The sequence below is a fragment of the Craterilacuibacter sp. RT1T genome, from assembly GCF_023502145.1.
In the GTDB taxonomy this organism is placed as follows: Bacteria; Pseudomonadota; Gammaproteobacteria; order Burkholderiales; family Chromobacteriaceae; genus Craterilacuibacter.
Genome location: NZ_JAMFLI010000007.1, coordinates 1 through 53795 on the forward strand (window position 1 = coordinate 1; position 53795 = coordinate 53795).

The 53795-nt window shown below is 60.7% G+C and carries 59 protein-coding genes and 4 tRNA genes (1 of these 63 running past the window's edge); 38 read left to right on the plus strand and 25 right to left on the minus strand.

Going from position 1 to position 53795, the window contains the following annotated elements; genetic code table 11:
* The first annotated feature begins 153 nt into the window (after positions 1-153).
* Positions 154-2307, plus strand: coding sequence for a UvrD-helicase domain-containing protein (locus M3P88_RS11110; protein ID WP_249616110.1), 2154 nt, complete (start codon positions 154-156; stop codon positions 2305-2307).
* Between the two features lie 31 nt (positions 2308-2338).
* Positions 2339-4048 carry a response regulator gene (locus M3P88_RS11115; RefSeq protein WP_249616111.1) on the plus strand — a complete coding sequence of 570 codons (1710 nt, stop codon included), beginning with the start codon at positions 2339-2341 and terminating at the stop codon, positions 4046-4048.
* A 3-nt stretch (positions 4049-4051) separates the two neighbouring features.
* On the opposite strand, the gene M3P88_RS11120 is transcribed toward M3P88_RS11115, so the two are convergent.
* The 3 genes from M3P88_RS11120 to M3P88_RS11130 form a co-directional block, all read right to left on the minus strand.
* Positions 4052-4645 carry a hypothetical protein gene (locus M3P88_RS11120; RefSeq protein WP_249616112.1) on the minus strand — a complete coding sequence of 198 codons (594 nt, stop codon included), beginning with the start codon at positions 4643-4645 and terminating at the stop codon, positions 4052-4054.
* 65 nt (positions 4646-4710) lie between these two features.
* Entirely contained in the window at positions 4711-5286 is a 576-nt protein-coding gene (locus M3P88_RS11125; RefSeq protein WP_249616113.1) for a cysteine hydrolase family protein, read from the minus strand.
* 90 nt (positions 5287-5376) lie between these two features.
* A complete protein-coding gene (locus M3P88_RS11130; RefSeq protein ID WP_249616114.1) occupies positions 5377-6447 on the minus strand; it encodes a BMP family ABC transporter substrate-binding protein in 1071 nt (356 codons plus the stop codon).
* 243 nt (positions 6448-6690) lie between these two features.
* Here M3P88_RS11130 and M3P88_RS11135 point away from each other — a divergent pair, with 243 nt between their 5' ends.
* The 4 genes from M3P88_RS11135 to cls are packed head-to-tail and all read left to right on the plus strand — an operon-like array spanning position 6691 to position 11690.
* The gene (locus M3P88_RS11135; RefSeq protein ID WP_249616115.1) at positions 6691-8229 is read left to right on the plus strand and encodes an ABC transporter ATP-binding protein; all 1539 of its coding nucleotides are present in this window, start codon (positions 6691-6693) and stop codon (positions 8227-8229) included.
* Entirely contained in the window at positions 8216-9307 is a 1092-nt protein-coding gene (locus M3P88_RS11140; RefSeq protein ID WP_249616116.1) for an ABC transporter permease, read from the plus strand. Before M3P88_RS11135 ends, M3P88_RS11140 begins: the two co-directional genes overlap by 14 nt.
* Positions 9304-10188, plus strand: a complete 885-nt coding sequence (locus tag M3P88_RS11145) for an ABC transporter permease (protein WP_249616117.1) — start codon at positions 9304-9306, stop codon at positions 10186-10188. Before M3P88_RS11140 ends, M3P88_RS11145 begins: the two co-directional genes overlap by 4 nt.
* A gap of 56 nt (positions 10189-10244) precedes the next feature.
* Positions 10245-11690 carry a cardiolipin synthase gene (gene cls, locus M3P88_RS11150; protein WP_249616118.1) on the plus strand — a complete coding sequence of 482 codons (1446 nt, stop codon included), beginning with the start codon at positions 10245-10247 and terminating at the stop codon, positions 11688-11690.
* Positions 11691-11702: 12 nt separating this feature from the next.
* Here the strand turns inward: cls and M3P88_RS11155 are convergent, their stop codons facing one another.
* Both M3P88_RS11155 and M3P88_RS11160 read right to left on the minus strand, forming a co-directional pair.
* The gene (locus M3P88_RS11155) at positions 11703-11888 is read right to left on the minus strand and encodes a hypothetical protein (protein WP_249616119.1); all 186 of its coding nucleotides are present in this window, start codon (positions 11886-11888) and stop codon (positions 11703-11705) included.
* Positions 11889-12032: 144 nt separating this feature from the next.
* On the minus strand, positions 12033-12635 hold the full coding sequence (locus M3P88_RS11160; protein WP_249616120.1) for a UPF0149 family protein: 603 nt from the start codon (positions 12633-12635) through the stop codon (positions 12033-12035).
* Between the two features lie 190 nt (positions 12636-12825).
* On the opposite strand from M3P88_RS11160, the gene M3P88_RS11165 reads away from it, so the two are divergent.
* The 13 genes from M3P88_RS11165 (at position 12826) to M3P88_RS11225 (ending at position 22416) form a co-directional block, all read left to right on the plus strand.
* Positions 12826-13005, plus strand: a complete 180-nt coding sequence (locus tag M3P88_RS11165; protein ID WP_249616121.1) for a DUF3460 family protein — start codon at positions 12826-12828, stop codon at positions 13003-13005.
* 59 nt (positions 13006-13064) lie between these two features.
* A complete protein-coding gene (locus tag M3P88_RS11170) occupies positions 13065-13730 on the plus strand; it encodes a class I SAM-dependent methyltransferase (protein WP_249616122.1) in 666 nt (221 codons plus the stop codon).
* A gap of 52 nt (positions 13731-13782) precedes the next feature.
* The gene (locus tag M3P88_RS11175) at positions 13783-14187 is read left to right on the plus strand and encodes a biopolymer transporter ExbD (protein ID WP_249616123.1); all 405 of its coding nucleotides are present in this window, start codon (positions 13783-13785) and stop codon (positions 14185-14187) included.
* Between the two features lie 6 nt (positions 14188-14193).
* Complete coding sequence (locus M3P88_RS11180) at positions 14194-15039, plus strand: TonB family protein (RefSeq protein ID WP_249616124.1); 846 nt, start codon at positions 14194-14196, stop codon at positions 15037-15039.
* A gap of 11 nt (positions 15040-15050) precedes the next feature.
* A complete protein-coding gene (tolB, locus tag M3P88_RS11185; RefSeq protein ID WP_249616125.1) occupies positions 15051-16328 on the plus strand; it encodes a Tol-Pal system beta propeller repeat protein TolB in 1278 nt (425 codons plus the stop codon).
* Between the two features lie 37 nt (positions 16329-16365).
* Positions 16366-16890, plus strand: a complete 525-nt coding sequence (pal, locus tag M3P88_RS11190) for a peptidoglycan-associated lipoprotein Pal (protein ID WP_249616126.1) — start codon at positions 16366-16368, stop codon at positions 16888-16890.
* Positions 16891-16990: 100 nt separating this feature from the next.
* Positions 16991-17437, plus strand: coding sequence for a hypothetical protein (locus tag M3P88_RS11195; RefSeq protein WP_249616127.1), 447 nt, complete (start codon positions 16991-16993; stop codon positions 17435-17437).
* A gap of 40 nt (positions 17438-17477) precedes the next feature.
* Positions 17478-18218 carry a tol-pal system protein YbgF gene (ybgF, locus tag M3P88_RS11200; RefSeq protein ID WP_249616128.1) on the plus strand — a complete coding sequence of 247 codons (741 nt, stop codon included), beginning with the start codon at positions 17478-17480 and terminating at the stop codon, positions 18216-18218.
* A 309-nt stretch (positions 18219-18527) separates the two neighbouring features.
* A complete protein-coding gene (purE, locus tag M3P88_RS11205; protein ID WP_249616129.1) occupies positions 18528-19016 on the plus strand; it encodes a 5-(carboxyamino)imidazole ribonucleotide mutase in 489 nt (162 codons plus the stop codon).
* A complete protein-coding gene (locus M3P88_RS11210; protein WP_249616130.1) occupies positions 19016-20155 on the plus strand; it encodes a 5-(carboxyamino)imidazole ribonucleotide synthase in 1140 nt (379 codons plus the stop codon). Before purE ends, M3P88_RS11210 begins: the two co-directional genes overlap by 1 nt.
* A gap of 51 nt (positions 20156-20206) precedes the next feature.
* Entirely contained in the window at positions 20207-21085 is an 879-nt protein-coding gene (locus M3P88_RS11215; protein WP_249616131.1) for a phosphoribosylaminoimidazolesuccinocarboxamide synthase, read from the plus strand.
* A gap of 91 nt (positions 21086-21176) precedes the next feature.
* A complete protein-coding gene (locus M3P88_RS11220) occupies positions 21177-22112 on the plus strand; it encodes a sodium-dependent bicarbonate transport family permease (RefSeq protein WP_249616132.1) in 936 nt (311 codons plus the stop codon).
* Position 22113: 1 nt separating this feature from the next.
* Positions 22114-22416 carry a P-II family nitrogen regulator gene (locus tag M3P88_RS11225; RefSeq protein WP_249616133.1) on the plus strand — a complete coding sequence of 101 codons (303 nt, stop codon included), beginning with the start codon at positions 22114-22116 and terminating at the stop codon, positions 22414-22416.
* Positions 22417-22555: 139 nt separating this feature from the next.
* Here the strand turns inward: M3P88_RS11225 and M3P88_RS11230 are convergent, their stop codons facing one another.
* Entirely contained in the window at positions 22556-23089 is a 534-nt protein-coding gene (locus M3P88_RS11230; protein ID WP_249616134.1) for a carbonic anhydrase, read from the minus strand.
* Positions 23090-23256: 167 nt separating this feature from the next.
* Between M3P88_RS11230 and M3P88_RS11235 the strand changes: the two genes are divergently transcribed.
* Entirely contained in the window at positions 23257-25278 is a 2022-nt protein-coding gene (locus tag M3P88_RS11235; protein WP_249616135.1) for an NADPH-dependent 2,4-dienoyl-CoA reductase, read from the plus strand.
* Between the two features lie 56 nt (positions 25279-25334).
* Here M3P88_RS11235 and M3P88_RS11240 read toward each other — a convergent pair whose 3' ends face one another.
* The 3 genes from M3P88_RS11240 to M3P88_RS11250 are packed head-to-tail and all read right to left on the minus strand — an operon-like array spanning position 25335 to position 27821.
* Positions 25335-26684 carry an adenosylmethionine--8-amino-7-oxononanoate transaminase gene (locus M3P88_RS11240; protein ID WP_249616136.1) on the minus strand — a complete coding sequence of 450 codons (1350 nt, stop codon included), beginning with the start codon at positions 26682-26684 and terminating at the stop codon, positions 25335-25337.
* Positions 26685-26714: 30 nt separating this feature from the next.
* The gene (bioD, locus tag M3P88_RS11245) at positions 26715-27341 is read right to left on the minus strand and encodes a dethiobiotin synthase (RefSeq protein ID WP_249616137.1); all 627 of its coding nucleotides are present in this window, start codon (positions 27339-27341) and stop codon (positions 26715-26717) included.
* A 27-nt stretch (positions 27342-27368) separates the two neighbouring features.
* Complete coding sequence (locus M3P88_RS11250) at positions 27369-27821, minus strand: TlpA family protein disulfide reductase (RefSeq protein ID WP_249616138.1); 453 nt, start codon at positions 27819-27821, stop codon at positions 27369-27371.
* A 146-nt stretch (positions 27822-27967) separates the two neighbouring features.
* Here M3P88_RS11250 and M3P88_RS11255 point away from each other — a divergent pair, with 146 nt between their 5' ends.
* From M3P88_RS11255 to M3P88_RS11285, 7 genes are all read left to right on the plus strand, one after another.
* Positions 27968-28927, plus strand: coding sequence for a carbohydrate kinase family protein (locus M3P88_RS11255; protein WP_249616139.1), 960 nt, complete (start codon positions 27968-27970; stop codon positions 28925-28927).
* 76 nt (positions 28928-29003) lie between these two features.
* Positions 29004-30284 (plus strand): glutamate--cysteine ligase, encoded by a 1281-nt coding sequence (gshA, locus tag M3P88_RS11260; RefSeq protein ID WP_249616140.1) that lies wholly within the window; start codon positions 29004-29006, stop codon positions 30282-30284.
* A gap of 69 nt (positions 30285-30353) precedes the next feature.
* On the plus strand, positions 30354-31301 hold the full coding sequence (gene gshB, locus M3P88_RS11265) for a glutathione synthase (RefSeq protein ID WP_249616141.1): 948 nt from the start codon (positions 30354-30356) through the stop codon (positions 31299-31301).
* Positions 31298-32332, plus strand: a complete 1035-nt coding sequence (locus tag M3P88_RS11270; RefSeq protein WP_249616142.1) for an FAD:protein FMN transferase — start codon at positions 31298-31300, stop codon at positions 32330-32332. The genes gshB and M3P88_RS11270 overlap by 4 nt, the downstream gene beginning before the upstream one ends.
* 2 nt (positions 32333-32334) lie before the next feature.
* Positions 32335-32715: a diacylglycerol kinase gene (locus M3P88_RS11275; RefSeq protein WP_249616143.1), complete on the plus strand. Its 381-nt coding sequence runs from the start codon at positions 32335-32337 to the stop codon at positions 32713-32715.
* A 60-nt stretch (positions 32716-32775) separates the two neighbouring features.
* The gene (locus M3P88_RS11280) at positions 32776-33618 is read left to right on the plus strand and encodes a sulfurtransferase (RefSeq protein ID WP_249616144.1); all 843 of its coding nucleotides are present in this window, start codon (positions 32776-32778) and stop codon (positions 33616-33618) included.
* Positions 33619-33707: 89 nt separating this feature from the next.
* Positions 33708-34919, plus strand: coding sequence for an SAM-dependent methyltransferase (locus M3P88_RS11285; protein ID WP_249616145.1), 1212 nt, complete (start codon positions 33708-33710; stop codon positions 34917-34919).
* A gap of 29 nt (positions 34920-34948) precedes the next feature.
* Here the strand turns inward: M3P88_RS11285 and M3P88_RS11290 are convergent, their stop codons facing one another.
* Both M3P88_RS11290 and M3P88_RS11295 read right to left on the minus strand, forming a co-directional pair.
* Positions 34949-35554: an RBBP9/YdeN family alpha/beta hydrolase gene (locus M3P88_RS11290; RefSeq protein ID WP_249616146.1), complete on the minus strand. Its 606-nt coding sequence runs from the start codon at positions 35552-35554 to the stop codon at positions 34949-34951.
* Positions 35551-36327 (minus strand): exodeoxyribonuclease III, encoded by a 777-nt coding sequence (locus tag M3P88_RS11295; protein WP_249616147.1) that lies wholly within the window; start codon positions 36325-36327, stop codon positions 35551-35553. Before M3P88_RS11295 ends, M3P88_RS11290 begins: the two co-directional genes overlap by 4 nt.
* Before the next feature lie 74 nt (positions 36328-36401).
* Here M3P88_RS11295 and pyrE point away from each other — a divergent pair, with 74 nt between their 5' ends.
* Positions 36402-37046, plus strand: coding sequence for an orotate phosphoribosyltransferase (gene pyrE / locus M3P88_RS11300; protein WP_249616148.1), 645 nt, complete (start codon positions 36402-36404; stop codon positions 37044-37046).
* A gap of 19 nt (positions 37047-37065) precedes the next feature.
* Here pyrE and M3P88_RS11305 read toward each other — a convergent pair whose 3' ends face one another.
* The 6 genes from M3P88_RS11305 to cutA all read right to left on the minus strand — a co-directional run bounded on the left by M3P88_RS11305 (position 37066) and on the right by cutA (position 38451).
* Positions 37066-37386 carry an efflux RND transporter periplasmic adaptor subunit gene (locus M3P88_RS11305; protein ID WP_249616149.1) on the minus strand — a complete coding sequence of 107 codons (321 nt, stop codon included), beginning with the start codon at positions 37384-37386 and terminating at the stop codon, positions 37066-37068.
* A 134-nt stretch (positions 37387-37520) separates the two neighbouring features.
* Positions 37521-37596: transfer RNA gene (locus M3P88_RS11310), tRNA-Lys, on the minus strand.
* A 75-nt stretch (positions 37597-37671) separates the two neighbouring features.
* Positions 37672-37747: transfer RNA gene (locus M3P88_RS11315), tRNA-Lys, on the minus strand.
* A 19-nt stretch (positions 37748-37766) separates the two neighbouring features.
* Positions 37767-37842 (minus strand) — tRNA-Lys (locus M3P88_RS11320).
* 26 nt (positions 37843-37868) lie between these two features.
* Positions 37869-37944: transfer RNA gene (locus M3P88_RS11325), tRNA-Lys, on the minus strand.
* A gap of 183 nt (positions 37945-38127) precedes the next feature.
* Complete coding sequence (cutA, locus tag M3P88_RS11330) at positions 38128-38451, minus strand: divalent-cation tolerance protein CutA (protein ID WP_249616150.1); 324 nt, start codon at positions 38449-38451, stop codon at positions 38128-38130.
* A gap of 15 nt (positions 38452-38466) precedes the next feature.
* Between cutA and M3P88_RS11335 the strand changes: the two genes are divergently transcribed.
* The gene (locus M3P88_RS11335; protein WP_249616151.1) at positions 38467-38895 is read left to right on the plus strand and encodes an FxsA family protein; all 429 of its coding nucleotides are present in this window, start codon (positions 38467-38469) and stop codon (positions 38893-38895) included.
* On the opposite strand, the gene M3P88_RS11340 is transcribed toward M3P88_RS11335, so the two are convergent.
* Positions 38880-39182, minus strand: coding sequence for a DUF167 domain-containing protein (locus tag M3P88_RS11340; RefSeq protein WP_249616152.1), 303 nt, complete (start codon positions 39180-39182; stop codon positions 38880-38882). The two genes, M3P88_RS11335 and M3P88_RS11340, sit on opposite strands and share 16 nt — an antisense overlap.
* 72 nt (positions 39183-39254) lie before the next feature.
* Here M3P88_RS11340 and M3P88_RS11345 point away from each other — a divergent pair, with 72 nt between their 5' ends.
* From M3P88_RS11345 to M3P88_RS11365, 5 genes are read left to right on the plus strand one after another with little or no spacing between them, the layout of a single operon-like run.
* Positions 39255-39719 carry a Dps family protein gene (locus M3P88_RS11345; protein WP_249616154.1) on the plus strand — a complete coding sequence of 155 codons (465 nt, stop codon included), beginning with the start codon at positions 39255-39257 and terminating at the stop codon, positions 39717-39719.
* 45 nt (positions 39720-39764) lie between these two features.
* Positions 39765-40625 (plus strand): energy transducer TonB, encoded by an 861-nt coding sequence (locus M3P88_RS11350; RefSeq protein WP_249616155.1) that lies wholly within the window; start codon positions 39765-39767, stop codon positions 40623-40625.
* Positions 40626-40639: 14 nt separating this feature from the next.
* The gene (locus M3P88_RS11355; protein WP_249616156.1) at positions 40640-41002 is read left to right on the plus strand and encodes a VacJ; all 363 of its coding nucleotides are present in this window, start codon (positions 40640-40642) and stop codon (positions 41000-41002) included.
* A gap of 29 nt (positions 41003-41031) precedes the next feature.
* Positions 41032-41454, plus strand: coding sequence for an acyl-CoA thioesterase (locus M3P88_RS11360; protein ID WP_249616157.1), 423 nt, complete (start codon positions 41032-41034; stop codon positions 41452-41454).
* Positions 41451-41933, plus strand: a complete 483-nt coding sequence (locus M3P88_RS11365; protein WP_249616158.1) for a peroxiredoxin family protein — start codon at positions 41451-41453, stop codon at positions 41931-41933. Before M3P88_RS11360 ends, M3P88_RS11365 begins: the two co-directional genes overlap by 4 nt.
* Before the next feature lie 70 nt (positions 41934-42003).
* Here M3P88_RS11365 and M3P88_RS11370 read toward each other — a convergent pair whose 3' ends face one another.
* From M3P88_RS11370 to def, 7 genes are all read right to left on the minus strand, one after another.
* Positions 42004-43272 carry a sigma-54-dependent transcriptional regulator gene (locus M3P88_RS11370; RefSeq protein WP_249616159.1) on the minus strand — a complete coding sequence of 423 codons (1269 nt, stop codon included), beginning with the start codon at positions 43270-43272 and terminating at the stop codon, positions 42004-42006.
* Positions 43272-45383, minus strand: a complete 2112-nt coding sequence (locus M3P88_RS11375; RefSeq protein ID WP_249616160.1) for a sensor histidine kinase — start codon at positions 45381-45383, stop codon at positions 43272-43274. The genes M3P88_RS11370 and M3P88_RS11375 overlap by 1 nt, the downstream gene beginning before the upstream one ends.
* A gap of 5 nt (positions 45384-45388) precedes the next feature.
* Complete coding sequence (locus tag M3P88_RS11380) at positions 45389-45979, minus strand: DUF4390 domain-containing protein (RefSeq protein WP_249616161.1); 591 nt, start codon at positions 45977-45979, stop codon at positions 45389-45391.
* Positions 45942-47192: a 16S rRNA (cytosine(967)-C(5))-methyltransferase RsmB gene (gene rsmB, locus M3P88_RS11385; RefSeq protein ID WP_249616162.1), complete on the minus strand. Its 1251-nt coding sequence runs from the start codon at positions 47190-47192 to the stop codon at positions 45942-45944. The genes M3P88_RS11380 and rsmB overlap by 38 nt, the downstream gene beginning before the upstream one ends.
* Before the next feature lie 65 nt (positions 47193-47257).
* Entirely contained in the window at positions 47258-48109 is an 852-nt protein-coding gene (gene htpX / locus M3P88_RS11390) for a zinc metalloprotease HtpX (RefSeq protein ID WP_249616163.1), read from the minus strand.
* A gap of 11 nt (positions 48110-48120) precedes the next feature.
* Positions 48121-49038 (minus strand): methionyl-tRNA formyltransferase, encoded by a 918-nt coding sequence (fmt, locus tag M3P88_RS11395; RefSeq protein ID WP_249616164.1) that lies wholly within the window; start codon positions 49036-49038, stop codon positions 48121-48123.
* A 68-nt stretch (positions 49039-49106) separates the two neighbouring features.
* A complete protein-coding gene (gene def, locus M3P88_RS11400) occupies positions 49107-49610 on the minus strand; it encodes a peptide deformylase (RefSeq protein ID WP_249616165.1) in 504 nt (167 codons plus the stop codon).
* 128 nt (positions 49611-49738) lie between these two features.
* Here def and M3P88_RS11405 point away from each other — a divergent pair, with 128 nt between their 5' ends.
* The 4 genes from M3P88_RS11405 to topA all read left to right on the plus strand — a co-directional run.
* Positions 49739-50743 carry a LysM peptidoglycan-binding domain-containing protein gene (locus tag M3P88_RS11405; RefSeq protein ID WP_249616166.1) on the plus strand — a complete coding sequence of 335 codons (1005 nt, stop codon included), beginning with the start codon at positions 49739-49741 and terminating at the stop codon, positions 50741-50743.
* On the plus strand, positions 50740-51840 hold the full coding sequence (gene dprA / locus M3P88_RS11410; RefSeq protein WP_249616167.1) for a DNA-processing protein DprA: 1101 nt from the start codon (positions 50740-50742) through the stop codon (positions 51838-51840). The genes M3P88_RS11405 and dprA overlap by 4 nt, the downstream gene beginning before the upstream one ends.
* A 24-nt stretch (positions 51841-51864) precedes the next feature.
* The gene (locus tag M3P88_RS11415; protein WP_249616168.1) at positions 51865-52314 is read left to right on the plus strand and encodes a Smg family protein; all 450 of its coding nucleotides are present in this window, start codon (positions 51865-51867) and stop codon (positions 52312-52314) included.
* A gap of 199 nt (positions 52315-52513) precedes the next feature.
* Positions 52514-53795: the 5' portion of a type I DNA topoisomerase gene (gene topA / locus M3P88_RS11420; RefSeq protein WP_249616169.1), read on the plus strand. The gene runs 1025 nt beyond the window's last position; the window shows 1282 of its 2307 coding nt (coding positions 1-1282); its start codon is at positions 52514-52516; its stop codon lies beyond the right edge, outside the window.

The window sequence follows — 53795 nt, forward strand, 5'->3', positions numbered from 1 at the left end:
GCTCCCCGCTCCCCGCTCCCCGCTCCCCGCTCCCCGCTCCCCGCTCCCCGCTCCCCGCTCCCCACTCCCCACTCCCCACTCCCCACTCCCCACTCCCCATTCCCCCTGCTGGTGTAGAATCCCTGTTTTGTTTCTCCAGCAAGGCTTTGCCCCATGAGCGCCGATCTTCTCGCCGGTCTGAATCCCGAACAATTACGCGCCGTGACCTGGCCGGCGAAAAGCGCCCTGGTGCTGGCCGGTGCCGGTAGCGGTAAAACGCGGGTGCTGACGACGCGCATCGCCTGGCTCTTGTCGACCGGGCAGGCATCACCCGCCGCCATTCTTGGCGTGACCTTTACCAACAAGGCTGCACGCGAGATGCAGACGCGGCTGTCGGCCATGCTGCCGGTCAATACTCGCACCATGTGGATAGGCACCTTCCACGGTCTGTGCAACCGCATGCTGCGCATCCACTACCGCGATGCCGGCCTGCCGCAGACTTTCCAGATTATGGATTCGCAAGAGCAGTCGTCCGCCATCAAGCGCCTGCTGAAAATTCTCGATGTCTCCGACGAAAAATTCCCGCCCAAGGCGGTTGCCGCGTTTATCAACGGCAATAAGGAAGCCGGCCGCCGTGCCGGCGAGCTGTCGGCACACGATAGCTATACCCGCAAGCTGATCGAGATTTACGCCGCTTACGATGCGCAGTGCCATCGTGAAGGCGTGGTCGATTTTGCCGAACTGTTGCTGCGCTGTTACGAGCTGTTAAGCCGCAATGCGGCGCTGGCCGAACATTACCGCAACCGTTTCCGCCATATTCTGGTCGACGAGTTTCAGGACACCAACTTGCTGCAGTACGCCTGGCTGCGGCTGCTGGCCGGCAGCGATGCCGCGCTGTTTGCCGTCGGTGACGACGACCAGAGCATCTATGCCTTCCGTGGCGCCGAGGTGGGCAATATGCGCTCGCTGCTGGCCGATTACGGCATCGAAGGACCGGTGCGTCTGGAGCAGAATTATCGCTCGGTCGGCAATATCCTGACCGCAGCCAATGCGCTGATCGAGAAAAACGATGGCCGTCTGGGTAAGAATCTGTGGACCGATGCCGGCGAGGGCGAGCCCATCCGTCTGTACGAGGCCTATTCGGACGGCGACGAGGCCGAGTTCGTGTGTGACGAAGTCAAGGCGCTGGTGCGCGAGGGCTGGAATCTGTCCGATATGGCGGTGCTGTACCGCTCCAATGCGCAGTCGCGCGCGCTGGAACATGCGCTGGTGAATGCCGGCATCGCCTACCGCATCTATGGAGGCCTGCGCTTTTTCGAGCGTCAGGAAATCAAGCATGCGATGGCCTATCTGCGTCTGGTATCCAACCCGGACGACGACAATGCCTTGCTGCGCGTGATCAATGTGCCGGCACGCGGCATCGGGGCGCGCAGCGTGGAAAACATCCAGACGCTAAGCCGCGAGCAGGGCGTGTCGCTGTGGCAGGCTAGCTGTGGCGCCAGTGGCGGGCGCAGCGCCGGCAAGGTGGCGGCATTCGTGCTGCTGATCGAAGAGCTGCGCGCCAAGGTCGAGCTATTGACGCTGGCCGAAATGATCAGCCTGATCATAGACCGCTCCGGTTTGCGGGCCCTGTACGAGGCCGACCGCAAGGAAGGCGAGGAGCGCCTGGCCAACCTGGACGAGCTGATTAATGCCGCCGCCGGTTTTATGCCCGACGATCCGGCGCAGGAGATGGTCGAGTTTCTCACTGCCGCCAGTCTGGAGGCCGGCGAGCATCAGGCGGATGCCGGCAGTGATGCCCTGCAGCTGATGACTGTACATGCGGCCAAGGGGCTGGAATTCGATGCGGTGTTTGTGTCCGGACTGGAAGAAGGCTTGTTTCCGCACGAAAACAGCCTGAACGACGGCAAGGGCCTGCAGGAAGAGCGCCGGCTGATGTATGTGGCGGTGACGCGGGCACGCAAGCGCCTGTATCTGAGTTCGGCGCAAAGCCGCATGCTGCATGGCCAGAGCCGCTATCCGATCCGTTCGCGCTTTGTCGACGAGATTCCGCAAGAACTGGTACACGAGTTGGCCGGCAAGAAAGCGCCGCCGCGCGCCCCGGCCAAGGCACCGTGGCTGACCGAAGCCATGCCGGCCTGGGCGAGCCCCAAGGGTGGGGATTATGGCGGCTTTCATATCGGGCAGAGCGTAGGGCATGCCAAATTCGGCACCGGCATGGTGGTGAGTGCAGAAGGCAGCGGCAGCGATGTGCGTCTGCAGATCAATTTTGCCGAGCATGGCATGAAGTGGCTGGATTTGCGCTACGCTAAGCTGACCGCCCAATAATGGCTAGCGCAGACGCACACCGAGGCGCGATATGAATAGTAGTCAGTCCAACTCGTTTCAGGCGATCGCGGGCGCTTATAAAAGCAAGCACCCGGCATCGGCCGACGAGCTGAATCCTTACCGGCGCAAGCTGTTTCTGGTGATAGACAGCGTGCCCGAGATGCAGCGTGCGCTGGCGATGACGCTGGGCAGCTTTGGTGCCGAGCGGGTCGAATACGCCAGCCGTGGCAATGATGCGCTGGCCAAGCTTGCGCGTTACGATTTTGATGTGGTGCTGTGTGATTACGATCTGGGCAATGGTTACGATGGCCTGTATCTGTTTGAAGAGGCACGCGAGCGCAATCTGCTTAAGCAGTCCTGTGTTTTCATGATTGTGACCGGCGAGCGGCGCGCCCAGCGGGTGATTTCGGCCGCGGAAATGGCGCCGGACGAATATCTGCTGAAGCCCTTTACCGGCGAAGAATTGCGTTTGCGCCTGGAGCGGGCGATACGCCGGCGCGAGGCTTTTCGGGTCGTAGACGATGCGCTGATGCGCTTCGAGTATATGGCGGCGGCCGAAGCTTGCAATAAGCAGATTCAGGACAAAAACGAATTCGCCCTCGATTTTATGCGCCTCAAGGGCAACCTCAGCCTGAAAATAGGCGACTGGGACAGCGCCAAGAAGCTGTACGTCGAAGTGTTGCGCCTCAAGCCCTTGCCCTGGGCCCGGCTGGGGCTGGCCAAGGCGCTGACCGGGCTCAAGTCTTACGACGAAGCGCGCATGTTGTTCGAACAGGTGCTGCAGGACAACGACCGGGTGATGGAAGCCTACGATTGGTTGGCCAAGATACATCTGGCCAACCACGATGGTGCACAGGCTCAGCTCAATCTGCAGCAAGCGACCTGCTTGTCGCCTGCTGTAGTGCGCCGGCAAAAGCAGCTGGGCGAGGTGGCGTTCGCCAATGGCGATCTGGCTACGGCCGAAGCCGCCTGCAGCACGACGCTGACCTTGGCCAAACATAGCTGGCACCGCCAGCCGGCGCTGTATGCCCAGCTCGCCCGGGTGCAGCTGGCGCAACGCGACAGCGTGGCGGCGGGCAAGACGCTGGCCGGCTTGCGGCGCGATTACAAGCACGACGATGCCGGCAACTGGGTCGCCGATGTGATAGACAGCCAGTTGCAGCAGCAAGCGGGCAATAAGAGCAAGGCGGCCCAGCTTCTGGCAAGTGCCGCCGAGCGCCTGCCGCAGCTGGAAGCTGCAGTGGGGGTCGAGGCACGCATGGAGTATGCGCGCGCATGCTATAGCCTGGCGCGCCCTGATCTGGGTGACGCAGTGGCGCGCACGCTAGTGCGCAACCACCACGATGACGAAGCGTTGCTGGAGTCGCTGGGGTGCTTGTTTGACCAGGTTGGCCGCACCGAGGCCGGGCGCGAACTCATCGCCGAAAACGTACAGAGTGTGGTGAATCTGAATAATGCGGCCGTGCGCGAAGCTCAGGCCGGCCACTACGAGCAGGCGGTCAGCCTGTTTGGCAAGGCTTATGCCGAGCTGCCGGACAATGTGCAGGTGATGCTCAATACCAGCAATGCAATTATCGCGCTGGTTTACCGCCAGGGCTGGCACGAAAGCCATGTGCGCGCGGGGCACGCGATGCTGGGACGGGTACGCGCCTTGCAGCCGTCCAGCAGCAAATTCCAGAAAATTCTGCAGGCGTGGAATTCGCTGATGGAGCAGCAGGGCAGGCGCGAGTGGCTGGTGTAAAACTCAGGGCAGCAAACCGCCTTGTTGCAGGGTTTTGCTCAAGGTCGTCGCATAGGCATTGGCGGTCGCCGCGACCGAGGCCGGATCAAATGATTGCAGATTGCCCGACCACAGCAGGCGCCGGGTCTGGGTATCCCACAGCGTGCTCTGGCTGGATGCGATGGTGTAAGGCACCAGCGTCTGGTAGCTGCTGTAGAAATTCTGGTAGGGCCCGTACCAGCCGAACATGGGCTGCGGGAATACCGGTTGCGCCACGCTTTGGTAGCCTGTTTCCGGTGGCAGCAGCTTGATCAGCAAAAAGCCCTGTACCCCCGCCTTGCGTACCGCGTTTTCCAGATCCGCCTCGGCCACGGGCGTGGCGGAAGGCGGCAGAAGCGCATAGGCCGGCGTGGCCTGCACCCCCAGCGTTTGCATGCGCGCCACGACACTGTCTTCGAAAATGCGCTGCTCGGTGATGCTGCCGCCTATGGCCAGGACTACGGCGCTTTTGATCGGCCCGCCGCTATAGGCCGGGTCCTGCCACTGACTCTGTACGGTAGAAGTCGTAGCGCAGCCTGCCAGCAGGCTGGCGCTGGCCAGTAGTACACCGATTCGCATGTTTACACCCATCTTGATGACTCCCTGTTACTGTTTCATGTTTTGCCAAACGGCATGGCTTTATCTTAGGCGGATGCTTTCGGTATTGCGTGGCCGCCTTGCTCGCGTGAGACCAGTGCCACACGCGAGAGCAGGCGCAAAGTGTCATCATGGTCGGCATCGCTGGCCGCGATACAAAAACCGCCCAGTACCGTGACGCGATAGTCGCGGTCATGCGCATCGCGGGTCGTGCTTTGCACCGCGAGATCGGTCGCACAGCCGGCAATCAGCAGGCGCTCGCAGCGCATATTGCGCAGCAGCAGATCCAGTGCCGTGCCGTAAAAGGCATTGACGCGGCGTTTGAGAATGATGGTTTCACCGGGCAGGGGCGCGGCTGCGGGGTGGAAGTCACAGCCGGCCGTGCTCAGGCGCAGTGCGCCGCTGATGGCGGCGCTGGCAAACAGGGGAGAGGCGCGCGGCAGCTCGCGGTAGTCATCGGAAAATCCGACGCGAACATGGATGACCGGTATGCCGTAGTTGCGCAAACTACTAATGAGCTGCGGCAGGCGTTCCAGCGTATGGTGGCGCGCCAGAAAGTCGCGGTAACGCGGTGCGGTGACGATATCGTTGATATAGTCGATCAGGATGAGTGCGCTTTGCACGATGGTCTCTCCTTGCGTGGTGCAAGTCTCACCATAGCGTGTCAATGCAAAACCGCCCCGAAGGGCGGCTGGTGGCGGATGAGTTCCGTGTTACTTCGGAATCGAGCCTTCCACACCCTTCACATACCAGTTCATGGTATCCACGCCTTTTTGCGGCAATACCTGACCGGCTGCAACCATGGTCTTGCCGGCCTGATCGACGATAGGGCCGGTGAAACTGTGGAATTTGCCGCTGGCAAACAGCGCTTTCTTGGCATCGAACTTGGCCGCCAGCGCCTTAGGCACCACCGGGTTCAGCGGGGAGAGTGCCACCATGCCATCCTTGATGCCCCAATCCACGCTATCCGATTTCCAGCTCTTGTCCAGCGTGGCCTTGGCCGCACGGGTGTAGTAGCCGCCCCAGTTGATGGTGGAGGCGGTCAGCTGGGCTTTCGGGCCGAATTTGGCCATATCGGTGTCCCAACCCATGGCGTACTTGCCCTTTTCCTGCGCCGTTTGCACCACGGCCGGCGAGTCGGTGTTCTGTGCCAGCACATCGGCGCCTTGCGCGATCAGGGTTTCTGCGGCCTGACGCTCCTTGGCCGGGTCATACCAGCTATTCACCCATACCACCTTGGTCTTGATCTTGGGGTTCACGCTTTGCGCACCCAGGGTGTAGGCATTGATGTTGCGGATCACTTCCGGAATCGGGAAGGAGCCGACAAAGCCCAGGGTGTTGCTCTTGGTCATGCCGCCGGCGATCACGCCCAGCATGTATGCGCCTTCATAGGTCTTGGGGTTGTAGATGGCGACGTTTTTGGCGGTCTTGTAACCGGTGGCGTGGGCGAACTTCACATTGGGGAAAGCCTGCGCCACTTTTTGCGTCTGGTTCATATAACCGAACGAGGTGGTGAAAATCAGCGTATTGCCGGCGGCAGCCAGCTGGCGGATGACGCGTTCGGCATCGGCGCCTTCAGGCACGCTCTCGACAAAAGTGGATTTGATCTGGCCGGGCAGGGCTTTTTCCATCGCCTTGCGTCCCAGATCATGGGCATGGGTCCAGCCGGCATCGCCGATCGGGCCTACATAGACAAAGCCGACTTTCAGCGGCTCGGCGGCGAAGGCCGGGCTGCTCAGTGCGGCAGCCAGCAAGGTGGTGATCAGAGTACGGCGGGACAGCATGGCGACTTCTCCTGAAGGTGGGGCGAATTTGAACAGCATAACAAGCGGGATGTCTTTGTCTACAGTCGGACTGCTAATAATCTTTATGGGATATTTGGCGCTGAATTCGCGGCATTATAAACCCGAAATGCAAACAAATGTTTTATCAAAAATGCCAAAAGATTTACCATGCACGGATTATTGATCCGGCTTGCCGGTACTGTTGCGGGGTCAGCTTTTGTGCCCGTTCCTGGAGTCTTTGCGATGAATGCCCCTCCCCCTGTCGCGCGCCTGTCTTTACGTGGCATCAGTAAACGCTATCCGTCGGTGATCGCCAACGACGCCATCGATCTGGATATTGCCCCCGGTGAAATCCATGCGGTGCTGGGTGAAAACGGCGCTGGCAAAAGCACCCTGATGAAAATCATCTACGGTGTGACCCGGCCCGACGCCGGCGAAATCGTCTGGGAGGGGCGCAAAGTCGCTATTTCCAGCCCGTCCATGGCGCGCGAGTTGGGCATAGGCATGGTGTTCCAGCATTTTTCGCTGTTTGAAACCCTGACGGTGGCCGAGAACATTGCGCTGTCCATAGACCGGCCGCAGGCCGGGTTGCATGATGAAATCCGTGCGGTGTCGACCCGTTACGGCCTGCCGCTGGACCCGGCGCGTCTGGTGCACAGCCTGTCGGTAGGCGAGCGCCAGCGGGTCGAGATTGTGCGTTGCCTGCTGCAAAAACCGCGTTTGCTGATTATGGACGAGCCGACCTCGGTATTGACGCCGCAGGCGGTGCAGCAGCTGTTTGCCACCTTGCGCCGTCTGGCAGGCGAGGGCTGCAGCATTCTCTATATCAGCCACAAGCTGGACGAGATCCGTGAGTTGTGTGAACGCGCCACCGTTCTGCGTGGCGGGCGGGTCAGCGGCGAGGCCGATCCGCGCCTCGAATCCAATGATTCGCTGGCGCGCATGATGATAGGCGGCGAGTTGCCGGCGTGTTCGCTGGCGCCGCAAGCCGCGGGCGAGTTGCGGCTGGCACTGGATGGCTTGTCGCTTGCCAGCGATGACCCGTTCGGTACCGCTTTGCATAATGTATCGCTGGCGGTGCATGGCGGCGAGATTGTCGGCATCGCCGGCATTTCCGGCAATGGCCAGCAAGAGCTGCTGGCGGCCTTGTCCGGCGAAAAAAAGCTGGCTCGCGCCGACGGGCTGTTATTGCGCGGCGTGGCCGCCGGCAAGCTGGGGCCGGGGGCGCGCCGCGCATTGGGTCTGGGCTTGGGTTTTGTGCCGGAAGAGCGGCTCGGGCGCGGTGCCGTGCCGGAAATGAGTCTGGCCGACAATGCCTTATTGACCGGTGCGACCCGTGCCGGCTTGCTGAAGGGGCCGTGGATACAGCGCGGCAAGGTGCGCGAATTCGCCCGCGAGGTGATTGCGCGCTTCAAGGTCAAGACACCGGACGAGGACGCGCTGGCGCAAAGCTTGTCCGGCGGCAATCTGCAGAAATTCATTATCGGGCGCGAAGTGATGCTGGCGCCCGAGGTGATGGTGGTGGCGCAGCCGACCTGGGGGGTGGATGTGGGCGCAGCCATGCTGATACGCAATGCGCTGATCGAGATGCGCAACCGCGGGGTGGCGGTGCTGGTGATTTCCGAAGAACTGGACGAGCTGTTTATGATCTGCGACCGCATCGCGGTGTTGGCCGATGGCCGCTTGTCGCCGGCGATTGCCACGGCGCACGCCAGTGTGGAATTGATAGGCCGCTGGATGAGCGGCGACTTTAGCGAGAAGGACAGCCATGTTCCAGCTTGAAACCCGTCCCGTGCCTTCGGCAAGCATGCGTTTGCTGTCGCCGCTGATTGCCGCGCTATTGATGCTGGCCTCCGGTTTTGTGCTGTTTACCCTGTTGGGACAGCCGGCACTGAAGGCGTTTTATGTGTTTTTCGTGCAACCGCTGACCACGCTTTACGGCGTGGGCGAGTGGCTGTTGAAGGCGACGCCGCTGTTGCTGTGCGCGCTGGGCCTGTTGATCGCCTATCGCGCCAATGTGTGGAATATCGGTGCCGAAGGCCAGTTGGTGATGGGCGCGATTGCCGGTGGCGGCGTGGCGCTGGCTTTTCCCGATGTCAGTGGATCGTGGCTGCTGCCCGCGATGCTGCTGGCCGGTGTCGCCGGCGGCATGGCGTGGGCGGCGTTGCCGGCCTTGCTGCGTACCCGCTTTCACACCAACGAGATTCTGGTCAGTCTGATGCTGGTCTATGTGGCGGCGCTGGGGCTGCGCTTTCTGGTCAACGGCCCGTGGCGTGACCCGGAGGGCTTCAATTTTCCGCAGTCGCGCATGTTCCACGAAGCCGCCATTTTGCCGCTTCTGCATCCCGAGATGCGGGTCACGCTGGCCGGCGTGCTGGCGCTGGTGCTGGTCGGGCTGATCTGGCTGTTTTTAAGCAAGAGCTGGCTGGGCTTTCGCCTGACGGTGGCCGGACAGGCACCGGCGGCGGCACGCTATGCCGGCTTTGGCGAGAAACGCAATGTCTGGATCGCCATGCTGATTTCCGGCGGCTTTGCCGGGCTGGCCGGCGTGGCGGAAGTGGCGGGGCCCTTGGGGCAGTTGCAGCCCTCGGTGTCGCCCGGCTACGGTTTTGCCGCGATTATTGTCGCCTTTGTCGGCCGCCTGAATCCGCTGGGCGCCTTGCTGGCCAGCCTGCTGATGTCGCTTTTGTATCTGGGGGGCGAAACCGCGCAGATGGAGCTGGGTTTGCCGGCGGCCATCACCGGCTTGTTCCAGGGCCTGTTGCTGTTTTATCTGCTGGCAGCCGATCTGTTTATCCATTACCGCGTGCGCCGTAGCGTGCGTGCCCCTGTTGCCGTACTCAAGGAGGCGACCCGATGAATGAAGGCCTGATTCTGGCGCTGCTGTTGTCCACTGCCAGTGCCGCGACGCCCCTGATGCTGGCGGCGCTGGGCGAACTGGTGACCGAGCGCAGCGGTGTGCTTAATCTGGGGGTCGAAGGCATGATGCTGGTCGGCGCGGTGGCGGCTTTTGCCACCATGAGCCATAGCGGCAGCCCGCTTTTGGCCTTCGGTGTAGCCATGCTCTCCGGCTGCGCGCTGTCCCTGCTGTTTGGCGTGCTGACCCTGCATCTGATGACCAACCAGGTGGCGACCGGCTTGGCGCTGACCCTGTTCGGTGTCGGGCTGGCGGCCTTTGTCGGCCAGCCTTATGTAGGCGGCGTGGTGAAGGGCGTCGAGCCGTTCCTGTTCGGCCTCGATCCGGTTACGCTGCTGGCTTTTGTGCTGTGTGGCAGCCTGTGGTGGTTTCTGAACAGGAGCCGCGCCGGTCTGCTATTGCGTGCAGTCGGGGAAAAGCCGGCGGTGGCCGATGCCATCGGTTATCCGGTGCGCCGCATCCGCTATCTTGCCGTGCTGTTCGGCGGGGCGATGGCGGGTTTGGGTGGCGCTTTTCTGTCGCTGGTGAATACGCCGATGTGGGTGGAGGGCATGACGGCCGGTCGCGGCTGGATCGCGCTGGCGCTGGTGGTGTTCGCCACCTGGCGCCCGGAACGGGTCTTGCTGGGTGCATGGCTGTTTGGCGGCATGACTGTGTTGCAGTTTCATGCGCAGGCCCTGGGTCTGGCCATTCCGTCCGAGTTTCTGTCCATGCTGCCTTATCTGGCGACCATTGCCGTCTTGGTGCTGATCTGCCGCAACCCGCGCACCATCTTGCTTAACCAGCCGCTGTCGCTGGGCAAGTCTTATCATCCTGACCGTTAGCGGCAGCTTGTGTGCACCCGCACTAGACTTGCAATAGTCAAGACAAGGAGCAGGGTATGGAAGACTGGAGCTGGATCAGCATCGCCATCATTGTGCTGGATGCATTTTTGGTGGTCGGTGTGGCGCTGCGGGTGATGCTGACGCGGCATCCGCCGGGCTCCAGTTTTGCCTGGATACTGGTGACGCTGGCTGTGCCTTTTGGCGGCTTTGTGCTGTATCTGCTGGTGGGCGAGCGCCCGATCGGGCGCTCGCGGCGCGAGCGGGTGCAGGATTTTACCCTGCGCTTTCGCGGCTGGCAGTTGCCGGGGCCGGCACCCGTGCTGACCGGCAGCGAGGCGAGCCGCGATTTTGAAGCCATGGCGGTTTTGGCCGAGCGCATCACCCATTTGCCTGCGCGCGCGGGAAATGCGCTGACCCTGATGAGCGAGACGCGGGCCATCTTGCATGCGCTAGCTTGCGATATCGCTACGGCGCACAGCCGCGTGGATCTGGCGTTTTATATCTGGAACGCGGGCGGCGAGGCCGATGAAGTCGAGGCGGCGCTGGTGGCGGCGGCCGCACGCGGTGTGCACTGTCGCGTGTTGCTCGATGCCATGGGATCCAAAGTCTATCTGGCCGGGGCGGGGGCGGCACGCCTGCGGGCGGCCGGTGTTCGGGTCGAGGCGGCGATGACGGTCAGGGCATGGCAGATGCCGTTTGTGCGCGCCGACTTGCGCCTGCATCGCAAGATTGCGCTGATTGACGACAGCGCCGGCTATACCGGCAGCCTCAATCTGGTTGACCCGCGTTATTTTAAACAGGACGCCGGCGTGGGCGAGTGGGTCGATGCCATGGTGCGCATGACCGGGCCGGCGCTGGATGGTTTGCGGGCCGTGTTCGCCTATGACTGGATGTTGCAGACCGGCGAGCCGCCGCTTGCTGCGCTGGCGGCGCAGGCAGAGCCCGGGGCGCCGCTCTCGGTGGTGCAGGTGGTGCCCTCGGGGCCGGGTTTTGATCGCGGCGTCAATCTGCGGCTGATTCTGGAGGCGGTCAATCGCGCCCACTCCCGCCTGCTGTTGACGACCCCCTATTTTGTGCCGGGCGATGCCTTATCGCTGGCGCTGCAAAATGCGGCGCTGCGCGGGGTGGAAGTGCGGCTGCTGTTGCCGGAAAAGAACGACTCGCGCCTGGTGCAATACGCCAGCCGCTGGTATTTCGACGATCTGCTGGCCGCCGGGGTGCAGGTCATGCAGTACCGTGGCGGACTTTTGCATACTAAAAGCATTACCGTGGATGACACGCTATCGCTGTTTGGCACCGTCAATCTGGATACACGCAGCCTGCACCTGAATTTCGAACTGATGCTGCTGGTGCTGGACGAAGGCTTTACCCGCGCGCTGGTGGCTTTGCAGCAATCGTATGAAGCGGATGCCATATCGCTGGATGCCGCAGCATGGCGGCGGCGCGGCATGGCGGCGCGGCTGAAAGAAGGGCTGTCCAATCTGGTGTCGCCGCTGCTGTAGCGCGCCGGGCGTTTACAGCAAGGGGCTATTGAGCCGGGTCTGCAGCAGTTGGGTCTTGGCGTCGGCGAGTGCTTGCAGCAACTCCTGGCCCAGGCGCGACAGTGCTTCGGGCGTTTGCGGCGCATCGTCGCCAGGCAGGTCATAGCAGAAATGTGCCTCGCTAATCAGATTGCGCAGGCCTTGAATCGAATATTGCATGAGTGTGGGAATGCCAGAATGCTTGAGAAAGCAAACCATTCTGGCAGGGCGGCGCGCATCCGGTATTGACCGCGCACAAACTTTTCCGTCTTGGCCGCGCCAAACCCCATGTTTTTATCCACAAATCGCCTGTTTCACGCCTTTTTATCCACAGCACTTCTTGAATTTCTTGCCCGAGCCGCAGGGACAGGGATCATTGCGGCTGATTTTGGCATCCACGCGGCGTTGCGGCTGTGCGGTCTCTGTGGCCGGGCGGCTGTGCTGCCAGAAGGTATGGATTTTGGCCAGGGCCGCACTGCTGGCCTTGGCATCGGCGGGGCACTGCGGCTGCAATAGCGGACGGAACCAAGCGGTATGTTCGGCCATCAGCTGTGCCCATTCCTTGCGGGCAAAAGCCATGGCCAGATAAAAGCCCTTGCCCCAGTCATCGGCACTGGCTGTCGCATCGTCGGCAAACAGGGGCAGGAAGCCGGCCGGGTCGCGGCTGAACTGGCCGGAGACTGCGTTGTTGTAGGCAATCAGGCTGCCCAGTATCCGGTTGGCGTCATCCATGCTGTCGAATACCGGCGCTTCCTTGCCGTTTTCGTGATCCCATACCCGGGAAAACCATAGCGAAGGCGCCACGGTGGACGGGCCGATGACCAGTGCCACCAGATAGCCTTCCAGCATGGCAAGGTTCATCGCCCGCCCGGCCTGTTCGGGATGGGCGAGAAAGTCGGCCAGTGTCTGGCGTTCGGTCGGGGTCATGCGGTGTCCTTGAGCGTAGGAGGGGCCGCGCATTTTAGCGCAGTGCCCGCCGGCGTGCTTAAGCGCTGTGCACGCCCTGCATCGTGCCCGGGCCCAAGGCTGTCGCACCCATGCAACCCTCCTGTTTGGTGTCATGTTGCGGCGCGGGTTTTCGGTTACAATCCGCGCACAACAAACGGAGAACAACAAGATGTACCAATCCGAATTTACCCGCTTTATGAACGGCTTTCTGGCCGAGCATCCGGAAGTCGATACCGAGCGCCGTGAACTGCGTCTGACCTGGTGGGATCGCGAGCAGAATCCGGACGATACGCGTCGCTGGAAAGAGGCGCGTGTGCCGCAAAAGCCTTACGTTTACCAGCCGGATTGAACGGCGCATGATTTCAGTCAAACGCCCGTTGCGGGCGTTTCGTTTTTTGTGAGCAAGTTATGACCAGCCGAACCTTGGCGCTTGATGAATCCCTGCACGACTACCTGCTGGCCATCGGCGTCAGCGAGCACCCGGTGTTGCGCGAATTGCGCGATGCAACCGCCAGCCTGCGCTTTGCCAAGATGCAGATCGCCCCCGAGCAGGGGCAGTTTATGGCTTGGCTGGCGCGCCTGACTGGCGTGCGCCGCTATCTGGAAATCGGTGTTTTTACCGGTTACAGCGCGCTGGCGGTAGCCTTGGCCATGCCGGACGACGGGCGTGTAGTGGCGTGTGACGTGCGCGCCGACTTTACCGCCATCGGGCGCGCGCACTGGGAAAAAGCCGGCGTCGCCGAGCGTATCGATTTGCGGCTGGGGCTGGCGCTGGATACCCTGCAAGGCTTGCTGGACGAGGGGCGCGCGGGCGAATTTGATCTCGCCTTTATCGATGCCGACAAGCCGTCGTATCCGGCGTATCTGGATGCCTGTGCGCGTCTGGTGCGCAAGGGCGGCATTATCGCGGTGGACAATATCTTCCTGTCCGGACGGGTGGTGACGCCGCAGGCGGATGACCCGCCTAGCGTGCAGCTGATGCATGACTTCAATGCCGCGCTTAAGCAGGATCCGCGTTTCGATCTGTGCGTCCTGCCATTGGGTGATGGTGTAACCTTATTGATTCGTCGTTGAACTTTGTTTAACCGGATGCAGTCTTTATAAAACTACTGTCGAAGCTATCCTCATGCTGAATCGCAAACCCCGCCGCCTGGTCAATCAGATGAATGTGGTGCCGTATATCGATGTGATGCTGGTGCTGCTGGTGATCTTTATGGTGACCGCCCCCATGTTTACCCCCGGCGTCATCGACGTGCCCAGCGTGAGCCGCGCAGCGCAGGTCGAGCGCTCTCCGGTCGAGGTGCAGTATGACGCAGCGGGGCGCTATGCCTGGGCGCTGGATGGCAAGACCCATGCCGTGGATTCGCTGGACGCGCTGGTGGCGGCCATCTTGCCACTGACCACGGGCGGCAGGCCGGTGGCGATTTCGGCCGACCAGAATGCCAAGTACAGCGATGTGGTCAAGATCGCCGACCGTCTGTATCAGGACGGCATCACCCGGGTGGCACTGACTGTGCGTCAGGGGCAGTAGCGCGTGATGCATGACATGAATAAGGGCTGGCACAGCCGGGCGCTGGGGCTCTCCGTCGTGCTGCATGTGGCCGTGTTTGCGGCACTGCTGTTGCGTATGGCGCCGGATGTGGTGGTGCCGGCCGAAGTGCCCTTGTCGGTAGAACTATGGGCCGGTGGCGGTAGCGGCAAGGCGTCCAGTGTGGCGCCGCCCGTCGTGCCTGAGGTGGCGCCCCTCGCGCCGCCGGTGCCCGCCCAGGCCATTAGGCCGCCGGCACCGAGCCCATCGTTTGATGCCGAGGTGAAGCTGGCCGCAGCCAAAGACAAGCCTAAGCCTGAACCCGTTAAAGCGGTGCCGGCCAAGCCGGAACCCAAGCCACAGCCCAAACCGGAACCCAAGCCGGAACCGAAGCCACAGGCCGTCACGCCGCCGGCCAAACCTGCTCCCGCGGCCAAAGCGGCCGCCAAGCATGGCAATGTGGCGGATGATTTTCTCGGCGATTTGGGCGGGCCGGCCGGTAGCGGTCAGGGTAGCGTGACGCAAAAAGGCGGCAAGAGCGGCATCGTGGGCGGCTCGGCCCAAGGCCGCCCGGGCGCGGATGCCGGCTATCTGGACAAGGTGCGCGGGCGTATCCGTCCTTATGTGATGGTGCCACCCGGCATGAGCGGCAACCCCGAGGCGGTGCTTAAGGTCAGCCTGCTGCCCACGCTGGAAGTGCGCGCCGTGTCGCTGGTGAAGTCCAGCGGTAACGCCGCTTACGACCGCGCAGTACAGGACGCAGTCTGGCAGGCCCGCACCTTCCCGCCTTTGCCTGCCGGTGCCCATTTTGCCGATTTTCGCGAATACACGCTGAAGTTCCGCCCGCATGATTGAAGGATAAAACGATGATAAAGCGCATACGACTCACCCTGACCCTGCTGGCGTGCCTGGCGCCGGCACTGGCGCAGGCCGAGCTGACGGTAGATATCGTCGGCGGCGGGGCCAACCGTTATCCGCTGGCGGTGCCGGCCCTGGCCGGTGAAGCGGGCCCCCAGGTGGTGACAACGGTGGTGAAGCAGGATCTGGCGCTGACTGGTCTCGTCAATATCATCAATCCGCCCAACCCGGCCATGACCGTCGCCAGCCCGAGTGCTGTCAATGTCGGTGCCTGGCGTGCGCTCAGTGCCAATGCGGTGCTGGCCGGCAGCGTGAGCCCGGGCGAGGGCGGCAATAGCCGGGTGACGTTTTATCTGGAACAGCTGGCACCGAAGAAAACGCTGGCACAGGGCGAGTTTGATGTGCCACCTGCCGCCTTGCGTGAAGTCGGCCACCAGATTGCCGACCAGATCTATCAGGCGCTGTTTGGCGAACGAAGCTTCTTTAATAGCCGCATCGCCTATGTGCTGAAAAACGGCCGCCATAGCTACCAGCTGCAGGTGGCGGATGTGGCCGGGCAGCAGGCGCGCACCATTTTGCGCTCGAAAGAGCCGATTATTTCGCCGGCGTGGAGCCCAGACGGGCGCAAGCTGGCTTATGTCTCGTTTGAAACCCAGAAGCCGGTGGTGTGGGTGCAGGATCTGGCCTCGGGCCAGCGCCGCATGCTGGCCAATTTCAAGGGCAGCAATTCGGCGCCGGCGTGGAGCCCGGATGGCAGCCGTCTGGCGGTGGTGCTGACGTCCAGCGGCAATTCGCAGATCTATTTGCTGGATGCGGCAGGCGGTGCGCCGCGCCGCCTGACCCAGAGCGATGCGATCGATACCGAACCCGATTTCAGCCCGGATGGCAGCAGCATCGTGTTTACCTCGGATCGTGCCGGCGGCCCGCAAATTTATCTGCAGCCTTTGTCCGGTGGTGCGGCAAAACGCATCAGCTGGCAGGGTGCCTACAATGTGTCGCCGCGCTTTGCGCCGGATGGCAAGTCCGTCACCTATATGCGCCGTGACGGCGGGCGCTTCCGCGTGGTGGTGCAGGATCTGGCCACGGGCGATGCGCGCGTAGTCAGCGACGAGAGTTTTGGCGAGTCGCCCAGCTTTGCCCCCAATGGCCGCATGGTGCTGTTTGCCAGCGAGCAAGGCGGCAAGAGCGTGCTGTGGGCCAGTTCGCCCGACGGCGGCAGCAAGGTGCGGCTCGGCGTGATTGATGGAGAAGTTCAGGATCCCGCTTGGGGCCCATTCAACCCGTGAGGCGTGTGTTGTTGTTCCTCACATTCAGGAGAGTTTCATGTTCAAACGTGTCTTGATGGCTTCTGCCGTGGTATCCCTGTTTGCCGCTTGTTCCAGCACCCAGCCGCCGGCGGCGGTGGTGGCTGAGCCGGCCCAGCCTGTTGTCGTTGCGCCTGTTGCACCTGCCGTTGACGCCCAGGCTGCGGCACAAGCCGCCGCTTTGGCCCGCATGCAGGCCGAGCGCGCCCGTCTGGCCGGTGAAAGCATCTACTTCGACTTCGACTCCAATGCCGTTAAGGCCGACCAGCAGGCCAAGGTGGCTGCCCATGCCGAATTCCTCAAGCAGAATGCCCAGCAAAAAGTGCAGATTCAGGGCAATACCGATGCGCGCGGCAGCCGCGAGTACAACCTGGGTCTGGGCCAGCGCCGCGCCGAAAGCGTGAAGCAGTCGCTGGAAGTACTGGGTGTGAAAGATGCCCAGCTTGAAGCGGTCAGCTATGGCAAGGAAAAGCCGCGTGCCGAAGGTTCGAGCCCGGCTGACTATGCCGAAAACCGTCGCGCCGATGTGTCTTACGGCCAGTAAGGCTTAAGTGCCGGGCGAAGGCGGCGTTGTCGCCTGCCTTTGCCTATGCTGGATAAAACCCCGTCAGCTGTTGGCGGGGTTTTATCCACAGGAGCACGCCATGTCTAGCCGTACCTTATTGTCTGCAGGCTTTACCGTCCTGCTTTTGGGTTGTAGCACCGTCCCGCCTGCCCACGAAAAGCTGGAGCCCGTGCCGCCGCGGCCGGATCTGGCGATGATGGGGCTGGGGCCGGTGCTGGCCATTAGCGCGCCGCGGTATTGTCCGGGCGCGCCGCAGCGCATGATTTTCTATCCGTTTACCGATGCCGAGCGCGTCAAGCTGCAGGCGCACGCCGATTGCTTGAAGCATCACCCCAAGGTGCAGGTATTGCTGCGCGCCCATGGTGCGGGTTCAAGTGCCGAAATCGGCCAGCGTCTTGATGCCGCTGCCGCCGTGCTGGGGCAGGCAGGTGTCGCACCGGCGCAGTGGCAGCGTGACAGTATGAGAGCTAGCCCCGAGGGTCAGGCAGCGGTAGAAGTCGTGTATCCTGAGGCAAAACCCGATTGATGAGCCGGCACAAGCCGGCCCCGTTTTAGCCGGAGAAATCATGTTTGCAAGCCGTATGACTCTGCTGTCCTGTTCTTTGCTGCTGGGCGCATGTGCCAGTACCTCGGATCTGGAGCAGACCCGCGCCCAGTTGGATCAGGTCAACCGCCAGGCTACCGCGCGCCTCTCCCAGATCGAGTCGCGCATCAGTAACGAGCGCCTGCTGGAAATGGTCAGCCGGGTAGACGGCATGCAGGCCGAGGTTGCCAAGCTACGCGGCGATAACGAGATGCTGCAGTACAAGATCGGCGTGCTGGAAAAGCGCCAGAATGATCTGTATGCCGATATCGACCAGCGCCTGGGCCGTTTCGAAGGCGGACGCAGTGCCGAGCCGGCAAGCAGCAATGCCGCGGCGCCGGCGGAAAGCGTCGACGTGGTTCAGCAGGCCTTTGATCAGGCGCTATCGCCGCTACGCAAACGCGACTTTGCCCAAGCGGTGGTCGCGTTGAAAGCCTTTGCCGACAGCAATCCCAATACGCCGCAGGCGCTGGACGCCACCTACTGGCGCGGCGTCGCCCATACCGCTTTGCGCCAGTACGATGCCGCCATCGACATTCAGCGTCGTTTCGCCGATGAAAACCCGCGCCACCCCAAAGCGCCGGATGCGCTGCGCAATGTGGCCAACGCCCAGCGCGAGCTGGAGCAGGTCGATCAGGCGCGCCTCACGCTGAAAAAACTGATTAAGCTCTACCCGAACTCGGATGCCGCCGCCAAGGCCAAGCAGCAACTGACGACGATGTGAGGGTTGGGATCCGGGGACTCGGGATCCGGGACTCGGGATTCGGGACTCGGGAGTCGGGAGTCGGGATTCGGGAGTCGGGATTCGGGACTCGGGATTCGGGACTCGGGATTCGGGAGTCGGGAGTCGGGACTCGGGATTCGGGATCCGGCTCCGGCTCCCAGTTCCCGGCTCCCAGTTCCCGGCTCCCAGTTCCCCGCTCCCCGCTCCCCGTTTGATTCATCCTTCCATGTCGAAATAATAAAGTATTCCGGCCTGCATCCCTGATCAGGTAAAATTGCCCACTTCCTCTTTGCACGGGCATAAAGCGCCATGATCGAAGTCGGCATCGTAATGGGTAGTAATAGTGATTGGGACGTGATGCAGAACGCCGCTCGCGTGCTCAAGGAGTTCGGGGTCGCATTCGAGACGCGTGTGGTTTCTGCCCACCGTACCCCCGATCTGTTGTTCAGCTATGCCGAACAGGCCGAGGCGCGTGGCCTGAAGGCCATTATTGCCGGTGCCGGCGGTGCCGCCCATCTGCCGGGCATGCTGGCCGCCAAGACCCATGTGCCGGTGTTGGGCGTGCCGGTGCCATCCAAATACCTGCGCGGCGAAGATTCGCTGCTGTCCATCGTGCAGATGCCCAAGGGCATTCCGGTGGCGACTTTCGCCATCGGCGAGGCCGGCGCAGCCAATGCCGCGCTGTTTGCCATCGCCCAGCTCGCGACCACGCGTCCCGAACTGGCCGGTCAGCTCAAGGCTTTCCGTCGCAAGCAGGAAGAGACCGTGCTGGCGATGACGCTGCCGGAGGTCGAATAATGGCCGCCATCCTGCCGCCGGCGATGCTGGGCATTATCGGCGGTGGCCAGCTGGGGCGCATGTTTACCGTAGCGGCCAAGACCATGGGTTACCGCGTCACCGTGCTGGAGCCGGATCCGCATTCGCCTGCCGCCGCTTTTGCCGATGTGCATCTGTGCGCGCCGTATGGCGATGCTGCCGCACTGCAAACACTGGCCGCTACTTGCGCGGCGGTGACCACCGAATTTGAAAACGTCGACGCCGACGCGATGCGTATGCTGGCTAAAAGCACGCGCGTGTCGCCATCGGGCGACTGTGTGGCGATTGCGCAGGACCGTATCGCCGAGAAGGCATGGATAGCCAAAGCCGGGCTGCCGACGGCGCCCTATCTGGCACTGGAGTCGGCGGCGGCACTGGCTGCCGTGTCCGATGACGCGCTGGCGGCCTATTTGCCGGGCATTCTCAAGACCGCGCGTCTGGGCTATGACGGCAAGGGCCAGCAGCGGGTGAAGACGCCGGCCGAGGCGCGCGCCGCCTTCGCCGGGCTGGGCGTTGCCTGTGTGCTGGAGAAGATGCTGGATCTCAAGCTTGAGGTGTCGGCCATCGTTGCCCGCACCAGCGCCAGCCAGATGGCGGTATTCCCGCTGGCGGAAAACCGTCACGAGGGCGGCATTCTCGATGTCTCCATCGTGCCGGCGCGCATCGCGGCCGGCCTGGCGGCATCCGCGCAAACAATGGCGCAGCGTCTGGCGGACGAGCTGGATTACGTCGGTGTGCTGGCGGTCGAATTCTTTGTGCTGGGCGACGACACGCTGGTGGTCAACGAGATCGCCCCGCGTCCGCACAACTCCGGCCACTACACGCTGACTGCCTGTGTGACCGACCAGTTCCAGCAGCAAGTGCGTGCGCTATGCGGCCTGTTGCCGGGCTCGACCGAGCTGTTGACGCCGGTAGTGATGGTTAACCTGTTGGGCGATGCGTGGGGCGAGGATGGCAGTGCGCCCAAGTGGAATGTGCTGGCCGAGGCGCCGAATGCGCAGCTTTATCTGTATGGCAAGCGCGAGGCACGCCCGGGCCGCAAGATGGGCCACTTCAATGTAATGGCTGCTACCGCCGATGCGGCGCTGGAGCAGGCCGAAGCGCTGAAAGACACACTCTGATTTATCAGGCGGAGCCATCAGGCTTCGCCTTTTCTTTATCTGGAAAAATTCATGACCGGTATCACCACCACCCATCTCAATAGCCTGAAAAAAATCTACTCCGGCAAGGTGCGCGACCTGTACGAAATCGACGACAAGCGCATCCTGATGATTGCCACCGACCGTCTGTCGGCATTCGACGTGATTCTGGATGATCCGATTCCGGCCAAGGGCCAGATCCTGACCGCGATTTCCAACTTCTGGTTCGACAAGCTGAAAGACGTGGTGCCTAACCATCTGACTGGCGACAAACCGGAAGATATGGTATCGGCCGAGGATTTGCCGCAGGTAGAAGGCCGTGCCGTGGTGGCGAAAAAGCTCAAGACCATCCCGATCGAGGCGGTGGTGCGCGGCTATATCGCCGGTGGCGGCTGGAAGGATTATCAGAAGACCGGTGCGGTATGCGGCATTACCTTGCCGGCCGGTTTGCAAGAAGCGGGCAAGCTGCCTGAGCCTATCTTTACGCCTTCGACCAAGGCGGCCGTGGGCGACCACGACGAGAACATCAGCTTCGAGCAGTGCGTAGACCTGATCGGCCAGGAGCTGGCCGACAAGGTACGCGACACCGCCATCCTGCTTTATAAAACCGCTGCCGAATATGCGGCGACGCGCGGCATCATTATCTGCGACACCAAGTTCGAGTTCGGTCTGGACGAGAACGGCACGCTGATCCTAATGGACGAGGCGCTGACGCCGGACTCCAGCCGTTTCTGGCCGGCTGACAGCTATCAGGCGGGCATGAGCCCACCCTCGTTCGACAAGCAGTTTGTGCGCGACTGGCTGGAAGCCTCCGGTTGGGACAAGGTGTCGGCCGCGCCTGCCGTACCGCTTGAGGTACGCGAAAAGACCGCGGCCAAATACCGCGAGGCGCTGACGCGTCTGGCTGGTTAAGCACGCTTAAATCCCCTATGCGATCGGGGTTTGGCGGCGCCTGACATTGCTTTATCATGACGGTCTTTGCTTCTCTTCCGGGACATGTCTGATGCCGCTGGATCCTGTCGTACTGTTTTTCCTTCTGGGCTTGGGGGCGGGGCTAGCCCGCTCCGACCTCAAGCTGCCTGCCGCGCTGTATGAGTCGCTATCGGTTTTCCTGCTGATTGCCATTGGCCTCAAGGGCGGGGTGGCGCTGGCCAAGCTGGCTTCCCCTGTCATTGTCCTGCAAGTCGCTGCCGTGGTGGCATTGGGGGTGGCGCTCACCATCGTGGCGTTTGCCCTGCTGCGCTTCAAGCTGGCGCGTGCCGATGCCGCATCGATCGCGGCACACTATGGTTCGGTCAGCGTGGTGACTTTTGCCGTGGGTACCAGCTTTCTGGCACGCCAGGGCATCTCTTACGAGCCGCAGCTGACGCTGTTTCTCGCGGTCATGGAGATGCCGGCGCTGATTGTCGGGGTGATGCTGGCACGAGTCGGTGGCGGGCATCAGGTTGCCTGGGGGCGACTGGCGCATGAGGTGCTGCTGGGCAAGAGTGTGGTCTTGCTGGCCGGTGGCCTGCTGATAGGCTGGATCTCGGGCGAGAGCGGCATCAAGAGCCTGTCGCCCTTGTATTTCGACCTGTTCAAGCCGGTGTTGTCGCTATTCCTGCTGGAAATGGGCCTGATTACCGCCAGCCGTCTGGGCGAGTTGCGCCGCTCGGGTCTGTTTATCGCGGCCTTTGCCCTGCTGGTGCCGTTGCTGTTTTCGCTGCTGGGGCTGGGGGTCGCTTCGCTACTGGGTCTGTCTGCCGGCGGTGCTTTCCTGTTGGCGGTGCTGGCGGCGTCGTCCAGTTATATTGCCGCGCCGGCAGCCATGCGTATTGCGGTACCCGAGGCTAATCCGGCGCTCTCGCTGGCGGCCAGTCTGGGCCTGACCTTTCCGTTTAACCTGCTGGCCGGCATCCCGCTTTACTGGGCGGTGACGTGCTATTTCTGGGGCGCATAAGATGGATTACCATCCTAAAAAACTGCTGACCATCGTGTGTGAAGCCGTGCTGGAAGCGCCATTGACGCGCGACATCCAGCGTCTGGGCGCGCAGGGTTACACTGTGATCGATGCGCGCGGCGGCGGCCATTATGGCGTGAAGCGGGCGGCATGGAGCTTCGACCGCAATATCCGCGTCGAGGTGATTTGCGATGCAGAGGTGGCTGATGCCATTGCTAGCCATGTCGCTGCGCGCTATGCCCCGGATTATGGTCTGGTGTTGTATGTCGGCGACGTCGGCGTGATGCGGCCCGGGCTTTTCTGAAGGGATGTTCCCCGCTGTTGCAGATGGACTTTGCATCTGCTGGGCGGATCTGTTGAATTGGGGCCAGGCTCGAGGCGAGCCTGGCCCCTGCCGGCCATCAAGGCCCGCGCGCATACCGCCTGCGCTGCGGGCGGCTGATTCAGGCCGGTATGATGTGCTCGACGCTGCCATCCAGCGCCATCAGATAGCACTCCACTTCTAGCGCCGGGTGCTGTTTGATGATGTTGCTGCGTAGTGCCATCAGCGTTTCGGCGTGGACTTCGGTTTCTTTTTCCGGCATCTTGCCGAAATCCTCTCCCTTCACCACCTTGTAAGCGCCGCAGTCGCGGTGATCGAGCAGCACGACTTTGTGCACTTGGTGCAGCTTGATGGCGACCCCCAGATGTTCCCAGAACGTCGTATTCCACGCCGGAAATTTGCCGGTTAGCGCCCCCAGCGAAGCACCGGCCAGAATCACATGGTCGTATTTGTCCTTCAGTCCCTTGCCTGCCATAAAGCGCGCGGTGTCATCGACCAAACGGTAGTCCATGCACGATAAGAGCAGGGCATCAGCCTGACCCGATGCCAATGCGGTGCGCGGCAAAAAGCTGCCCAGCATCACGGCGCCTGCACCCAGTGCCGCCAGTTTGATAAAGCCGCGCCGACTGCTGTAGCCGGGTTGTGGTTGGCACATATAAAGCGTTCCTTGAGGTGATGTTATCCGGCGTTTAGCGCCAGTGCCATCATATCTTTCCAAGGCTGTTTATGCATTTGCGTTGACAACTTACTAGGGAGTAAGTATCGTCGGCGGCAGGCTTACATCCATAAAAATCCACACCTTACGTTTACGAGGAAGCTGTCATGACCGCCTACCCGCACCTGCTCGAACCGCTGGATCTGGGCTTTACCACGCTGAAAAACCGCGTACTGATGGGCTCCATGCACACCGGTCTGGAGGAGGCACCTGGCGGCTTCGAGAAAATGGCGGCTTTTTACGCCGAGCGTGCGCAAGGTGGGGTTGGCCTGATCGTAACCGGCGGCGTCGGTCCGAATGAAGAAGGCCGGGTGGGAGAAGGTGCGGCCATGCTTAATAGCGAAGCCGAAGTGCCGCACCACAAGCTGATCACCGATGCGGTGCATGAGGCAGGCGGCAAGATCGCACTGCAGATTCTGCACTCGGGCCGTTACAGCTTTCAGGAAAAGCTGGTGTCGGCGTCGCCGCTATGTGCACCGATCAATTTCTACCGTCCGCGCGAGCTGGATGAAGCCGGCATCTGGCGCACCATCGCCGACTTTGCCGAGTGCGCCCGCCTGTCGCAGCTGGCCGGCTACGATGGCGTCGAGGTGATGGGCTCCGAAGGTTATCTGATCAACCAGTTTATCGCGCGCAATACCAATAAGCGCAGCGACGACTGGGGCGGCAGCTACGAGAACCGCATCCGTTTCCCGATTGAGATCGTCAAGGCGGTGCGTGCCGCCGTCGGCCCCGAGTTCATCATTATTTATCGTCTGTCCATGCTGGATCTGGTCAACGACGGCAGCACACCGGAAGAGGTCGAGCAGCTGGCGCTGGCGGTCGAGGCGGCCGGTGCCACCATCATCAATACCGGCATCGGCTGGCATGAGGCGCGGGTGCCGACCATCGCCACCATGGTGCCGCGCGCCGGTTTTGCCTGGGTGACCGAGCGTCTGATGGGCAAGGTGAAGATTCCGCTGATTGCCACCAACCGCATCAATACGCCGGAAGTGGCCGAGGCGGTGCTCGCCAGCGGCCAGGCCGATATGGTGTCGATGGCGCGTCCTTTCCTTGCCGATCCCGACTTCGTCAACAAGGCGGCCGAGGGGCGCGCCGACGAGATCAACACCTGCATCGGCTGCAACCAAGCCTGTCTGGACCATATCTTCCAGGGCAAGCTCACCAGTTGCCTCGTGAACCCGCGCGCTTGCCGCGAGACCGAGCTGAACTATGCCAAGACCGAGCGCGCGAAGAAGCTGGCCGTTGTGGGCGCCGGCCCGGCCGGTCTGGCTTTTGCCACCGTCGCCGCCGGGCGCGGCCATGCGGTCACGCTGTTTGATGCGGCTAAGGAGATCGGCGGCCAGTTCAATGTGGCCAAGCAGATCCCGGGCAAGGAAGAGTTTTACGAGACGCTGCGCTACTTCGCAAAGCAGATCGAGCTCTCCGGCGTCAAGCTGGCGCTGGGTCAGCGGGTTGCGGCCGAGGATCTGGCCGGTTTTGATGAAGTGGTGCTGGCCACCGGCATTGCGCCGCGCCTGCCGGCCATCCCCGGCATCGATCACCCCAAGGTGCTCAGCTATCTGGACGTGCTGAAACACGGCAAGCCGGTCGGACGCAAGGTCGCGATCATCGGTGCCGGCGGCATCGGTTTTGATACCGCCGAATTCCTGACCCAGGAGGGCGAATCGACATCGCTTGATGTGGCGGCCTTTATGGATGAATGGGGCGTGGACACCCGGGGTGATACGGCTGGCGGCTTGTCGGCCAAGGGCATGCATGCGCCGGCTAGTGCGCGTGAAGTGTGGTTGCTGCAAAGAAAGAACAGCAAGGTGGGTGAAGGCTTGGGCAAAACCACCGGCTGGATTCACCGCGAGAGCCTGAAGATGAAGCGGGTGAATATGGTGTCCGGTGTGACGTATGAGGGCATCAGCGATGCCGGCCTGACCGTCACCATCAAGGGCGAAACCCAGATTCTGCCGGTGGATAATGTGATTATCTGCGCCGGCCAGGATCCGCTGCGCGAACTGGTGGCACCGCTTCAGGCGGCCGGCAAGACCGTGCATCTGATTGGCGGCGCCGATGTAGCGGCCGAGCTGGATGCCAAGCGTGCCATCGATCAGGGTAGCCGTCTGGCCGCCGCCATCTGATTGCCGGATCCAGTCAAGCGCCTGCGTCCCGCTGGGGAGGCAGGCGCTTTTTTGCGTCAGGGCAGTGCGGTTTGTGCTGCGCCGACGCTTGCGCCTTGTTCCAGCGCGTCCAGCGTGGCCAGCGTCGCATCGCGTAGCAGCGCCATATCGGCCTCGTTCACCACATAAGGCGGCATAAAGTACACGGTCTTGCCTATCGGGCGCAGCAAGCAGCCTAGCTTGAGCATGGCGGCAAAAAAAGCCTGGGCAAAATCGGCGCGCGCGCTATCCACTTCGAAAGCCCAGATCATGCCGCAGCGGCGCCAATTACGCACACGCGGGTGTTGTTGCAAGGGCGCAAGCAGTACATCAAAGCGCAGCGCCTGCTCGCGGTTGCGTGCCAGCACCTGATCCTGTTCGAAAATATCCAGCACTGCCAGCGCCGCACTGCACGCCAGAGCATTGCCGGTATAGCTATGCGAATGCAAGAAGCCGCGCGTCACATCGTCGTGGTAGAAGGCCTGATAGATTTCATCGCTGCTTAATACGCAGGACAGCGGCAGGGTGCCGCCGGTGATGCCCTTGGACAGACAGAGGAAATCGGGGCGGATGCCGGCCTGTTCGCAGGCGAATAGCGTGCCGGTGCGGCCGAAACCGACGGCAATTTCGTCGGCGATCAGATGGATCTGGTACTGGTCGCATAGCGCGCGGGCTCGGGTGAGGTAGGCGGCATCATACATGGCCATGCCGGCCGCGCCCTGTACCAGCGGCTCGACAATCAGCGCGGCAATTTCACCGTGGTGCTTGGCCAGCAGGTTTTCCAGACTGGCCGCGGCGCGCAGCGCGACATCGCGTGCCGACTCGCCATCGCGTGCGCCGCGCGCATCGGGCGAGGGTACGCGCCAGCCGTTTTTGACCAGAGGCGCGTAGGTGGCGGAAAACAGCGGCACATCGGTGACCGCCAAGGCGCCCACGGTTTCGCCGTGATAGCTGTTTTCCAGACTGACAAAACGCTGCTTTTGGGCGCGTCCCTGATTCTTCCAGTAATGAAAGCTCATCTTGAGGGCGATCTCGGTGGCGCTGGCGCCATCCGAGGCGTAAAACGCGTGACCGAGGCCGGTCAGCGCCGACAGGCGTTCGGACAGTTCCACCACCGGGCGGTGGGTAAAGCCGGCCAGCATGACATGATCGAGTTCGTCCAGCTGGCATCTGATGGCCGCCTTGATGCGCGTTTCGTTATGGCCGAACAGATTGACCCACCATGACGATACCCCGTCGAGATAACGCTGGCCGTCAAAGTCGACGAGATAAGCACCGTCGCCACGGGCAATCGGCACGATGGGCAGGGTTTCGTGGCGCTTCATCTGCGTGCACGGGTGCCAGACGGCGGCGCGGCTGCGTATCAGCCATTCTTGATTGCGGCTCATGGCGTGTCTCTATAAAAAATAGGCAAGGGCTCAGCCTTCCCATGGCAATTCGAGCAGCAGCGGTGCCGGCAGGCACTGCTTGAGGGTGGCGAGGTTTTCGGCGTAGCGCGGCTGGTCCGCCACCACGCGGTTGGCGATCCAGCCGGCCAGCTCGCAGCCCGAGGCCTGGATGGCTTGTGCGCTTAGCCGCGCATGGTTGATGCAGCCCAGTTTCATGCCGACCACCAGAATCACCGGCAGCGCCAGTGCCTGCGCCAGCTCCTGGATGGAGAGGGCATCGCTCAGCGGGGCAAACCAGCCGCCGGCGCCTTCAACCAGCACCACATCGGCGTCTGCGGCCAGTTGCCGGTAATGCTGCAGGATGTGTTCCAGAGAGATTTCGACGCCGGCTTCGGCGGCGGCCAGATGCGGCGAGATGGCCGGCTCGAAGCGGTAGGGCGACATCAGCGCCCGGTCATGCTGGCCGCTGGCCGCGCACAGGCGCTCGACATCGTCGTTGATGAGCGTGCCGTCGGGCAGACGCCGGCAGCCCGAAGCGACCGGTTTCATCGCCAGCACCCGCTGGCCCTGGGCTTGCAGCTGCTGGATCAGTTTGACGGTGCTGTGGGTCTTGCCGCAGTCGGTATCGGTGCCGCTAATGAAATAAGCTTGGGCCATGGGCGCCTTTCGTCGGGGGGCGGGGCTTTACAGGTGTGGCTCGACGGCCTGGCGCAGATTCTGTTCGCTCAGCTTGCCGGTCAGGCGGGCCACGATCTTGCCTTGGCGATCCAGTACGACGGTAAAGGGCAGTCCGCCGGTTTTATTGCCCAGGTCGCGCATCAGGGTGAGTGTGTCGGCGTCCCCCAGCAAGATCGGGTAGCGGATACGCAAGGTGCGCACAAAGTTTTGCACTTCCACCGGCTGATCCAGTGCGATACCGACCACTTCGGCCTGGCGTTTGCTCCACTGGCTGCGTAGCGCATCCAGCATCGGCATTTCTTCACGGCAAGGTCCGCACCAGGTTGCCCAGAAATTGACTACCACCACTTTGCCGCGCCATTGCGCCAGATTCTGGCTCTGTCCGGACAGGGTGCTAAAGCGTGCCTGATTCAGATCGGGCGCGGCTGCCTGCACCTGCGTGCTGACGGAAAACGACATCAGTATTGCAAGTAGGAATAATCGGGTTTTTTTTGCATTCATAGTGTATATCTTGCTGTAAGTCTTACATCTTGCCATCTAGGCTACGCTGATGGCGGGAATTGTTCCGTGTTAAAATCCGCGATTACGTTTGCTCTGGAGTGAGCATGGCCATCCTTGTCTGCGGGGCGATCGCCTACGATACCCTGTTTTCGTTCGAAGACCGTTTCGACAGCCAGATCCTGCCCGATCAGTTGCACAAGATCTCGACCACCTTTCTCGCGCCCAGCATGCGCCGCGAGTTTGGCGGCCCGGCCGGCAATATTGCCTACAGCCTCGCCATGTTGGGCGAGAAGCCTATCCTGATGGGCACGGTGGGCGAGGACTTTGCCCCCTACCGCCAGCATCTGAAGAATTTCGGTGTCGACGAACGCTTCGTCAAGGTTATCCGCGGCCAGTATACCCCGCAGTGCTTTGGCATTTCCGATTGCGATGGCAACCAGCTGATGGCGTTCCATCCCGGCGCGATGAACTTCGGCGATACCAATCATATCTCCGACGTGCCCGATGCGGTCGATATCGCCATCCTGTCACCCGGCGGTCGCGCCGCCTTCTTGCAGCATTCGCAGGAGTTGCACGATGCCGGCATTCCCTTTGTCTTCGATCCGGGTCAGGAGTTGCCGCTATTGTCGGCCGACGAGATCCGTGAAATTGTCGGCAAGGCCAGCTATGTGGCGATTAATGACTACGAAAGCGAACTGATCCGCGAGCGTGCCGGGCTGACGCTGGATATGCTGCGCTCGCAGGTCAAGGCATTGATCGTCACCCGTGGCTCCAAAGGGGCGGAAATTTATGTCGGCGACACCGTGCATCTGATTCCGCGCGTGCAGATGGATGCGCCGCCGGTTGATCCGATGGGCTGCGGCGATGCTTTCCGTGCCGGCCTGTTGTACGGCATCAGCCGCGGTCTGGACTGGAAGGTGACCGGGCGTCTGGCCAATGTGATCGGTGCCATCAAGGTGACGCATAACGGCCCGCAAAACCATTTCTTCGACTGGCAGAGCCTGGGTGCGCTGTACCGGCGCAATTACAACGAAGACTTGCCGCTGCCCGTCCCCGCCGCTTGAGTGCCCTTGCTGCTTGAATATGGGGCGGCTGTCCCCATTGTCAGTTAATTACATTTGATTGATTATTGGGGACGCCATGCCCGTACCGCATTTGACTACCGCGCTTAAAGGGCCTTTGCTCGAGCTCGAAAGCCGCATCATTGCCGCCCAGCCGCAGATCGAGCATTGGTTCCGCAGCCAGTGGCAGCAGCATGAAACGCCGTTTTATGGCTCGGTGGATTTGCGCAATAGCGGCTTCAAGCTGGCACCGGTCGATATGAATCTGTTTCCCGGCGGCTTCAATAATCTGAATCCGGAATTCCTGCCGCTGGCGGTGCAGGCGGCACAAAGCGCGGTCGACAAGGTTTGCCCGGAAGCGAAGAGCCTGTTGCTGATTCCGGAAAACCACACCCGCAATACCTTTTACCTGCAGAACGTGGCGACGCTGGCGCATATCTTTGGCCAGGCCGGGCTGAAGGTACGCTTGGGCAGCCTGAACCCGGAAATTACCGAACCGACCGAGCTGGTTGCGGCTAACGGCGGCAAATTGCTGCTGGAGCCTATCGTGCGCCAGGGCAACCGTCTGCGTCTGGCCGATGGTTTCGATCCGTGCGTGGTATTGCTCAATAACGATCTGTCTGCCGGCATTCCTGCGCTGTTGCAGAATCTGGAACAGGCTTTGCTGCCGCCACTGCATGCCGGCTGGGCGGTACGGCGCAAGACCCATCACTTCCGCGCTTACGATCAGGTATGCCAGGACTTTTCCCGGCTTTTGTCCATCGATCCGTGGCTGATTAACCCTTATTTTGCCCAGTGCTCGAATCTGGACTTCCATTCGCGTCAGGGCGAGGAAGAGCTGGCGCGTACCGTGGACGAGATGCTGGCCAAGATCCGCGTCAAGTATGCCGAATACGGTATTACGCAAGACCCTTTCGTGATTGTGAAGGCGGATGCCGGCACCTACGGCATGGGCATCATGTCGGTGAAGAGCGCGGAAGAGGTGGTCGGCCTGAACCGCAAAGCGCGCAACAAGATGTCGGTGGTGAAAGAGGGGCTGGAAGTCTCGGAAGTCATCGTGCAGGAAGGTGTATACACCTTCGAAAGCATTAACGAGGCGGTGGCCGAGCCGGTGGTCTACATGATGGACCGCTATGTGATCGGCGGCTTTTACCGCGTACATACCGGGCGCGGCATCGATGAAAACCTTAATGCGCCGGGTATGCACTTTGTACCCTTGTCCTTCGAGTGCCCGTGCCTGCCGGATAAGGCCGGCGAGCCGGATTGCCCGCCTAACCGTTTCTACGCCTATGGCGTGATTGCCCGTCTGGCTTTGCTTGCGTCCGCGCTGGAGCTGGAAGCGACCGACCCCGACGCCTGATTTCGGCGCCAGCCTGATAGCCGGTGACATGTCGCCGGCTTTTTTCATCCGACTTTGCGGAGTATTGCCATGCGCATCCTGTTTATTGCCGACCCGCTCGAGAGCTTCAAGATCTACAAGGACTCCACCTTTGCCATGATGGAAGAGGCGGCCAGCCGTGGCCATGCCTTGTCTTTTGCCGAGGCCGGCGCGATCTCGCTGGAAGGCGGGCGCTTGCTGGTCGATGCCTGCAATCTGACGCTGACGGGTGACAAGGCCGCCTGGTTCCGTTGTGACGACAAGCTGCGCCAGCCGCTGGCCGCCTTCAATGCGGTGGTGATGCGCAAGGATCCGCCATTTGATCTGGAATATCTCTATACCACCCAGTTGTTTTCGCTGGCGGAAAAAGAGGGCGTGAAGATTTTCAATAGCGGGCAGGCGCTGCGCGACTTCAACGAGAAGCTGGCCATCCTGAATTTCCCCGAGCTGACCGCACCGACTTTGGTCAGCTGCGATATGGCGCGCTTAAAGGCCTTTGTGCGCCTGCAGCAGGATGCCATCCTCAAGCCGCTGGACGGCATGGGCGGCAGCAGCATCTTCCGCGTGACCCCGGATGACCCCAACCTGAATGTGATTCTGGAAAGCATTACCCATGAGGGCGCGCGCACGGTGATGGCGCAGCGTTATATCCCCGAGATTCGCGATGGCGACAAGCGCATTCTGGTCATCGATGGCGTGCCGGTTGATTATGCGCTGGCGCGCATTCCGCAAGGCGGCGAGACGCGCGGCAACCTGGCCGCCGGCGGCCGGGGCGAGGCCCGTCCACTATCGGCACGCGATCGCGAAATTGCGGCCGCCGTGGCGCCCGAGCTTAAGCGTCGCGGCATCTTGCTGGCCGGGCTGGATGTGATCGGCAACTATCTGACCGAAGTCAATGTCACCAGCCCGACCTGTTTCCGCGAAATCATGGACCAGACCGGGCTGAATGTGGCCGGCCTGTTTATCGACGCGCTGGAGCGCGCCGTCGGGACAGCATGAGGCGCGTTCTGCTGCCCTTGCTGCTGTTGCTGGCGGCGTGTAGCCGCGAAGCTTTGCCTTACCGGCAGGAAAGCTATGTGTTCGGTACCCGCGTTGAAGTCAGCGTCGCGGGCCTGCCCGAAGCCGAGGCGCAGCAGGCGACGGCCAAGGTATTGGCCGATCTGGATGCGCTTAATGGCCGGCTGCATGCCTGGCAAGCCGGTAGCGAAGTGGTGGCGCTCAATGCCGCGTTTGCCTCCGGACAAGCGGCAGCGGTGGCGCCGGATCTCAAGGCGCTGCTGCAGCGCACGCAGCAACTGGAGGCAGCCTCCGATGGTCTGTTTTCGCCGGCTATAGGTCGTTTGATTGCATTGTGGGGTTTTCACGCCGACCGTTATGCGCCGGTTTCGCCTGATCCGGTGCGCCTGCGCACCTTGGTGCAGGCGCGGCCTGCGCTGTCTGATCTGGTATTTTCCGGCTCGCAGCTAGGCAGCCGCAATCCTGCCGTGGCGCTGGATCTGGGCGGCGCGGCCAAGGGCTGGGCGCTGGATAGGGCTTATGCCAGCCTGAAAGCATCCGGCGTACATTCGGCGCTGATCAATATCGGCGGCAATGTCATGGCGCTGGGCGCAAAAACCGATGGCCAGCCCTGGCGCGTCGGCATCCGCCACCCGCGCAAGAATGAGGCCTTGGCCATGGTCGAACTGGGTGATGGCGAAGCCATTGGTACCTCGGGCGACTATCAGCGTTATTTCGAATTGAACGGCAAGCGCCACTGCCATCTGGTCGATCCGCGCGACGGCAATACCGATTGCCAGTTGCAGGCGGCCACGGTCATCGCACCGGCGGGTAAGGATGCCGGCTTGCTATCCGATGTGGCGAGCAAACCCTTGTATCTGGCCGGCCCCGCGTCGGCCACGCACTACGCCAGGCGCATGGGGGTTCGTGATATCCTGCTGATCGATGGCGCAGGGCGGGTGTGGATCAGTCCTGCGCTGAATCAACGCATACACTGGCTGAGCAAGCCGCAACAGATCACCTTGCTGGAATAAGCATGAAATCCCTGGAAACCAGCCCATACAAGGGCAAGACCGGCTTGCGCCGCCTGTTCAATGCCTTCGGCTACTCGATGGCCGGCTTTAAAGCGGCTTTCGAACATGAAGATGCGTTTCGCCAGCTCACCCTGTTGGCGCTGGTGCTGGTGCCCACCGCCTGTCTGCTGGATGTGACAACGGTAGAGCAGGTGCTGCTGATTGCCGCCACGCTGGCCACACTGGTGATCGAGCTGTTTAATTCGGCGATCGAGGCGGCGGTGGATCACACCTCGCTTGAGCGCCATCCCCTTGCCAAGCGCGCCAAGGATATGGGCAGCGCCGCCCAGTTTCTCGGCCTGTGCAATCTGGCTGTCGTCTGGGGCCTGATCCTGCTGGCCTGATGCTTGTCAATCACATGGCATGGCCTTAGCCTAGGCTGATGTTCAAAGCGAAAGCCTGCCATGTATACCACCTTGATTTCGGCCCGCGATCTGGCCGCCCTGCCTGCTGACACCACCGCCGTACTGGATTGCCGTTTCCAGCTGGCTGATCCCGCCTATGGCGAACGCGCCTATCTGGCCGGCCATGTGCCCGGCGCACACTATCTGCATCTGGACACCGATCTTTCCGGCAGCAAGAGCGGGCGCAATGGCCGCCACCCGTTGCCGGATAGCCATTTGCTCGCACAAAAACTGGGGCTGCTGGGCATAGGAGCGGATAGCCAGGTCGTTGTTTACGATGACGCCGGTGGTATGTTTGCCGCGCGCGCGTGGTTTTTGCTGCGCCTGCTGGGGCATCGCGCGGTGGCCGTACTCGATGGCGGTGTGGGGGCCTGGCTGCGTGCTGGTGGCGTGCTCTCCAGCGCGCTGTCGCCATCCACGCTACGTCCGTTCATGTCTTCCCCTGCCTTGACGCAAGTGGTGGATGCCGCCGCCGTACTGGCCAATTTGGCGGCACCGGTTTTTGCCGTCGTCGATGCGCGCAGTCCCGAGCGCTTTCGCGGCGAAGGCGAGACGCTGGATCCGGTCGGCGGTCATATCCCCGCTGCGCTTAACCGCTTCTTTCAGGCCAATCTGGGGGTGGATGGCTGCTTCAAGCCGGCGGCGGAACTCGCCGCAGAATGGCAGGCCTTGCTTGGCGGGCGTTTGGCGAGCGAGGTGGTGCACCAGTGCGGCAGCGGGGTCACTGCCTGCGTCAATCTGCTGGCGATGGAGTATGCCGGCCTTGCGGGTAGCCGGCTTTATCCCGGCTCATGGAGCGAATGGTGCAGCGACCCTGCGCGCCCGGTGAGCGCGGGCGGCTAAGTCTAGGCTGACGCCGACTGGCGCTATCGCCCAATACACGCTAAATCCATAAGGTTGGCGCTGTGTTGGGCGGGACGCCGGGAGGTCATATGATCAAGCAGGTTCTGCAGCAGTTATTTGCCGGTTTGCGTGGTGCGCCATTTGCCGTGCATTACTGGGATGGTGAAACCGCCCGCTATGGCGAGCAGGGGCAAAGTGCTTTTGTGCTGAACTTTACCCGTCCGCCACCGGCCCGTCTGGAAGACCCGGTCGTCTATCTGGGCGAGTGTTATATGGATGGCGTGCTCGAGATAGAAGGCTCGTGGGATGCGCTGCTGGGAACCATGGTGGCCAGTGAGGGCACGCTGTTTAGGCGTAGTGCCTCGCGGGCGCTGGGCTGGATAGGCGAGCGCCTGCAGGCGCGGCGCGAGCGCCAGCAAAACAATGTGCGCCGCCATTATGATCTGGGTAATGCTTTTTACCGCCTGTGGCTGGACGAGAGCTGGACCTATTCCTGTGCCTATTTCCGTCATCCCGACGACACGCTGGAACAGGCGCAGCGCAACAAGATCGCCTTGAGTCTGGATAAACTGGCCATTCGTCCCGGCATGCGCGTCCTGGATATAGGCTGCGGCTGGGGCGGGATGGCGCTGGCGGCGGCACAGCGCGGGGCGCGGGTGCTGGGCATTACCCTGTCGGCCGAGCAGCATGAGGGGGCGCGCGAACGCGTTGCCCGTGCGCGTCTTTCCGATCAGGTCGAGATCCGCCTGATGGATTATCTTGATCTGGATGGCCGGCGCGAACAGTTTGACCGCATCGTCAGCGTCGGCATGTTCGAGCATGTCGGGCAGGGGCACCATGAAGATTTTTTTGCCCGTGCATCCGGTGTGCTGCAGGCTGGCGGCCTGATGCTGCTGCATACCATTACCGGGCCGGAATCGCGCGAAACCAATCCATGGATAGAGAAATACATCTTCCCCGGCGGCCATATCCCCGCGCCGGAAACACTGGTGTCTTCATTGCCGGCGCATGGCTTTAAGCTGGTACATATGGAAAGCCTGCGCCTGCACTATGCGCGTACCTTGCAGTGCTGGCTGACGCGTTACCTGGCGGTGTATGGCGAGGTCGTGTCCATGTTCGACGAGCGCTTTGCGCGCATGTGGACGATGTATCTGCGCGGCAGTTCGGCCGCCTTTCGCGGCGGCGATCTTGATATTCACCAGATGCTGGTGTCCAGGGGAAATAACAATACCTTGCCGCGCGACTGGGGCTATCTCTATAGCGGCGCGCCACCTTTATGCTGGGGCGGGGAGGCTGATTAGCGGGTGGCGCAAGCGCCGCCCCTTGCCGCCTAGCCCAGCATCAGTTGTTGTAATAGTTTCTGCCCGGCTTGCCATGCGCCCAAGCCTGCCGTATCCCCCAAATGGCCGCCATGGCCGGCATCGATCAGTTGCACCCCCCACGCCTGCGCCATCATGACCGCACTGTCGTAGGGGCAGAACGGATCGTTGTGGCTGGCAACCAGAATGGTGGGGCAGGGCAGGGTTTGCAGCCAGGGTGCATCAAAGCCGGTAAAGGCCGGCAGTTGCGCACCGGGTGGCAGCACCCCGGCAGCGCCGGCGATCTCTGGGGCAATCGGCAGCGCCGGTGGCGCAACCAGCAGCAGGCCTTTGAGCTGGCGGCGTTCGGCGAGCGAGCGCGACAGCAGCCAGGCGACGGCATTGTGGCAACCCAGGCTGTGTGCGGCAATGACCACCTGCCCCGGGCAGCTGGCGAGGGTGGCGCTTAGCGCCGCCAGCCAGGCTTCGCGCTCGGGCTGCAGCCAGTCTGGCATTTCGGCGCGCCAGGCTAGCGGGTAGCTTTTTTCCCAGTATGTCTGCCAGTGGCGCTCGCCCGAGCCGCCCCAGCCGGGGACGGTGACGAGATAAACGTCGTCGTCTTCGATAAAGCTCATCATGCCGGGTAGTCGTAGTCGATGATCAGCGGCGCGTGATCGGAAAATTTCTCGTCTTTATAGACGTGACCATTTTGGGCGCAAGCCATCAGTGCCGGGGTGGCAATCTGGTAGTCGATGCGCCAGCCCACATCCTTGGCATAGGCCTGGCCACGGTTGCTCCACCAGCTATAGCCGGGTGCTTGTGGGTACAGTGTGCGCCATACATCGACCCAGCCTACCCGCTGGAACAGATCGCCTATCCATGCGCGCTCTTCGGGCAGAAAGCCGGAATTCTTCAGATTGCCTTTCCAGTTTTTCAGGTCGATTTCATTGTGGGCGATATTCCAGTCGCCACAAATCACCACGTCGCGGCCGCTGGCGTACAGGCTTTCCAGGTGGGGCAGGAATACGGCGAGAAAATCGAATTTCACCTGCTGGCGTTCGTCCGAGCTGGAGCCGGATGGCAGATAGAGCGAAATGACCGAGAGCGGGCCGAAGTCCAGCTGCAGATAGCGTCCTTCACGGTCAATCCAGTCTATGCCCAAGCCTTCGATAACGGCATCGGGTGTACGCCGGGTATAGACGCCAACACCGCTATAGCCCTTTTTTTCTGCGTAGTGGAAATAGCCCTGCATGCCGTCTGCACTTTGCATGCGTGCCGACAAGTCGGCGGCTTGTGCCTTGAGCTCCTGTACGCAGACAAAGTCGGCGTTCAGCTTGGCCATCCAGTCGAAAAAGCCTTTTTTATCCGCCGAGCGGATGCCGTTAAGGTTGGCGGAAACGATTCGAAGCAAGCGGTTCTCCCGTGTTATCCTTGCCGGCAAATTTTTTGGCCGTACAAGGCTGTGTCCAGTTTGAGGGGTGGGTTATGAGCGATTTTCGACAGGATTTTATTCGTTTTGCACTCGAAGGCCAGGTGCTGAAGTTTGGTGAATTCACCACCAAGGCCGGCCGCAAGTCGCCTTATTTCTTTAATGCCGGCCTGTTCAATGATGGCGCCAGTACGCTGGCGCTCTCGCGTTTTTACGCCGATGCGATCCAGGCTAGCGGCATCGAATTCGACATGCTGTTTGGCCCGGCCTACAAGGGCATTATCCTGGCGGCAGCGACCTCGATGGCGCTGGCAGAAAAAGGGCGCAACCTACCTTTTGCCTATAACCGCAAGGAAGCCAAAGACCATGGCGAAGGCGGCGTACTGGTTGGTGCGCCGCTCAAGGGCAAGGTACTGATTATCGACGATGTGATCACCGCCGGTACTTCGGTGCGCGAGTCCATCGCGATGATCCGCGCCGCAGGTGCCGAGCCTGCCGGCGTGGCTATCGCACTGGATCGCATGGAACGCGGCACCGGCGTTTTGTCCGCCGTGCAGGAAGTCGAACAGCAGTACGGCCTGCCGGTTGTCGCCATCGCCAACCTGGGCGATCTGATGACCTTTATCGAAGGTAGCGACGAGCTGGTCCGCTATCTGGATGCGGTCAAGGCCTATCGCGCCAGCTATGGCGTCGACGCCTGATGTTGCGGGGAGGCCGGCCTTACTGGGCGGCTTCCTTGTTTTGCCAGGCTTGCTGCAACTGGCGGGTGGCATGGCTCATGGCCTCTTCTGCTGCGGTGAGTGTACTTTGGGCGCTGGCGAGTTCGGCACTGGCGTTGGCAAGTGCATTTTGCGCGTCAGCCAGGCGCTGTTCGGCCAGTGTGTGTTTGCCCTTGCTGGCTTGCATGCGCAACTGGCTGTTCTTCAGATTGCCATCGGCGCTTTGGTAGGCCATTTGTGCGGACAGCAGGTCTTCATTGACGCCGGCAAAGCACGTTGCGGCAAAGCCGCTCAGTAGCAAGAACAGTAGTTTTTGGGGCATGCGAGAGTCCATTTTTGAGTGTTTGGTTGATTATCGCAGACAGTAGGGGCAGGCGGCCAGCCGGAATGGATATGAAAAATCCCCTGGCAAAGTGATCTGCCAGGGGATTTTTCTGCCGCGCTAGCGGCGTGTACTGGTGGGTCGTGCGGGATTCGAACCTGCGACAAACGGATTAAAAGTCCGCTGCTCTACCAACTGAGCTAACGACCCGGTAAACCGGGTTACATCAATAGTAGATGTAATAAAGACTGCTAGCCGAATCATCAGGCTTGCAGTCTGAAATTCTGGTGGGTCGTGCGGGATTCGAACCTGCGACAAACGGATTAAAAGTCCGCTGCTCTACCAACTGAGCTAACGACCCCAAGACAAGCTTGGGTTTTTGGTGGGTCGTGCGGGATTCGAACCTGCGACAAACGGATTAAAAGTCCGCTGCTCTACCAACTGAGCTAACGACCCCCAATAACGCCGGGGTCTGATTTTTTTGGTGGGTCGTGCGGGATTCGAACCTGCGACAAACGGATTAAAAGTCCGCTGCTCTACCAACTGAGCTAACGACCCCCGATAAAACCAGGGTTTCTTTTATGATTTACCGGCTTGCGCCAATGCCTCACAAGAGAGAACGAGACTATACCGATAGCGCGCCGCCCAGTCAACCGCTTTCGGACGAATCAGGCTTTTGGCATTCTCCTTTATCTGTTGGAACCGTTGCTCCTTTTGCCAATCCAATGATGTAATGGTGTTTCAGGGGCTTGAAAGTGTTTGCTCTGTAACCCATGTAAGATAGGCGGGAAGGCTGGCTTCCAGCGGCAGGGCAATGATTTCCGGTACCTCATACGGGTGCAGTTCGACCAGCCGACTTTGTAGTTGTGCGTACGCGGCAGCCGTGGTCTTGATCAACAGGGGGACTTCCTCTGCCTCTTCCACTTGGCCTTGCCAGCGGTAGACCGAACGGCAAGGTGGCAGCACATTGGCGCAGGCGGCCAGTTTTTCACCCACAACGGTACGGGCTATATTCATGGCAATCGCCTCATTCGGCGTATTGCAGACGACAAACAGTATTTTCATCGGTGCTTCCATTTCATGCGCGCTATTTTATTGATTATTCTTGCTTACCCGTTTGTGGAAATTGCGTCCTTGGTTTATATGGCCGACAAGCTGGGTGGTGGTTTTGTTTTATTCTGGGTGCTGTGTAGCGCACTGATCGGTATTGCCATGCTGCGTAACCAGCGCATCGGCACTTTGCTGACTTTGGGTGCGCTGTTCAACCAGAAGGGTAATGTTTCCATTTATTCGCTGCTGTGGCCAGTCCGCTACTTGCTGGCCGGGGTACTGTTTCTGATTCCCGGCGTGATTAGCGATGTGCTGGCCATCATTCTGCTGCTGCCACTCTCCGGACCGGGCCCCAAGGTGCGCATGCCGGATGGTGCGGCACCTTCCGATGGTGCAATTGAAGGCGAATACACGCGGGTAGACGAGACCGTGGATCGCGACCGTCACTTGCACAAATAACCCAGCGCTATCAGCACCTCGTCCGGCGTCAGGCTGGTGCTGATTTCGATAATTTTGTGGCGGCTTTTTTCGCCGCTTAATAAGGTGATATTGCGTTTGGGGCAACCTAGTTGTTTGGCTAGCCAGGCGATAAGTGCGTGATTGGCTTTGCCATCGACCGGCGGTGCGTTCAGGCGTATTTTCAGTGCATCACCATGTTCGCCGGCGCATTCGGTTTTCTTGGCGCCGGGCTGGACATGTAGTGTCAGGCGCACCGCTTGTGTGTGCTGGCTTAACCAGAGTTTCATCGCTTGCAAGACGTACGCTCAAAAGGCGTAGTTTAGAGCACATTCCCATAGACCCCCCAAGGAGATTGACTCATGGATATCGGCATTTCGACTGAAGACCGCGTGGCCATTGCGCATGGTTTGTCCAAACTGATGGCAGACACCTACACGCTTTACCTGAAGACGCACAACTTCCACTGGAATGTGTCCGGCCCGATGTTCCGCACCCTGCACCTGATGTTCGAAGAGCAGTACAACGAATTGTGGCTGGCGGTGGATCCGATTGCCGAGCGTATTCGTGCACTCGACCACTTTGCGCCGGGCAGCTACGGCCAGTTTGCCGCGCTGACGTCCATTGCTGAAGCCGAGGGCGTGCCTAAGGCCGAAGAAATGATTACCCAGCTGGTGGCCGGGCATGAGGCCGTATGCCGTACCGCACGCGCGCTGTTCCCGCTGATCGAGCAGTGTGCCGATGAAGCCACAGCCGATCTGGTGACCCAGCGTCTGCAAGTGCATGAAAAGACTGCATGGATGTTGCGTAGCCTTCTGGTGCGTTAAACTGGGCGCTATGCCTATTTTTACTTTTTGCATGCGTGTAGTCCGATGAGTGCCGTTCCGCATTTCACGCCTGCATTGCGTATTGGCAGTGCCACCTTTATCAAGGTTGCACTGCTACTGTCGCTTGCCCTGCATTTGATCTTGCTGGCTTGGCCTTCGGTATCGTTGCGGCCCTTCACTGGCAGTAGCGCCTCCATGTCCGAGCTTAAGGTCAGCCTGCTGCATAAACCCACACTGGAAAAACCGCCAGAAGCTACGCGTGAGCTGGCACAGGCCGATAGTCTCGGCGGCGGTACGGCCGTGCCTGAGTCCCGTGCCATGTCGCCTGCCGAGCCTAGGCCTGTGGTCTCCGGCAGTGGTGTGGCGCCTGATGGGCGCGCCCAGGCAACGGTCCGGCATGAGCGTCTGACCCGGGATCATGCAAGCTATGCGATTGCCGGGAAGGGGGAGTCCCTGCCGAGTACCGATAGCTTGTTGGCACAGGCACGGGAGCTGGCCGCACAGCAGCAGGGCGAGATCGGAACGCGTACTTCTTTTGATGATGCCGCCCCCAAACGGGGTGTGTTCGGCGTGAGCGCGCGCGGGGTCGAATGGGCGCGCTATGCCGAGGACTGGCGCCTTAAAATAGAGCGCATCGGCAAGCTGAATTATCCGGACGAGGCTCGCCGCCAGGGTCTGTTTGGCTCACTGGTACTCAAGGCCGTGCTGGGGTCTGATGGGCGCTTGCTTAGTGTCAGTATTTTACGCAGCTCGGGTCAGCCCGTGCTGGACGAGGCGGCGCTGCATATCGTACGCATGGCTTCACCGTTTGCACCGTTTCCGCCGGGTCTTGCCGCCAAGTTCGGTTCGCTGGAAATCGCACGAAAATGGAGTTTTACCTCCGACAATGAACTCTCAACCCGCTGAGTCAAGGATCTCTTATGTATGAAGTAAACCGCTCGCTGGTGCTGCTCAAACCGCGCCAGCCCTTTCTTGACTGGCTGTGTGCACTGCCTGGCAGCCAGCCGGAAGAGGTCTCGCTGGAGGCTTTACGTGCCAGCGCCAATGCGCTGCTGATTCCGCCTGCCGATGATATGGATATGGTGGCCGGCTTTATGTCGGAGCGCTTGGGCATGCTATTCGAGGCTGAGCTGGCCGATTGGTGTGCGGATGAGACGCTGTGGCCGCAGCAGCGCGATATCACCCTGTTTCAGGCCTGGTTCGATGTTGAAATCCACCCCATCGTGACCGATCTGGTGGATGAGGCGCTGGAGCGCGAAGCTTTCCGCCCGTTTGATCTCTAAATAATAACAGTCGGCAACAAGGGGAAATCATGGCTCACACTACGCATATCAAGGTGCGTGGCTATCATCTGGATCTGTATAGCCACGTCAATAATGCCCGTTATCTCGAGTTTCTGGAGGAAGCGCGCTGGAGTTTCTTCGAAGATAAATCGGATCTGCCGCGCTTTATGAATTCCGGCCTCGCCCTGATCGTAGTCAATATCAATATTGACTACCGTCATGCGGCGACCATCGGTGATGAGCTGGCGATCGAGACTTCGGTTAAATCTTTAGGCAATCGCTCGGCGGTCATGCACCAGCGGGTGCTGCTGCAAGGCAGCGGCAAGCTGGTCGCCGAGGCGGATGTGACCTTTGTCGCTTTTGACAGTCGTCAGGGCAAGGCCGTCGCTATCGATGGCGAATTGCTGGCCTTGCTGCAGGGCTTGCAGGAAGATACGGCGAGCGTGGCATGAAAAAGTGGCTTGCTGTCGTACTGGTGTTGGCCTTGGCAGGCGCTGTGGCTTGGGTGACCTTATCCCGCCATGCCGCGCCTGATGTGCGTTATACCACCTTGTCCGGTGAAACCTTGAACCAGGCTGATCTCAAAGGCAAGGTGGTGCTGGTCAACTTCTGGGCAACCAGTTGTCCAGGCTGTATCGAAGAGATGCCGCATATGCAGCAGATGTACAAAGAGTATGCGGCAAAAGGCTTCGAGACCATTGCCGTGGCCATGAGTTACGATCCGCCCAATTATGTTAAAGCCTATGCCGACAAGAATGCCTTGCCGTTCAAGGTGGTGATGGATACGGATGGTGCGATTGCCAAGGCATTTGGCGATGTGGAGCTGACGCCGACGACCTTTCTGATTGATCGCGATGGCAATATCGTCAAGCGCTACGTCGGGGTGATGAACTTTGATGAAATCAAGCAGCTGATTGCGCAGAGTTTGTAGCTCTGATTGTTCCGGTCAAAAAAAGCCTCCGCCTGATTGCTCGCGGAGGCTTTTTTTTGGGGATGGTGCTTTATTCTTCCAATTGCTTGCGGGTAAAACGCACGCCCAGCTGTTTTAGCTTACGGTAGAGGTGGGTGCGTTCCAGACCAACTTTTTGCGCGACCCGGCTCATATTGCCGTTTTCCAGTGCAATATGGTGTTCGAAATAGCGGCGCTCCAGCTGCTCGCGTAGCTCGCGCAGTGGCAAGGTGAAATCAAAACCGCTTTCCTCCACCGGCTTGTCGTGGCGAAACTGGGCCAATACCTTATTGACTTCGGGGGCATCGATGGCATCGGTTTCCGCCGTCAATGCCAAGCTCTTGATGATGCCTTTGAGCTGTTCCAGATTACCCGGCCAGTTATATTGGCGCAGGGCATTCAGCGCGGACGTGGTCAGCTTGCGTGCCGGTACCTGCTTGGATTCGATCTGCTCGGTCAGCAGTTGCTCGGCGATCAGCATAATGTCTTCCGAATGCTCGCGCAGTGGCGGGATTGGAATGATCACACTGGATAAGGCGGTCAGCAGACGGTTGTCGCATTCGGAATCGACCAGCAACTCCTGTAGCGGGCGGCTGCACGAGCAGACCAGACGCACATTAAAGCGGTCGAGTTTGGACAAGAGAAACAGCAGGCCTTGCTGGATGCGGCGGTTGTACTGGCCGATTTCGGACAGATAGAGCACGCCGTTATTCGCCTTTTGCAAGAGCTCCAGTGGTGCATCCGCCAGCTGCTCGGGCTTGCCTGGGGTGACCCAGGGCGCGCTGCCATGATGGAAAAAACGGGCGACCAGCTCGAAGCCGGCTCCAGGCTCCCCGGTCAACAAGACCGGAGATTTGATTTTTGAGACGCGCTCAAGCTGGCGGCGCAATTCATGTATCGGCTCGCTTTTGCCCAGCTTGTCCAGATTGAGCGAAGTATTGGCCTGCATATCGCCATATTTGAGGGCACGCTGTACCGTGGACAACAGCTTTTGTAGAGCGATCGGCTTTTCCAGAAAGTCGAATGCACCTATGCGCGTGGCCTCGACGGCGGTATCTATGCTGGCATGGCCGGACATCATAATGACCGGCATATTGAGCTGGCCGGACTTGCCCCATTCTTTGAGCAGGGTGACGCCATCACAGTCCGGCATCCAGATATCGAGCAGGACTAGCGCAGGACGGGTCTGATTTCTGAGCTGACGCGCTACTTCTGCATTTTCAGCGACGGCCACGGTATATCCTTCATCCTGCAGGATTTCCGATAGCAATTCGCGGATACCGACCTCATCGTCAACAATCAAAATATCGCTGCTACGCATTAATTCTCCAACAAGGGCAAAGCGATCAGAATGCGGGCGCCACCGGTGTCGGCGTTGGCCAAGCTAATCTGACCATGGTGCTCTTCAATAATCTTTTTGACGACGGCAAGGCCAAGTCCCGTACCCTTGGTCTTGCTTGTCACATAGGGCTCGAATGCACGAGTCAGGATATCGGCGGCAAAGCCTGAACCATTGTCTTCTATGACGATTCGAGCCTGCCGCTCTTCGTTACGACTGCTAATGTGAATGATTGGCATGCCAACGTCAAGGGTTGCGTCTTGTGCATTCAATAGCAGGTTATGCAAAACTTGTCTGAGCAAGGCCTCATCTCCCATTATCTTCAACGGCTTGGCTGCAAGGTCCAGGCTGACTGGAGTACTGCCTTCATACAGGGTGAGCACGGCCCGCACGACTTCGTTCAGGTCCAGCGGTACCAGTTTTGTACGCGGCGCGCGGGCATAGTCGCGAAAAGCATCGACCATGCCTTTGAGTGCAGCTACTTGCTTGATGATGGTATCGGTTGCCCGTGCCAAGAGGTCGGCGTCCGCTCCTTCCAGTTTGGGAGAGAGCTTCATGGCCATGCGTTCGGCCGAGAGCTGGATCGGTGTCAGCGGGTTGCGAATTTCATGCGCCAGCCGTTTGGCCACCTCACCCCAGGCGGCATCGCGCTGGGCGCGCGCCAGTTCGGTAATGTCATCGAACACGGCAACATAGCCGCCATCGGAGCGTTCGGGCAGGCGCGATACCCTGACCAGCAGGGTGCGGCTGCCCTGGCTGTGGGCATACTCGATCTGGCGTTGCCAGTCATTATGCGTGCTGCTGCCCTCGCCATCGATCACATCGATTAGCGGTGCCAGCATGGGGGCGTGGCGTGGCCATTCGGGCAGGGCATAGGGTGCCAGTTCGGAAAAATCTTGCCCCAGAATTCTTCCTGCGCTGCTATTGGCGGCACGAAGACGGCCTTGCTGATCAAAGGCGATGACGCCGGCGGTCAGGTTGGCCAGAATGCTCTCCAGATAGAGCTTGCTGCTTTGCAACTGGTGGCGGCTTTCTTCGGCGGTCTGGCGCGCCTCTTCCAGTTGCTGGGTCATGCGGTTGAACATCGAGGTGAGTATGCCCAACTCGTCACGCCGGTACACCGGGTGGCGTTTGGAAAAGTCGCCCTGTGCTACGGCACGGGTGCCGGCAGCCAGTTCGGACAGTGGTGCCGACATGCGCTCGGAAAAATACAGGGCGAAGGCCAGTGCTGCCGTAATGGCGAGCAGAAAGACCAGCAGCAGGGTCAAGGTATAGAAGGTTTTCAGCCCGTCCCGCCCCAAAAGCAACTGACTGTATTCGGTGCGCGCGTCTTCGATCAGGTCGGCATCGCGGGCAATCGTCTCGGGAGCCGGCTGCAGTATCTGTAGTATCTGCAGTGCGCCGGTATCGTAATTCCGGTAGCTGAGCAGCACTTTCAGCATGATGTTGCCGTCACGGCTGGTCTCTATGCTTTGCAGCGGCTCACGCAACTTAAGGGGGCGAATCTGGGTAGCGGAGGGTAGCTCCGGCAAATAGCTGGCGGTATCCGGTCCGGCAAAACTGATCAGCCGGCCATTGCGGTCAAAGACGGAGACTTCCTGTACGCCCATTTGTTCGCGCAGACGCGACAAGCGCAAGGAAACGGTGTCATCCGGCTGATCGGCAATTTCATTGCTGATGACGCGCGCCTTGCGCGACAGGTCGGACAGAACATAACCCAGCGCATTACGCCCCAGATCCAGCCCCCGGTCCAGCGCATTTTCTACGCGCACATTGAACCAGCTCTCGATGCTACGGTTCAGGAACTGCGCCGACACGGTAAAAACCAGCATGCCCGGCACCAGCGCGGCGATGGTGAACATCACCACCATTTTCTGCATCAGCTTGGCGCCGAACACCCGGGTCTTGACCCGGCGGCGCAGGCGCAGCACCTGACGTGCGACCACGGCAATCAGGCCCACTAGCAGCAGGCTGTTCAGGGCAAAGACCGGCCAGTAATAGCTGGAGAGTGACGAGGTATTGCCGGTGGCAATAGCAAGCAAATACAGCAGGACGATGGCCACAATGGCAATAGCAACGATGGAAGAGCGCATGCGGCTTATTTCCTGTTGAATTTGACGTCTGTCCAGTCAGACGCCAGCGTCCAGTCGCGTGAGCCAAAGGCATTAAGCTGAAACGGTCTGGGCAGGGCACCGATGTCCAGCGACAGGCGCACGCGCCCGGCCAGACGGCGCGTTTCGCTGCTATCCCAGTCCGATACATCCAGCACTGTCCAGCTGCTGATATTGCCGACGGCGCGCAAGGCTTCGTCCAGTGTGGCGTAGTGGGTCGAGAGCGAGCCTATGCTGACGCGGTAGCGGTTAGTGAAGCGGTAATAGCTGAGGCGGAAGTCCAGCGCCGCCATCGGTTCGAACCAGTCGCGCAAGGTCGTGTAATAGGCGTAGGCGCGCGGCCGGGTCAGATCGAACTCCAGCTTGAAGGTCAACGGGACGCCTTGCTGCAGCGCCTCGCTCAGGTCCGGTGGCAAGTCGGTGACAAAGCGGGTGGCAAGCTGCAGCTTGCCGTCGCTGATCTCGGCTTCGGCTTTTTGCGCCCGGATATCGTCAGCCAATACAGGTGTAGCCAAGCTGCAGGCAAGCAGCAGGCCTAGGCTAAGTTTTTTCAACCAGTGCGTAATAGAAGCCGTCATGGTCTGGGCAAGGTAGTAGCTGTTCTGCGTTCACCAGGCGGGCGTCGGCGTGGCGGGCGAGAAAGGCCGTCAGTTGCTGGCCATTTTCTTCCGGCATAATTGAGCATGTAGCGTATAGCATTTTGCCGCCACTGGCGAGCAGCGGCCACAGCGCATCCACCAGTTGCTGCTGCTGGGCGGCCAGTTCGGCAAAGTCGCCGGGACGGCGCAGCCATTTGATATCGGGGTGGCGGCGCACCACACCGGAGGCGGTGCAGGGGACATCGGCCAGGATGCGGTCGAAGGGCTTGCCATCCCACCAGGCGTCGGGTTGGCCTGCATTGCCGGCGATCACTTTGGCCGAGAGCTTGAGGCGTGCGAGGTTGTCGTGCACGCGCAGCAGGCGGCTCTCGTCCACATCCAGTGCGGTGACATCAATATCGTTCAGCTCCAGCATATGGCAGGTTTTGCCGCCGGGCGCTGCGCAGGCATCCAGCACCCGCATGCCGTCGGCCAGGTCCAGCATGGGCGCGGCTTGCTGTGCGCCAAAATCCTGCACCGAAAATTCGCCCTCGGCAAAGCCGGGCAATTCGCGTACCGGCACCGGACGCGCCAGGCGGAGGGCATGGCTACCCAGCAAGGTGGCGCTCATGCCTGCTTGCTCCAGTTTTGCCAGATACTGTTTGGCGTCACCCAGGCGGGCGTTGATGCGTAAAGTCATTGGCGGGTGGGTGTTGCTGGCCAGTAGTACCGCCTGCCAGTCTTGCGGATAAGCACGGCGCAGGCTGCGTATCCACCACGCCGGGTGGTTGTAATGTGCTTCTTCATTGCCGGCGCTGCTCTGGCGCAGTTCCTGTTCGCGGCGCTGGAAATTGCGCAATACACCATTGACCAGACCCTTGAGGCGGCCAGCGGCGATATGGCCGGCATGCTTGACCGCATGGTCGACTACGGCATAAGGCGCGGCACGGGTATAGGCCAGCTGATACAGGGCGACCAGCAGCAGACGCTCCAGTGCCGGATAGGGCAGCGGCTTGGGCACCAGGGTCCGCAGCCAGTAGTTCAACTCGCCCTTGTGGCGCAGCACGCCATAGCTGATGTCCTGAACCGCACCGCGGGTCGAGGTGGAAATGTCGGCGTCGGCGCGTAGCAAGCGTGCCAGTGCTTCGGTTAGCGTGCGGCCGTTTTCGACCTGTTCGACCACTTGCGCGGCCATCTCCTGCGTGCGATGCATGGTGTTCTCTTTAATTTCACTGGCTCCAGAAAGGCTGGAGCCGGTGTTGGGGTTTGCCCGGCGCGTCAGTAGCCGCGCGCCATGGCATTGAGCCGTGCGATCCGCTCTTCGGTCAGCGGGTGGGTGCGGAACAGATTGTCCATGCCCATGCCGGAGAGTGGATTGATAATCATCATCTGTGCGGTTTCCGGATGTGCTTCGGCCTGGGGAAGCAAAATGCCGCGCGCAACATATTCTATTTTGGCTAATGCTGCAGCCAGTGCCAGCGGGTCGCCGGAAATCTCGGCGCCGCCCTGATCGGCATCGAATTCGCGCGAGCGCGAAATCGCCATCTGGATCAGGCTGGCTGCCAAGGGGGCCAGCAGGGCGAGCAGCATCGCGGCGAGCGGGTTGACCGCGCGGCCTTCGCTATTGCGCCCGCCAAAAAACAGTGCAAAGTTGGCCAGTGCTGAAATTGCCCCCGCCATGCTGGCCGAGAGGGTAGAAATCAGCGTATCCCGGTGCCGGACATGTGCCAGTTCGTGTGCCATCACGCCGCGCAATTCACGATAGTCAAGAACGCGCATGATGCCGGTGGTGGCTGCCACGGCGGCATGCTCCGGGTCCCGGCCGGTGGCGAAGGCGTTGGGTTGCTCTTCGTGGATCACATACACGCGCGGCATCGGTATTTGGGCGCGTGCGGCCAGCTCGGCCACCATGCCATAGAACTCGGGCGCGCTATTTGCATCGACTTCTTGCGCGTTATACATGCGCAATACCGTCTGATCCGAATTCCACCAAGCGTAGAAGTTCATCGCACCGCCAAACATGAGCGCCAGCAGCATGCCGCTCTTGCCGCCCAAAAGCGCACCGATCACGCCGAACAAGGCGATGATGGCCGCCATCAGTAGCGTGGTTTTCAGCCAGTTTTCAGTCATGCTACGCCCCTTCAAACACCAAGCTGCACACCGACAAGGTTGCGTCCGGCGGCAAACTCGCGTGCAGGCAGGCGCTTGCCGCCCGCCGCCTGCAGCGTGGTCAGCACCACCAGACCTTCCGTGCTACCGACAATAATGCCGTCGGCAGAGACCTCGACGATGAGGCCGGGTGCAGCCGTGCCGGCCATGGTATGCGCCATCCAGAGCTTGAGCGGCTCGCCCTGCAGCAGGGTATGCGCACCCGGTGCCGGGTTATAAGCGCGAATGGCGCGGGCGATGGTGCCCGCATCCTGTTGCCAGTTGACGCGTGCTTCCTCTTTATTCAGCTTCTGGGCGTAGCTCACGCCTTCTTCCGGTTGTGTGACTGCCGTGAGCCCCTGCAGTGTGGCCAGCGTTTCGACAATGGCACGCGCACCCAGTGCCGACAGCTTGTCGTGCAGGCTGATCGCCGTCTCCTCGTGGCCGATACTCAGGGGATAGATGGAAAGCATGGCGCCGGTGTCCAGGCCTGCATCCATCTGCATGATGGTAATGCCGGTTTCGCCATCATTTGCCAGAATGGCGCGCTGGATAGGCGCAGCACCGCGCCAGCGCGGCAGCAGCGAGGCATGGATATTCAGGCAGCCCAGCGCCGGTATGTCGAGTACGGCTTGCGGCAGGATCAGGCCATAGGCGGCCACCACCATTAATTCGGCACCGATCTCGCGCAACATCTGTTGCGCTTCTTCGTTTTTCAGGCTGGCAGGCTGTTCGACGCGCAAGCCATGCGAGAGCGCCAGTTGCTTGACCGGGCTGGGCTTGAGCTTCATGCCGCGCCCAGCCGGCCGGTCAGGCTGGGTCAATACCAGGGCAATCTCGTGGCCGGCGGCAATCAGGGCATCCAGCGCCGCTGCGGCAAACTCGGGTGTACCGGCAAAAATCAGCTTCATGAATCAAGTCCTTTAAATGACAAGGGACACGGCATTGCGTGTCCCGTGGGGCGTATGCTGCGGCCCGTTTACATATTGTGTTTGTCGCGTTTTTTCAGCTTGGTCAGAATACGGCCTTGCTTGAGCTTGGACAGGTATTCGACAAAGACTTTGCCATCCAGATGGTCAATCTCGTGCTGGATACAGATGGCCAGCAAACCGTCGGTGTCCAGTTCAAATGTTTGGCCATTGCGGTCTAGTGCACGCACTTTGACCCGCTCGGCGCGCGTGACTTTGTCGTAGATGCCGGGAACCGACAGGCAGCCTTCTTCATACACGGTTTCACCGTGGTACTCGATGATTTCCGGATTGATAAAAGCGGTCAGCCCGCTTTTGTCTTCGCTGGTGTCGATCACTACGATACGCTGGTGTACATCGACCTGAGTGGCGGCCAGACCGATGCCATGGCTGGCATACATGGTCTCGGCCATATCGTCGATCAGAGTCTTGATCGTGTGATCTACCGATTTGACCGGCTGTGCCACGGTGTGCAGACGCTCGTCCGGGTATTGCAAAATAGTGAGAAGTGCCATGCTAACTAATTCCAGATTGTCTGATGCTTATTGCGCGCACGATAATAGGGGTATTATCCCGTTTGCAAAATAATTATACGACGCGCCCGCTGATACGCGCCGGTGCCATTTATATGGGGGCATTATCCATGTTTCAACGCATTATACCGCTACTCCTGGGTTTGAGCTTCGCCGGCATGGTGCAGGCCGATACGCTCAAGCTGCGCGACGACGCGCCTGCGCGTTATGTGGTCAAGCGTGGGGACACCTTGTGGGCGATTTCCGGCCGCTACCTGTCCAGCCCGTGGCGCTGGCCGCAATTGTGGCAAATGAACCGCAGTGAAATCCGCGATCCGCACTGGATTTATCCGGGCGATGTGCTGGTGCTGGACCGGGCAACGGGTAAGTTGCGGCTGGAAAAGGGCCAGCGTGTGGTGAAATTGTCACCACAGGTGCGGGTGGAAGACTCGGATGCGATTCGCTCGATTCCGGCCGCTCGTATTGCGGCCTTGCTCAAGCGCCCGCTGGTGGTGGAGCAGGCCGCATTTACGGCTGCGCCGCGTATTATTGCCGGCGCTGACGATAGGGTGGTGTTGGCGCAAGGCAACACCGCTTATTCGCAGCCACTGGATAGTGCCGGGGTATGGCAGGCATTTCGTACCGGCAAGGAGCTGAAGGATCCGGATAGCAAGGAAAGTCTGGGTTTTGAGGTTATTTATGGTGGCGATCTGGCTGTGACCGATCTGGGTACGACGGTCAGCACCTTGCAGGTGAAAAGCAGTGTCGAAGAAATTGCCATTGGCGACCGTCTGATCAAGTACCAGACGGTACCGGTGCTTAATTATGTGCCGCGCGAAGCCCCGGCTAGCATGGGCGGCAAGGTGGTCTCTATTTACGGCGGTGTCGCCGATGCGGCGCAATACTCCAGTGTTGTCATCAATCGGGGCGCGCGTGATGGTGCCGAGCTGGGTTATGTGTTCGGTGTCTATAAGAAGCCGCGCAGCGTGAAGGTCGATGGCAAGGAGGTGACTTTGCCTGCGCCTGAAATTTCACAGCTGTTTGTTTACCGCGTATTCGACAAGGTGTCCTATGGCTTGCTGCTGGATACGACCCAGGCCGTCAATGTCGGCGATACGCTGGGCCGGCCTGAATGAATGAGGCGCTGGCAGATTGGGCGGCGCTGGCTCTGACACCAGGCATCGGTCCGTCCAGTTTTTTGCGTCTGCTTGCCTGCTTCGGCAGCGCCTCGGTTGCAGTACATGAAAGCCGTGGTTCACTCGCGGTCTGTCTGGATGCAAAGCAGCTGGATAGCTGGTTTTCCGGCGAAGGGCGGCGTGCTGCCGAGGCAGCACTGGCATGGGCGCAAGGCGCTGGCTGCAGCTTGCTGACCCTGAATGACGACGACTATCCCACACGGCTGGCCGAGTCGGATTCGCCCCCGCCTTTATTATTTGCCCGCGGTCGGCGTGAACTCTTGGCACAGGATATGCTGGCTATGGTCGGTAGCCGCAGGGCGACGCCACAAGGCCTGCAGACGGCCAGACTGTTTGCGCAAAAACTGGGCGAGCAGGGTTACACCATCGTCAGCGGTCTGGCGTCCGGCATTGATGCGGCTGCGCACGAAGGCGCGCTGGCGACGCCCGCATCCAGCATCGCCGTGATCGGCACCGGCATAGACCGTGTCTATCCATCCTCCAATCGCGCTCTGGCGCACCGCTTGGCCGAGCATGGCCTGATCCTGTCCGAGTTTGCCTTGGGTGCGGGGCCGCTCGCGGGGCATTTCCCGCAGCGCAACCGCATTCTTGCCGGTCTGACGCGTGGCTGCTTGGTAGTGGAGGCGACGCTGGACTCGGGCTCGTTGATCACCGCGCGCCTGTCGCTGGAATCCGGGCGTGAAGTGATGGCGGTGCCCGGCTCCATTCTGAGCCCCCAGTCGCGCGGCTGCCACCGCCTGATCAAGCAGGGTGCAAGACTGGTGGAAAGCGTGGACGATATTCTGGAGGAGGTCGGCACGGCGATAGCTGCCGATACCGAGGCCGCTAAGCCTGCTGCCGAGCAGGATGTTGCCTCGGTAGATGATCCCGCGATTGAGGCTTTATTGGCGGAAATGGGCTATGACGCGGTAGCACTGGATACCTTGCTTGCCCGTCTTAGGTTGACGGCAGAGGCGATTTACCCGATGCTTCTCGAGCTTGAAATACAGGGTAGGGTCGCCAGCCTGCCTGGTGGCTGTTACCAGCGCCTGCGCTGACTCTGCCTCTCTCGAAAGCCCTTGATGTTTGATGTTCTGACTTTTCTTTTTGAGCAATACGATGACCCGGCATCCCGCCCCGAACGGGAGCATTTGACGCGCCAGCTGGAAGCCGCCGGCTTCGAGGACGATGAAATCATCGATGCGCTCGACTGGCTGGAGGGGATGAACCCCGAACCGTTTATCGGTGTGAATGCCGGCTCCGGCCTGCGCTTTTATAGCGAAGACGAGCAGGAGCGGCTGAGCGTAGAAGTACGTGGATTTATCCAGTTTCTCGAGGACAACCAGGCTTTGACCCCGGCGCAGCGCGAGCTGGTGATAGACCGCTTGCTGGCGCTGGACGCCGATGATGTGAACCCGGTAGTGACAAGACTGGTGGCTTTGCTGGTGTTGTGGAGCCAGCAGGCCGAGCTGCCGGTATTAATGGGGGAAGAACTACTGGCTGCGGTGCATGGCGATCCGACCATGCAGTAAGTCGGTAGCGAGCCGCCAGGCAAGGTTTTTGCCATGGGCAACTTGCCGGTGGCGGCTTGATGGGCTTACCATCGCCCCCCGCTTGGCATGGCCAGCGATGTGATTCAAGAGCGCAGGCATAATGGGTGCTCTTGTTTTGTTTGATGGATACCGGATGTGTTCGCCCGCATAAAGACGGGTAAAGAAAGCCGATTCTGACATGCCTTCTAGCCTCTTGATCGTCGAGTCGCCATCCAAGGCGAAGACGCTGAAAAAATATCTGGGCGGGGACTTTGAAGTCCTCGCCTCCTACGGCCATGTGCGTGACCTGGTGCCTAAGAATGGCGCGGTCGACCCGGAAAAGGGTTTTGCGATGAAGTATCAGCTCATCGCGCGCAACAGCAAGCATGTAGATGCCATCGTTGCCGCGGTGCGCGAGGCCGACAATATCTATCTGGCCACTGACCCGGACCGCGAAGGCGAGGCGATTTCCTGGCATCTGGTCGAGATTCTGGCCAGTAAAAAGCTGCTTAAGGGCAAGACCGTGCAGCGCGTGGTGTTCCACGAAATTACCAAAAACGCAGTGCTGGACGCGATTGCCCATCCGCGTGAAATTGCACAGGATCTGGTCGATGCGCAGCAGGCGCGTCGTGCGCTGGACTATCTAGTCGGCTTCAATCTGTCGCCTTTGCTGTGGAAAAAAATCCGTCGCGGGCTGAGTGCCGGTCGGGTGCAAAGCCCGGCATTGCGCCTGATTTGCGAGCGCGAGAACGAAATCAAGGCATTTACCGAGCAGGAATACTGGTCGGTACATCTGGATAGCCATAAGGGCCGTACCAAATTCGGCGCCAAGCTGTCGCAACTGGACGGGGCGCGTCTGGATCAGTTCGCCATGCCTGGCGAAGCGGTGCAAGCCGAGGTGCTGGCACGCCTGCTCGACCAGCCGGCGGTCGTGTCGGCGATCGAGAAGAAAAAGAAGACGCGTAACCCTGCGGCACCGTTTACGACTTCGACGCTGCAGCAGGAGGCCGTGCGCAAGCTGGGCATGACCACCGACCGCGCCATGCGCACCGCACAGCAGCTGTACGAAGGTGTGGATAGCGGGCAGGGTACGACCGGTCTGATTACCTATATGCGTACCGACTCGGTGGCGCTGGCGGCCGAGGCCGTGACCGAGATCCGCCACTATATCGAACACAAGTTCGAGGGCGAGTTTTTGCCCAAGAATCCGGTGATGTTCAAGAACAAGGCAAAAAATGCGCAGGAAGCGCACGAAGCTATCCGGCCGACATCGATTTACCGCTCGCCCGAAGCGCTCAAGCCTTTCTTGACCACCGATCAGTTCAAGCTGTACGACATGATCTGGAAGCGTACGCTGGCATGCCAGATGGCGCCGGCCAAGTTTGATACCACCAGTGTCGATATTCAGGTTGGCCCCGGCGTCTTCCGCGCCAGCGGTCAGGTTCAGGTGTTTGCTGGCTTCCTCGCCGTATACGAGGAAG

What these genes read in the sequence shown, in the direction of transcription:
- M3P88_RS11110 (WP_249616110.1), top strand. Translation starts at nt 154, where the DNA reads ATGAGCGCCGATCTTCTCGCCGGTCTGAATCCCGAACAATTACGCGCC.
- M3P88_RS11115 (WP_249616111.1), top strand. Translation starts at nt 2,339, where the DNA reads ATGAATAGTAGTCAGTCCAACTCGTTTCAGGCGATCGCGGGCGCTTAT.
- M3P88_RS11120 (WP_249616112.1), bottom strand. Translation starts at nt 4,645, where the DNA reads ATGCGAATCGGTGTACTACTGGCCAGCGCCAGCCTGCTGGCAGGCTGC.
- M3P88_RS11130 (WP_249616114.1), bottom strand. Translation starts at nt 6,447, where the DNA reads ATGCTGTCCCGCCGTACTCTGATCACCACCTTGCTGGCTGCCGCACTG.
- M3P88_RS11135 (WP_249616115.1), top strand. Translation starts at nt 6,691, where the DNA reads ATGAATGCCCCTCCCCCTGTCGCGCGCCTGTCTTTACGTGGCATCAGT.
- M3P88_RS11140 (WP_249616116.1), top strand. Translation starts at nt 8,216, where the DNA reads ATGTTCCAGCTTGAAACCCGTCCCGTGCCTTCGGCAAGCATGCGTTTG.
- M3P88_RS11145 (WP_249616117.1), top strand. Translation starts at nt 9,304, where the DNA reads ATGAATGAAGGCCTGATTCTGGCGCTGCTGTTGTCCACTGCCAGTGCC.
- cls (WP_249616118.1), top strand. Translation starts at nt 10,245, where the DNA reads ATGGAAGACTGGAGCTGGATCAGCATCGCCATCATTGTGCTGGATGCA.
- M3P88_RS11155 (WP_249616119.1), bottom strand. Translation starts at nt 11,888, where the DNA reads ATGCAATATTCGATTCAAGGCCTGCGCAATCTGATTAGCGAGGCACAT.
- M3P88_RS11160 (WP_249616120.1), bottom strand. Translation starts at nt 12,635, where the DNA reads ATGACCCCGACCGAACGCCAGACACTGGCCGACTTTCTCGCCCATCCC.
- M3P88_RS11165 (WP_249616121.1), top strand. Translation starts at nt 12,826, where the DNA reads ATGTACCAATCCGAATTTACCCGCTTTATGAACGGCTTTCTGGCCGAG.
- M3P88_RS11170 (WP_249616122.1), top strand. Translation starts at nt 13,065, where the DNA reads ATGACCAGCCGAACCTTGGCGCTTGATGAATCCCTGCACGACTACCTG.
- M3P88_RS11175 (WP_249616123.1), top strand. Translation starts at nt 13,783, where the DNA reads ATGCTGAATCGCAAACCCCGCCGCCTGGTCAATCAGATGAATGTGGTG.
- M3P88_RS11180 (WP_249616124.1), top strand. Translation starts at nt 14,194, where the DNA reads ATGCATGACATGAATAAGGGCTGGCACAGCCGGGCGCTGGGGCTCTCC.
- tolB (WP_249616125.1), top strand. Translation starts at nt 15,051, where the DNA reads ATGATAAAGCGCATACGACTCACCCTGACCCTGCTGGCGTGCCTGGCG.
- pal (WP_249616126.1), top strand. Translation starts at nt 16,366, where the DNA reads ATGTTCAAACGTGTCTTGATGGCTTCTGCCGTGGTATCCCTGTTTGCC.
- M3P88_RS11195 (WP_249616127.1), top strand. Translation starts at nt 16,991, where the DNA reads ATGTCTAGCCGTACCTTATTGTCTGCAGGCTTTACCGTCCTGCTTTTG.
- ybgF (WP_249616128.1), top strand. Translation starts at nt 17,478, where the DNA reads ATGTTTGCAAGCCGTATGACTCTGCTGTCCTGTTCTTTGCTGCTGGGC.
- purE (WP_249616129.1), top strand. Translation starts at nt 18,528, where the DNA reads ATGATCGAAGTCGGCATCGTAATGGGTAGTAATAGTGATTGGGACGTG.
- M3P88_RS11210 (WP_249616130.1), top strand. Translation starts at nt 19,016, where the DNA reads ATGGCCGCCATCCTGCCGCCGGCGATGCTGGGCATTATCGGCGGTGGC.
- M3P88_RS11215 (WP_249616131.1), top strand. Translation starts at nt 20,207, where the DNA reads ATGACCGGTATCACCACCACCCATCTCAATAGCCTGAAAAAAATCTAC.
- M3P88_RS11220 (WP_249616132.1), top strand. Translation starts at nt 21,177, where the DNA reads ATGCCGCTGGATCCTGTCGTACTGTTTTTCCTTCTGGGCTTGGGGGCG.
- M3P88_RS11225 (WP_249616133.1), top strand. Translation starts at nt 22,114, where the DNA reads ATGGATTACCATCCTAAAAAACTGCTGACCATCGTGTGTGAAGCCGTG.
- M3P88_RS11230 (WP_249616134.1), bottom strand. Translation starts at nt 23,089, where the DNA reads ATGTGCCAACCACAACCCGGCTACAGCAGTCGGCGCGGCTTTATCAAA.
- M3P88_RS11235 (WP_249616135.1), top strand. Translation starts at nt 23,257, where the DNA reads ATGACCGCCTACCCGCACCTGCTCGAACCGCTGGATCTGGGCTTTACC.
- M3P88_RS11240 (WP_249616136.1), bottom strand. Translation starts at nt 26,684, where the DNA reads ATGAGCCGCAATCAAGAATGGCTGATACGCAGCCGCGCCGCCGTCTGG.
- bioD (WP_249616137.1), bottom strand. Translation starts at nt 27,341, where the DNA reads ATGGCCCAAGCTTATTTCATTAGCGGCACCGATACCGACTGCGGCAAG.
- M3P88_RS11250 (WP_249616138.1), bottom strand. Translation starts at nt 27,821, where the DNA reads ATGTCGTTTTCCGTCAGCACGCAGGTGCAGGCAGCCGCGCCCGATCTG.
- M3P88_RS11255 (WP_249616139.1), top strand. Translation starts at nt 27,968, where the DNA reads ATGGCCATCCTTGTCTGCGGGGCGATCGCCTACGATACCCTGTTTTCG.
- gshA (WP_249616140.1), top strand. Translation starts at nt 29,004, where the DNA reads ATGCCCGTACCGCATTTGACTACCGCGCTTAAAGGGCCTTTGCTCGAG.
- gshB (WP_249616141.1), top strand. Translation starts at nt 30,354, where the DNA reads ATGCGCATCCTGTTTATTGCCGACCCGCTCGAGAGCTTCAAGATCTAC.
- M3P88_RS11270 (WP_249616142.1), top strand. Translation starts at nt 31,298, where the DNA reads ATGAGGCGCGTTCTGCTGCCCTTGCTGCTGTTGCTGGCGGCGTGTAGC.
- M3P88_RS11275 (WP_249616143.1), top strand. Translation starts at nt 32,335, where the DNA reads ATGAAATCCCTGGAAACCAGCCCATACAAGGGCAAGACCGGCTTGCGC.
- M3P88_RS11280 (WP_249616144.1), top strand. Translation starts at nt 32,776, where the DNA reads ATGTATACCACCTTGATTTCGGCCCGCGATCTGGCCGCCCTGCCTGCT.
- M3P88_RS11285 (WP_249616145.1), top strand. Translation starts at nt 33,708, where the DNA reads ATGATCAAGCAGGTTCTGCAGCAGTTATTTGCCGGTTTGCGTGGTGCG.
- M3P88_RS11290 (WP_249616146.1), bottom strand. Translation starts at nt 35,554, where the DNA reads ATGATGAGCTTTATCGAAGACGACGACGTTTATCTCGTCACCGTCCCC.
- pyrE (WP_249616148.1), top strand. Translation starts at nt 36,402, where the DNA reads ATGAGCGATTTTCGACAGGATTTTATTCGTTTTGCACTCGAAGGCCAG.
- M3P88_RS11305 (WP_249616149.1), bottom strand. Translation starts at nt 37,386, where the DNA reads ATGCCCCAAAAACTACTGTTCTTGCTACTGAGCGGCTTTGCCGCAACG.
- cutA (WP_249616150.1), bottom strand. Translation starts at nt 38,451, where the DNA reads ATGAAAATACTGTTTGTCGTCTGCAATACGCCGAATGAGGCGATTGCC.
- M3P88_RS11335 (WP_249616151.1), top strand. Translation starts at nt 38,467, where the DNA reads ATGCGCGCTATTTTATTGATTATTCTTGCTTACCCGTTTGTGGAAATT.
- M3P88_RS11340 (WP_249616152.1), bottom strand. Translation starts at nt 39,182, where the DNA reads ATGAAACTCTGGTTAAGCCAGCACACACAAGCGGTGCGCCTGACACTA.
- M3P88_RS11345 (WP_249616154.1), top strand. Translation starts at nt 39,255, where the DNA reads ATGGATATCGGCATTTCGACTGAAGACCGCGTGGCCATTGCGCATGGT.
- M3P88_RS11350 (WP_249616155.1), top strand. Translation starts at nt 39,765, where the DNA reads ATGAGTGCCGTTCCGCATTTCACGCCTGCATTGCGTATTGGCAGTGCC.
- M3P88_RS11355 (WP_249616156.1), top strand. Translation starts at nt 40,640, where the DNA reads ATGTATGAAGTAAACCGCTCGCTGGTGCTGCTCAAACCGCGCCAGCCC.
- M3P88_RS11360 (WP_249616157.1), top strand. Translation starts at nt 41,032, where the DNA reads ATGGCTCACACTACGCATATCAAGGTGCGTGGCTATCATCTGGATCTG.
- M3P88_RS11365 (WP_249616158.1), top strand. Translation starts at nt 41,451, where the DNA reads ATGAAAAAGTGGCTTGCTGTCGTACTGGTGTTGGCCTTGGCAGGCGCT.
- M3P88_RS11370 (WP_249616159.1), bottom strand. Translation starts at nt 43,272, where the DNA reads ATGCGTAGCAGCGATATTTTGATTGTTGACGATGAGGTCGGTATCCGC.
- M3P88_RS11375 (WP_249616160.1), bottom strand. Translation starts at nt 45,383, where the DNA reads ATGCGCTCTTCCATCGTTGCTATTGCCATTGTGGCCATCGTCCTGCTG.
- M3P88_RS11380 (WP_249616161.1), bottom strand. Translation starts at nt 45,979, where the DNA reads ATGACGGCTTCTATTACGCACTGGTTGAAAAAACTTAGCCTAGGCCTG.
- rsmB (WP_249616162.1), bottom strand. Translation starts at nt 47,192, where the DNA reads ATGCATCGCACGCAGGAGATGGCCGCGCAAGTGGTCGAACAGGTCGAA.
- htpX (WP_249616163.1), bottom strand. Translation starts at nt 48,109, where the DNA reads ATGACTGAAAACTGGCTGAAAACCACGCTACTGATGGCGGCCATCATC.
- fmt (WP_249616164.1), bottom strand. Translation starts at nt 49,038, where the DNA reads ATGAAGCTGATTTTTGCCGGTACACCCGAGTTTGCCGCAGCGGCGCTG.
- def (WP_249616165.1), bottom strand. Translation starts at nt 49,610, where the DNA reads ATGGCACTTCTCACTATTTTGCAATACCCGGACGAGCGTCTGCACACC.
- M3P88_RS11405 (WP_249616166.1), top strand. Translation starts at nt 49,739, where the DNA reads ATGTTTCAACGCATTATACCGCTACTCCTGGGTTTGAGCTTCGCCGGC.
- dprA (WP_249616167.1), top strand. Translation starts at nt 50,740, where the DNA reads ATGAATGAGGCGCTGGCAGATTGGGCGGCGCTGGCTCTGACACCAGGC.
- M3P88_RS11415 (WP_249616168.1), top strand. Translation starts at nt 51,865, where the DNA reads ATGTTTGATGTTCTGACTTTTCTTTTTGAGCAATACGATGACCCGGCA.